The following is a 56,900-nucleotide window of genomic DNA, read 5'->3' on the forward strand; positions in this document are numbered from 1 at the left end:
CGGCGTCGATGGCCTGCGCGAGTGAGGGTGCAGCTTTGTCTTTGTCGGAGAGCTGGTACTCGAGCGGTGAACCGTCGCGAGCAAGGGTGGGCCAGTCGATCGCCAGATCGGTATCGAGCGGATTCATGTCGCGATCCAAAGCCGGGGTGTACTCGATCGAGCACAGGTACATCACCGTCGAACCGTCTTCGAGCGACAAGATCGCATGCCCGAGGCCTTCCGGGAGATACACCGCACGACGGTCGACGTCGTCGATCAGCACGCTGTCCCACGTCCCGAATGTCGGCGACCCGACCCGCAGATCGACGATCACATCCAGAAACGCACCCTTGGTGCAGGTGACGTACTTCGCCTGGCCGGGAGGGGTGTCGGTGAAGTGGATACCGCGCAGCACCCCGGCGGCCGAGACCGAGCAGTTCGCCTGCGCCAACTCCAACGGCCGCCCGACGGCCTGTTCGAAGTCCGAAGATTTGAACCATTCGAAGAACACGCCGCGATCGTCACCGAACTGGCGTGGGGTGAATTCGAAGGCACCGGGGATTTTCAATTCACGAAAGCTCATCTGCAGATCCTCTACTTGCCGCGATCGACGAGGTCGAGCAGGTATTGCCCGTACCCGGATTTGACGAGCTTGGTTGCCCGTTCCCGCAGCTGATCGTCGGTGATGAATCCGCGACGCCACGATACTTCTTCCGGTGAACCAATTTTCAGGCCCTGCCGTTGCTCGATGGTGCGCACATAATTGGAAGCATCGAGTAGCGAATCGAAGGTGCCGGTATCGAGCCATGCCGTCCCTCGGGGCAGGACTTCCACGGCGAGACGCCCGGCATCGAGGTAGTGCCGGTTGACGTCGGTGATCTCGTATTCCCCGCGCGCCGACGGCTGAAGATCGCGGGCGATGGCGAGCACGTCGTTGTCGTAGAAGTACAGGCCGGGGACGGAGAAGTTCGACTTCGGGACCTTCGGCTTCTCTTCCAACGAGATCGCTTTGCCTGCGGCGTCGAATTCGATGACGCCGTAGGCGCTGGGATCTTTCACCTCGTACGCGAAGACTGCTGCGCCGTCGATGTCACCGAATCGGCCGAGTTGCGATCCCAGTCCGGGGCCGTAGAAGATGTTGTCGCCGAGCACCAAAGCGGCACTGTCGGAGCCGATGTGCTCCGCTCCGAGGACGAACGCTTGAGCGAGCCCGTTCGGCTCGTGCTGGACCTTGTAGGTCAGGTTGATGCCGAACTGGGAGCCGTCGCCGAGCAGACGTTGGAACTGCTGCGAATCCTGTTCGGTGGTGATGATCAGAATGTCGCGGATATTGGCCAAGATCAGCGTCGAGAGCGGGTAGTAGATCATCGGCTTGTCGTACACCGGCACCAACTGCTTGCTGATGCCCATCGTGATCGGATGAAGACGCGACCCGGTACCGCCCGCCAGAACAATTCCACGCATATTCGGAAGTCTCGCAGATCAAGAAGGTAATCGCGCGTCCGCGGTCACTGCCATTCGATGCGAAACGGCTGTTCCTCGGTCTGTAGTGGCCAATTTCCCGGCCAATCGACGCGAGGGTCTGCGCGAAGCTCGCGCACCTCGGCGGGTATGGGTTTTGCGTCGAGTTCTATGCGGTCCCAGGTGGTGTCTTTCACTGAAACTCGTCGAGCGAACTCACGCAGCTCCGGTGACGCATGTGTCGATTCGGCGAGGCGCGCAAGGAACTTTGCCGTGACGGTGTGACGCGCGGTCGACGAGCCGATGGTGACACTGTCTGCGTGCCGACGTGCCGCATCGAGCCGACTCAGCGAGTCGAGTATGCGATCTCGAGCAGCACTCATGGCTGTATCTTCGGTCATGCGTCCTGCCAGGGTGCTGTGCCTTCTCCGACGGAGAACCGCTCGTCGGGAGTGAAGATCACTGGGGTGATGTCGGCGGTCTTTCCGGTGTCGACTGCGGTTTGTCCTTTGTCGAGGAAGTCGGTCAGAGGGGTCAGATGCTGTTCGATGCTCCGGCCGATCTGACCGGTGGGATCGGTGATCGCTGCCAGGAACCGCCCGAAGTCGTCGACCACTTCCTCGATCTTGCGGACGAAGGTCCATGGTCAGATCCATAGCTTGCCAGCATATTTCGATTATTCTTTCGATCTGCCAGGCAGTTCCGAAGATAGGGATCTTCTTGGCCATGACTTTGATCGCCCCTCGCCCTGAACCGACGTCTACTTCTGCTTCGAGTAGTTCGACGATCTTGGCGATCACTGTTCTGACGGCATCTCGTATCTTCTCGGCGATGGCCTCTGCAATAGCACTGACGGTGCGGCCACACGGACCCTCCCAGTGTATTGCAGCCACTTGACGCCCCGCGTAGTCCGAAAAAGACTGTGCTGCAAGCCCGTCCCAGTATTCGTCGACCCGCCGCACCCCCGCTTCCAGTGACGATGCCGCTGCCTCCATCGCGTTACCGGCTATCTCGAATGCCTGCCCGAGTCGACGGATTTCGTTCCAATTGCCGGTGACCGGAATGGTCGCGTCGTTCAGTGGACTCCAACCCGACAGTTCGAAGATGGTGCGGTCGATTTCACCGAGCCATCCGGCGGCTTCGTCGATCGTTTCGCGGATATCGTCGACGGCTGGGTTCGGAGCTGGATATTCAATCCCGTCAGGTGACCCGTATTCGGCTGCGGAAAGGTACTCTCCGACGTTGCCTACAGCCGGAGTCTCGGATGTACCCGGTTGTGTGAGTGGAAACGGAAGCAGATCGGTGTGCGCATTGAGTGCGTCGTAGTTCTTCTGATCTTGATCGTCGTACAGCCACGCTGCCTTCTGCAGTTCGTTGCCGATATAGCGGCAATTGGCAGCGAGGTGGACATGGCGGCCGCGCGTGTACTCCTGGTAGTTCGTGATGAACGGTGCCAAACGTTGCAAAATCTGTCCGGGGATGGTGCCGCTGAGGCCTGCATGTTCGCCGATATAGCGATGGCTCGCCAAGGTGCCGTGACCGATACGGTCTGCCAGCCTTCCGAGGCCGGCAATTTCGGACGGATAAGTTCTGAGTTTCTCATGTTCCATTGCCAACTCCGTCCTTCGAGTCGGTCCGACGAATTGTGGAAATAACCTGGTCGGCCACCGAATGGTCGAGCGCGCCCTCGACGTCTTGATGGAGTTCAATCATGAACACTGCGACTGGGGCCGTGGCGTATGCGGTCATTGCCACGACGTCGAAGATCGCTTCGGTAGGGTCGCAGAGTTGTCGCTGGTGAATTCCAGTGACCGAAACCGTGTATCTCACTGCACGTTGCCCTGCGACTTCGACCTCGGTGGGCTCCGCGAACGCGACAACTGGTGGGGGCGCGGTGGTGTCACCAAAAATTATCTCTGCGCCGCGCGCAGCGTCGAGTGCTGCGGCATAAACATCCATACCGTTGCGACCCGTCATTCCGGATTCGGCCAATGTCGATCCGTCTGTCTCCGGGCAGTATTTGTAGCCGAAGTCACCAATGGCCCCATAGGTCACAGACTCATCTCCAGTGGTCCAAGTCACATACCCACCCGAGAAATTTCGCCAGTCCGCAGGAATGTCGTAGGTCAATCCGAACTTGGTGTCGATGGGCTGAGGCTGCCCGTCGGGCACCACGATCTTCGGCGGCGGCCGTTCCATCGACGGAAAACCCGGTGGAAGGGGAGGCGCGGTGGTCTTCGCAGCTGTCCCCGGCGGAGGCGTCGCGGCCATAATGCCCTCGTATCGCTCCGGTACCTCCGGTGCGATTTTCGGCAGTCCCCACAGCAATGCGTTGAAGGCGACCAGGCTTACCGCCAGTCCTAGAAGTTTTTTGCGTAGCCCCATGGCACTCCCCCCGAAGTCGCCGAAACGCTAACACGACGCAACGACAAGGTCGGCTCGAAAGCGGTCGGGCCGGTATGGTTGCCCTCATGAAACTGCTCGTTACCGGTGGCGCCGGGTTCATCGGTGCCAACTTTGTGCATCAGACCGTGGCCGAGCGACCCGATGCGCAGGTGACGGTGCTCGATGCCCTCACCTATGCGGGTAACCGCTCGTCACTGGACTCGGTGGCAGACAAGATCGACTTCGTCGAGGGTGACGTCGCTGATGCAGAACTGGTGAACCGGCTTGTCGCGGATACCGATCTTGTAGTTCATTTCGCTGCGGAGTCGCACAACGACAACAGCTTGAGCAACCCGTGGCCGTTCGTCCACACCAACGTCATCGGTACGACGACGCTGCTGCAGGCCGTCCGTGAGCACGACGTCCGCTATCACCACATCTCCACCGACGAGGTCTACGGCGACCTCGAGCTCGACGACCCGGCGCGTTTCACCGAGTCGACTGCGTACAACCCGTCGAGTCCGTATTCCTCGACGAAGGCGTCGAGTGACCTTCTGGTGCGGGCGTGGGTGCGGTCGTTCGGGGTTCGCGCCACGATCTCGAACTGCTCCAACAATTACGGCCCGTACCAGCATGTCGAGAAGTTCATTCCCCGACAGATCACCAACATTCTGTCCGGTGCCAGGCCGAAGCTGTACGGCGCCGGTCACAACGTGCGGGACTGGATTCACGTCGACGATCACAACCACGCGGTGTGGACGATCATCGAGAAAGGCCGGATGGGCGAGACGTATCTGATCGGCGCCGACGGCGAGAAGAACAACCGTGAGGTCCTCGAGACGATCCTCGAGGAAACCGGGCAGGCCGCCGACGCATTCGATTTCGTCACCGATCGACCGGGCCACGATCTGCGCTACGCGATCGACTGGACCAAGCTTGAAACCGAATTGGGTTGGACACCTGAGTACGTGGACTTCCGCAGCGGCCTGAAGGCGACGGTCGACTGGTACCGCGAGAACGAGCAGTGGTGGCGTCCGCAGAAGGATGCTACCGAGAGCGTCTACGCCGCAAAGGAATCAGTACTTCCTTAGCTCTTCGACATGCGGTGGCGCAGGAGTAGATACACTGCGCGCCTCATGAACGATGTTGCCAGGGCTTTCGTATTCCCGAGGCGGACATCGTTCTTGGACAACAGGTCCGGCACATCGGAGCTCAACGATCGGTGGAAGTCCGCCGCCTGGCGTGCCTGCTGTGTTGCCAGCTCCACACTCCACTGACCAGAACTGATCCGGAACGATGCGAGGGGTTGCGCTATCGCGAAGATGTCGCCTTGTAACGCCACACTGATGAATGTGGCTTGGTCGATCAGATAAGGATGACTGTTGTCCCACAGTCCAATCTCCTGCAACGCATCCCGCTTCATCAGTACGCAGCCGGGTTCGCCGAAAATGTTGGCGCCTGCGCGTACAGCGGTGCGCGCGGCCTCCCTGCCCGACACCAGCCCGCTGAGCCCACCCAACCCCCTGGCTGCGATCACGGTCTTACCGTTCGCATCGATGAGTGTTCGCTGAGACGCGACGAGTACAGCTGAAGGGTTTGCGTCGAAAGCGGCAACTTGCGCGTCGAGCGACGTCGGAAAGATCGTGTCGTCTCCGCATACCAGTTTCACCAATTCACCGGTGGCTTCGGCAGTGACGCGGTCCCAGTTTCGTTTCGCACCGCCACCCGCTTCGGTGGTGAGCACTCTGATCCGGGGGTCGTCGTACTTCTCGATCATCGCCATCGTCTCGTCGCTGGACGAGTGATCGGCGATGACCAGTTCGAAATCGGTGAACGTCTGTCCAAGAATCGATTCGATCGTCTCACCGATGTACTCAGCGTTGTTGTATGCCGGGACTACGACGGATACGCGTGGGTTCATGAGGCTGTCTTTCTGCGAAACGAGAAGTCGCGGTAGCCGAAGAAACTGACGACTGCCATCACTGCTGTGACGACCAATTGTGAAGGGATGGGCGGAAAGTGGAAAAACGATACCGCTACGGTCATCAACGAGATATTTGCGAGAAACGCACCGAAGTTGACGACGAAAAATCGCCACAGATCTCGAAGGAAGTGCCCGCGCACTCGGAACACCAGGTAGCGGTACATCGCGAATGCACAGAGCACATTGCACAGGTACCCCAGGACGATGGCGGCATGGTAGCCGTACCGCTCACCGATGATGAGTTGCCACACGATGAACCAGCCGGTGCCGAGGGCAGTATTGACGCCACCCACCAGAAGAAATGCGAGCGCCTGGTTCTTCACAATGCGCATGAGCGGCCCAGGTGATCCGGTCATTCCTGCTGGGGGAGAAGGTGTTTCGGGTTCGGTCCTCTGCCAGCACCCAGTGCCTGGCGAGTCGCGTGGAGCGTAGATGCGATTCCTGCGGGCAACGTCCGGTGGGTTCGCCGGTCTATCTCCGGCCACACGGTCGAGCGCAGCCTGAGATCGCGTCCTTGGAACGCGGCCAGCGGCGACGCAGCGAGCACCACATTCGGTCGTCGGCGAAATACAGTGCGACAGGCACCGAGGATCGAACCGATTGTGACGGCTTGCCCGGAGGCAAATATTTTCGTCGTCGGCGGTGTGGTTCGTCGAGCCGAAAGGGTCAGTGTGTCGGCCACCATCTCCGCAGCGTCGGAAACGTAAAGGTAATCGCGGAGTGTGTCCATGGGAACGTAGATCGACACCGGTGACGCCATCAGGTATCCACGACACAGGTGCGAGATGAGTCCCTGTGGCTTGCTGAGGTTTTGGCCGGGCCCGTAGAGGTTGGCGAACCGCCCGATCACGACATTGATCCCGCTGCGTATGCCGAAGTTCATGGCGATACTTTCAGAATCGAGTTTCGCTCGGCCGTAGTCGCCCAGCGGAACGACCTGTGTTTCCTCGTTGTGCGGCGCGCCGACGGCTCCGGCGTAGACGCCGCCTGCGGAGGAGGCGAGAAAGAATGTACCGTCGGCGGATTGCTTGCCTGCAATCTGCTCGAGGACATCCGCGATAAGGGCGTTTTCTTCAGCGAATTCTGCTGCGCTAGTGCCGTTTACGCCTGCCCCTGCGGCCCAGACGATGTTCCAGGTGGCGTCGCTGAAGGATCCGAAGAACTTCGCGCAGTCCTGCATCAGAGTCGCTTTGGCTGATGCATGATCGGACCACGGCACATTGCTGGTGTAAACGATGTTCCCGCGGCGCCGAAGTTCGCGGTTGACCGAGGAACCCAGTAGCCCACCGCTGCCGACAATCCACGTATACGTCGGGCTCACGCCGACGAGGTGGGTCGAGGTGGGTCGACTGTCGGGGTGGTCCGACCGAGCGGACCGTCGGCGGGGTCGGCAACGATCAGGTACGGAGGTTTACCCATCGCGGTCTTCACGTTGACGCCGACGTACTCGGCGACCACGCCCAAAGAGAACAGTGTGGCGCCGAAGCCGAACAAGAGGATGACCATCGTCGAGGCCCAACCGCGTACCTCGGAACCGAGATCGAACAGTAGATAGGAGGCGAGGACATACAGAACGAGCGCGAGACCGAGCCCGGCGAAGGCAACCCCGATGAGGCTGACCAGTCGCAGACCCTTCGTGCCGCTGGAAAGGACCATGCGCCAGAAATGCGACAGAAGAGTTCGCAGTCGGTACCCGGAGCGACGGCCGTGCTCCTCCCGAAGTTCTACGGGGCTGGTGGTGACCTCTCCGGCGATCCAACCGAGCGCGACGTCGAGATAGGCCTCGGAACCCGCATATGCAGCCACCGAGCGGCCGACCTCACCGAGGACGAGGCGGTAGCTCTGGTAGCTCACAGTGTTGTCCGCGGCCATCGCCTTTGCGATAAGCCATTTGGATCCGCGTGAGGCAGCATTGCGCCAGAATCCGTGCGGTGCAGCGTTTGTCGGCTTGGCATAGACGACAGACGCTCGAAGATCGAGAGCCGTGTCGAGCAGGCCGCCGATGTCTGCCGGATCGTGCTGGCCGTCCTCGTCCATGGTGACGATCCACTCACCACCGCTCGACGCCATTCCTGCGAGGGTGGCGGGATGCTGCCCGAAATTGCGGCTGAGCCACACGCCGCGGACAAAGGTGTGTTCTTCGGTGAGCGCGCGGATCACATCGGCCGAGTTGTCGGGTCCGTGATCGAAGACCAGCAACACTTCCTCGACGATCAGCGGGCGACCACCCGGGGAGTAGGTCACCGACGTAAGCGGCAGTATTTCGCCGATGAGCGTGCGCAGCGTCTGCTCACCTTGATAGACCGGCACCACGATAGAGATGCGGTGCGGATCGGGGGCAGTGTCTGGCAGGGGCATCACGGGGTGTGAGCCTATCTGCTCTCTGCGGAACTGATGCGGTCCGACGCCTCGGGTTCGGTGATGTTCTCGACCGACAACCCGTCGCCGGCTCGTCTCGGACGGCGTCGACGCAGGTCGAAGACCACGAGTACCGCCAGTAGAAGAACTCCACCCGCGATCCCGACCAGGCCTAGTCTCTGACCGGGGGGCCGGAACGAGATCGCGAGGTCAGCGTTGTCGGTTCCGGCAGGTAGGTCGACGTAGAGGAAGATGTCACCTAGACCTTTGGTCTGCAGTGGCTCACCGTTCAACGTCGCGCTGTACCCGGGCCAGGCCAACCGTGCGAAGACGACACTGCCGCCTGTCGGCGAGCTCACGTTCACTCTTTCGGAGTTCGTGCTGGACGACTGGGGCACTGCCGTGGCGTCGACTGTGGCCACCACACGCCCGATGTCTTCGGGAATGAGACCGTCGATACGTTCGAGTACGTAGATCTGACGCTCGGCTTCAGCCGTCGGAGGGGTGACCCACTTCCATCCGGCAGGGGCAGGTTGCGAATTCGCGAGTGGATATTGGTTCTTCTGGAGGACGACGCGATCCAGACGCATCAGGTCTGCGTAGGTCTTACCTGTGTAGATCTCCACTTCAAAGAGTCGCCGGAACGCGTCAGAGCAGGTGGATCCCTCGTGCTGGAGGCAGAGCAGATTGGCGAAGTCGAGGTAGCCGACCGGGGTGTAAGCGTTGACGTAGTCGAGCCCGAGAACCTTGGCAGAGTTTCCGTACACCTGCGAGTGCCACGGTAGGCGAGGGTCGTCGGCGCTGTCGGCGCTGGTCTCTGTCAACGTACGGCTGCCGAGTTGCAGCGTCTCGCCCTCCCACTGCGGAAATCCGGACCTGGCTTCGGACTGGGTCGTCGGAAGCCACCATTTCGCGAAGGGCGGGTCGTACGAGGCAACCTGATACATCGCGACGGGCGCGATGGTGAGAAGCAGCAACGCTGCCGTTGCGCGGGTGGAAAACCGGTGGGCGAGGAACAGTGCCACGGCACCGACGGCGACGATCAGTAGACCGGACACGACGTGGCGACCGAAAAGTTCGGGTCCTGACGAACCGGCCCTGAGCACGAGGATCACGGTCAGCAGGGATGCGGCAAGTAGACGCGGGCGGAGTTTGTCCAAGGTTCCGTACCTGCTCACCAACGTCGCTACGAGGATCAACGCGACGAGAGCGACGAACGGAAGGACGCGCGCGGGCCAACGTATCGGCCCGATATCGCTCGGACCTGCGGTGAAGACGAGGGCGAACACAAGCAGAATCAAGGGGGCCGTGAGCTCGCGGAGAGCGGCGGGCACGCGCTTCCACGCTATGAACGCCAGCGCCGGGACGAGGAACCAGGCGATATACGTGGCAGGTGAGGCGGTCGTCTCGCCCGACCAGGATTCGATACTTGTCACCGAAGTCGGGATGCTCGCAGTCAGCGTCTCCGACCATGGAGCGGTCAAGAAGTTGTCATTGAAGGTGCCTTCTTCTCCGCTGCGCCACGTCACCGATGACGTCAGGACACCGGGCAGGAAGGTGATGGCCCCGCACGCTGCAGCAGCGATCCCGACCCCGGCCACTCTCAGAGCGGCCCTCCACTCACGCTGGAAGACCCATTCCCCGATTGCCACCGAGCCGACAACGACCCCGGCCATGACCGCGGCGTGTACGTATCCGACGCTGATGGCGAGATACAGGAATACGAACGGCATGATCGGGCCGGAACGCCCACGTGCGTAGGACACCGAGCTGGCCCACGCGTTCATGATCCACGCTGTTCCGATGAGCGCGGTGACCCACGAGGTGTTCTCGAAGAAGAGTGTGAATCCGACGAATGGCGCACTGGCACCTGCGACCGCGGCCCACGACGGTCGGGAACCGTAGGCGAGGGCGACGCGGTACACACCCCACGCCAGCACGACGGAGAACCCGAGTTTGACACCCGTCGCAAGCAACGCCAGGTTGTCAATCGAGGGAGAGAGGTAATTGATAGCCATCTGGACCGGGTTCCAGAGCCCGCCCTGACCCTCGACGGGATAGTTGCCCGACATCCATTGGTCCAACACAAGCGAAGGGAACTGGCCCTCGCGCATGATCCGTCCAAGTTGTAACCAATTGGGCACGGCGCCGGATTCGGTGTCGTCGATATAGAAGAACCGCGGATCGACGCTGAGAACGAGTAGATACCCGAGTGCGACGACCGCAGCGGCGGCGGCTGCCCACAGGAGACGCTCTTTACGGCTGCCGAGCGCAGCGCTGTGGACGTGCTCGGCTCGGTTGGGGATCACTGTTCACTCCGTGAATCTGGTTGACGACAACCGACTGTATCGCGCTGCATCCTCACAGTAGAAACGGTGCGTACCGTGCGTCGAACCGTTGACGGCCGGGGCTGTGCGACCATGGGCAGTGATTCTTCGACAAGATGGGGTTCTTCTAGGTATGGACGGCACTGCTCTCAATCGTCTCGATGCACCATCGAACGGCCTCGGCGCCGCGGACAATGCAGGCCCGTGCGGATTAACCGCGCAGCGCCTGCTCTTCGACGGACCGTCCCCACTGGTCAGCGCCGATATGTATGCGAACGTCGCGAAGGGAAATGCCGAGCGCTCGCGCTACGTCGCTGTACTCTCCAAGCGCACCACCGTCGACACCAATAGCTACTTCGGACGGTTTCCGGCCAGTTACTGGCAGCGTTGGACCGACGTCACCGAGGTCAGATTCGAAGCTGCGGTCACCGGGGCGGGGCGCATCGACATCGTCGCGACCGACTCGAAGGGCCGCAAACGGACGGTCTCGAGCACCACGATCGACACCGACGGGCAGTCGAGCCGTCTCAGCATGGCAGTGAAGGTTCAGCAGTTTCTCGACGGCGGCGCCTTGTTCGTCCGGTTCTCCACCAGCTCGGGTGAGCTGACCGTGGAAAGCGCGGAGTGGTCGGTCGATGCACCGGAGAAGCTGCGTCCCACCTCGGTTGTCATCTGCACCTTCAACCGCGCCGACGACTGCGCGAACACTTTGGCCGCGATGGCGGACGATCCGATCGCGCTGAACGGAGTCGACAACGTATATGTGGTCGATCAGGGCACGGATCAGGTGCAGACACGCGCGAAGTTCCAGCGAGTTTCGGCCGAGCTCGGCGACCAACTGGTCTACATCACCCAACCCAACCTCGGAGGCGCCGGCGGATTCACCCGCGGCCTGTACGAGGTGCAAGGTAAGGGTGGGGATCCCGCGAACGTCATCTTCATGGACGATGACGTGCTGTGTGAGCCCGAGGCGCTCGTCCGGATGAATGCATTCGCGAACAAGACCGTCGAGCCCGCGATCATCGGCGCGCAGATGCTCTATCTGCTGCATCCCGATCGCGTGCACGTAGGCGCCGAGGTTGCCAATCTGCAGAAGATCGAAGCCGGTCTTCACGTCAAGGACGCGATCTCGGACAAGAGCGCGCTGAAGAAAAAGCAGGACATTCGCGTCGACGCCGGTTACAACGGTTGGTGGTCGTGCCTGATCCCGTCGGAGATCGTCTCGCAGATCGGCTACCCGCTACCTTTGTTCTTCCAGTGGGACGACATCGAGTACGGCTACCGCGCTCGCGCGAACGGCTTTGCCACTGTCACCCTTCCCGGCGCTGCCGTGTGGCATGCGGACTTCGCGTGGAAAGACTGGGACGAGTGGCACAGGTACTTCAATCTCCGCAACGGCATGATCACCGCTGCATTGCACGGAGGCCTCGACGGTAGAAAGCTTGCGCGCCAACTGAGTACCGATCTGTTCCGCTACCTGGTTTCGATGCAGTACGGGATGGCGTTCACCTTGATCAAGGCCATCGAGGACTTCCTTGCCGGTCCGAGCAACCTGGTCGACGGCGGCATGGAGGCGGCCGGGGCGATTCGCCGTGAGCGGGCGGCGTATGGGGAGACCAAGCGGCACAACGCAAATGCGGTGCCCGACGTTCGTCCGGCAGACATGTTCATCACCCCGGCAGGTCCTACCCCGAACAAGAAGCTGGAATGGGCTGTGCTGGCCAAGCGGGTCCTCAATCAGTGGCGCGGGCGAGTACACCCCGGACCGGTTGCGATCTCGGCGGACGACGCACATTGGTGGCATGTGTCGCTGTTCGCGCACGCAGTCGTGACAGATCGTTCGCAGGAAGGTGTGCGAGTTCGCAAGCGCGACAAGGACGCTGCCAAGACGCTGTTCATACGCGGAGTGCAGGCACTGCGTCGTCTGCGGACCGAGACCGCGGACGTGTCCGACGCTTACCGAATCGCGATGCCCGAACTGACGAGTCGCGAGAATTGGGCACGGCTCTACAGCTGAACCTCGGGCGTAGGATTTCACCCATGAGCGGGGCCGACCTCGAAGAACTGCGTCATCTTCGTCGTGCCCGCGATCTGATGGATCGCGAGTACGCGAGTCCTCTCGACGTCCCGACGCTGGCCCGCGCGGCGTACATGTCGACGGCTCATTTCAGTCGCCGGTTCCGCGATGCCTACGGTGAGACGCCCTATGCCCATTTGATGACGCGGCGCATCGAGCGCGCCAAGGCGCTTCTGCGTCGCGGAGACATGAGCGTGACCGAGGCGTGCTTCGCCGTCGGCTGTACCAGTCTCGGTTCTTTCAGTGCTCGCTTCACCGAGATCGTGGGTGAGACACCGAGCGCGTATCGCTCACGCGATCATCACGACAGTCGGGTGGTGCCCAGTTGCTCTGCCATGGTGCTGGGACGGCCGCGTCGGAGTCCGGCACAAACGAGCAGGATCGAAGAAGCACCGGTCGTCGCGCAGCCCTAGATTTGCAGACATGACAGTCTCACTGAGCCACGTACATGTCCTCGTCGACGATCCCGACGCCGCATTGCTCTTCTACCGCGACACCCTCGGGCTGGAGGTGAAGAACGAAGTTGCCAACGACGGGTTCCGTTGGATCACGTTGACCCCCGCCGAGCAGCCCGAAATAGAGATCGTCCTGTCGCAGCCTCATGCCGGTCGATCGGCGGAACTCGGCGACGAGTTGGCCGCCCTACTGGCGAAGGGCGAGCTTCCCGGGGTGCTGTTCCGCGCCGACGACCTCGATGCGACGTTCGACAAGGTGCTGGCAGCGGGTAATGCCGAAATCCTGCAGGAACCCGCGAGTCAGCCGTGGGGTGTCCGTGACGCCGCCTTCCGTGACCCGGCAGGAAACCTCGTCCGGATTTCTCAGGCCTGACCTCGCCTACAGCGACGGCGCTCGCCGGATCCGCACGACCACCTGCTCGTTGTCCGCGGTGTAACCGAGGTAGTCGAATTCGGTACCCGTGCGCGCGACGAACTCGGTCCACGCGCGGTACTCGTGATTACGCCAGCCCGGGAAGTTGAAGTACTCGTCGAAGGCGATGACGGTCCCGACGACGAGTCGGTCGGCGACCAGGTCGAGCACCGTGATCGTCGACGAGTACAGGTCCGCGTCGAGGTGTAGGAACGCCAGGTTGTCATCGTGGTGCTTCAAGAACTCTGGCAGCGATTCCTCGAACAAACCGGGCACGATTTCAGCACCCGGGACCTGGGGCAGGTTCTCCTGCTCGAACAGGCCCTTGGGGAATCCGCTGCGCCAGGTTTCGGGTAACCCGGAGAAGACATCGAACCCGGCGACGATCGTCACGTCCTTGTTCGACGCGGACTCCTCGGCGATGATTTCCAGGGTGGTGCCGCTGGCTACCCCGAATTCGAGCGCCATGCCGGGGACGGACACTTCACCGAGCGCGAAGCGGAGCGTTGCGTGCGGACGGAGGAAGGTCGGCGCTTTGGGCATGACCTCCTCGGCGAACTCGGCGCTCTGCGCCGCTGCCTCGACGTCGGACGCGTACGGGATGTCGCGTCGCATACGCATTTCCAGGCCACGGATGAATGCGTGGAGGTCGTCGATCTCTCGGCGTTGACGGTCGAGGATCTCGAGAAGCTTGGCTTGCTGAGTGCCTGTCTGCTCGGCCAATTGGGCCGTCTGCTTGTCGAGAACTTCGCCGATTGTCCGCTGAATTTTCTCGCGTGCCGAATGCCGAATTCGATCCGTCAGCTTCCGAGGTTCCGTCATGCGCACACGGTAGCCGAGGATGGCCCAGTGTCACATGCCCAGGTCCACCGACTTACCGCCGGAAATGCTCCCGCCGGCCGAGGCGCCGAAGCCGCAACCACTCGGCGAGACCCTTCGGGTTGTGAGTCGTCACAAGGAAGTACCAGCCGAATCGAATCCATTCCTGCGGCAGCAGCTTTCGCATTCCGGGTTGCGACATCAGGTATCCGCGATTTCGGTACGTGAAGTACCGCTTCGTCGCATCGTCCGGATACTGCGTGTGCATACGTCCGCCGAGGATCGGCTTGAATTCTGCGGCACCGTTGGGGTGCACATACGCCGTCGTCAAGCAGGTGCCGAACTTCAAGCCCGAGCGCTGCAACCGTCGATGCACCTCGACCTCGTCGCCGCGGACGAACAGTCGCAGGTCCGGTACGCCCACCGCATCGATAGTCGACGCCTTGAACAGTGCGCCGTTGAACAGCGAAGCGATGCCTTCGAGGAGGTCGTCTTCGGGGTTCAGCGGGTCGATCAATTCCGAACGAAGGCGTCGCCACGAGGTTCCGCGGCGCAGCGGAAACGCGAGCCGATCAGGATCGTCGATATCGCAGACGACGGGGGAGACCTCGTCGAGGCCGTGCTTCTGTGCACAGGCGTAGAGCGTCGCAAGGACGTCGGGCCCTTCGGGCCTGCCGTCGTCGTCGGCGAGGAAGACCCAATCGGCCCCGAGGGACAGCGCGTAGAGAATGCCGAGTGCGAAGCCGCCGGCTCCACCGAGATTGTGATGTGACCCAAGATAGGTGGTCGGGATGTCCGCGGACTCGACGAGTGTGCGAACGGCATCTTCGTGCGCATTGTCGACGACGACGAGATGATCGAGCGGTCGGCTCTGATGTGACACGACGTCCAGCGAGAGAGCGAGCAACTCACGACGCTTGTGTGTGACGATCACCCCGACAATTTTCTCAGGCACTGTCGCGCTCGAGTTCCTTCAGAATCGTCGCGACGTGATCGCCTGCATCGTCGCCCTCGTAGGCCCGCACGACCTCCTCGATTCCGCCTTCCTGACGGATTTCCCCGTGGTCGATCCACATCGCGCGGTCGCAGAGCTGGGCCAGGAATTCGTTGGAGTGGCTGGCGAACACCAGAATCCCGGAGCGCTTGACCAGTTCTTGGAGGCGGAGACGAGCCTTCTTCATGAACTCTGCATCGACGGCACCGATACCCTCGTCGAGCAGCAGAATCTCCGGGTCGATGCTGGTGACGACGCCCATTGCGACGCGCACCCGCATACCCGTCGAGTAGGTCCGTAGCGGCATGTCGAGGTAATCACCGAGCTCGGTGAAATCAGCGATCTCGTCCATTTTCGCGAGCATCTGCTTGCGTGTCTGGCCGAGGAAGAGGCCGCGGATGATGATGTTCTCGTAGCCGGAGATCTCGGGGTCCATTCCGACGCCCAGATCGAACACCGGCGCGACGCGGCCACGGATCGAGGCGCTGCCCCGGGTGGGCTCGTAGATGCCCGACAGCAGCCGCAGAAGCGTCGACTTGCCTGCACCGTTGTGCCCGACGAGCCCGATGCGGTCGCCGTCTTTCAAGTTCATCGTGATGTTCTTGAGCGCTTCGACGACGACGACGTCGGAGGAGTTCCGATCGATGGCCCCGCCGGCTTTGCCGAGGAATGCCTTCTTCAACGAACGCGTCTTGGCGTCGAAGATCGGGAAGTCGACGCAAGCGTCGTGCGTGCTGATGCTGACAGACAAAGTTTCAGACCCCTAAACCCAGTAGGGCACGCGGGCCCGGTACTTCTTGAGCGCGAAGATGGCGAGCAGCCAGCCGACAATCGTGAACGCGATCACGATGTACCAGTGGTACAGCTCCTGAGTTTCGCCGAGCATGGGTGCCCGGATGATGTCGAGATAGTGAAAGAGCGGGTTGAGCTCGACCAATTTGGCCCGCTTGGCAGCGTCGCCGCCCATCGATTCCAGGCCTGCCGTGGTCCACACGATCGGAGTCATGAAGAACAACAGCGTGACCATGCTGCCAAGAATCGGCGCGATGTCGCGGTAGCGGGTGGAGACGATGCCGAACAATATCGCAACCCACAGCGCGTTCAGCGAGATCAAGGCGAGAGCCGGAATAGCCGCCAGATCGGACCAATGGAAACCGTTCGGCGGGAAGAACACGGCAATGATGATCACGTAGATCAGCAGGTTGTGGCCCAGCAGCAGAAGTTGACGCCACACCAGGCGATAGATGTGCACACTCAACGCGCTGGGCAGCTGTTTGATCAGCCCCTCGTTCGCGACGAACACATCGGCACCTTCGAGGATCGACGCACTGATCAGACCCCAGATGATGAGGCCGACAGTGACGTGCGGCAGGAAGGTCTTCAGGTCGACGTCGAGAAGTACCGAATACAACAAGCCCATCGCGACGGCTTGGACGCCGGTGGCGATCGTGATCCAGAAGGGGCCGATCACCGATCGGCGGTAGCGCTGCTTGATGTCCTGCCAACCGAGATGCAGCCACAGCTCTCGCTGGCTGAATCCCGTCGTCAGATCGCCGAAAGCGCGCTTGAACGTCTGTGAGTCCGAAACAGGAACGGGAACGGACACGCGCTCTCCTGCTTCGTTCTCGGAATTCTTCGGTGGGGCCGACACGACGGTCGACCCTACCCGTTTACAGGTACTGACCGGTACCGCCTCCGCCACCAGGGCCGCCCATGCCGGGGTTCAGCATTCCCCCGGCCGGTAGTGCGCCCTGACGCATCTGCTCGAGCTGGGCGCGTGCGGCCATCTGCTGAGCGAACAGTGCCGTCTGAATTCCATGGAAGAGACCTTCCAGCCATCCGACGAGCTGGGCCTGTGCGATCCGCAGTTCGGCGTCGGAGGGAATGGCGTCCTCCCCGAAGGGCAGCGCCAGGCGTTCGAGCTCGTCGCGGAGTTCGGGCGCCAAGCCCTGCTCGAGCTCGCGAATCGACGACTGGTGGATGTCTTTGAGTCGGGTTCGGCTGGCGTCGTCGAGGGGCGCGAGGCGCACTTCCTCGAGCAACTGTTTGATCATCGTGCCGATGCGCATGACCTTGGCGGGCTGCTCGACCATGTCCGACAGAGGTTGCTCGGCGTCGGTTGGATCGACGTTTCTCGGCCCGCTTCCTGCTGCTCGTGCGGCTGCAGCGGTTGCCTCCGCGCGGCTCAGTGCGAGAGGCTCTCCGTTGGGGCCGATCACGACGACATGGTCACCGGCTTCGGGATTCGAGTTCGAGTCCGATTGCGTCATAACGCTATCCTTGCGCGTTGCCAGGGATTGCGCGACGAGCGGGTCCAACTATCCTGTTTGTGGGGCGGGATCGGGGGAAACAACCGTGCGAGTCGACAGGGCGGCGGATGCGAATAAGGGATGTGGAAAACACGCTCACGAAATCGACGCTTAGAGTGTCCGGCATGGGGTACGACGTCGCACGTGTCAGAGGGTCGATTCCCTCACTGGGCGACGGATGGATTCACCTCGATCCACAGAACGGGATGCAGATCCCCGATCGTGTGTCGACCGCGGTGTCGACGGCGTTTCGCGGAAGTGCGCCGAATCACAACTCCGGACACATGTCCTCGCGTCGGAGCGCCGGGCTCCTCGAAGCAGCCAGGCAAGCGATTGCCGACCTCGTCGGCGGTGACCCGGCAGGGGTAGTGCTCGGGCCCGATCGCGGAACGATGCTGGCGTGGCTCGCGGAGTCGCTGTCGCCCCGTCTGGGCCTCGGGACCGGTCTGGTTCTCTCTCGGCTCGACGAGGAAGCGAACGTTGCGCCCTGGTTGCGCATCGCCAATCGATACGGCGCACGTGTGAGCTGGGCCGAGGTCGAGATCGACACCTGTGAGCTGCCCAGCTGGCAGTTCGAGGAGCTGATCACCGCCAGTACCCGTCTCGTGGCTGTCACCGCTGCGTCACCGATCGTCGGCTCGGCTCCCAACGTCCGAGTCGCGGCCGATCGTGTCCACGCCGTCGGCGGCCTCATCGTCGTCGATGCTGCAGGTGCGGCGCCGTACGCCCACGTCGACATCGAAGAACTCGGAGCCGACGTCCTTGCCATCAACGCGTCCGCGTGGGGTGGGCCTCAAGTCGGTGCGCTCGTGTTTCGTGATCCCAGCTTGATCGACCGCATACCGTCGATGTCGCTCGACCCTTTTGCGAAGGGCGCCGAGAGGTTGGAGGTCAGTGGGCATCAGTACGCATTGCTCGCCGGTGTCGTTTCCTCCATCGACTATCTCGCCAACCTCGACGAGGAGGCCACCGGAACACGACGCGAACGGCTTCAGCTGTCCATCGGTTCACTGCAGGACTACCACGACAAATTGTTCGACTATTTGATCCGACGACTGGCAACGCTCGATCATGTGATGGTTCTCGGCGACTCTCCCAGCCGCATTCCCACACTCAGCTTCACAGTCTCGGGGACTTCTGCCGAAAAGGTTGCCGAGCACCTCGCTCAGGCGCGGATCGGAACGGTCAGCGGTATCCACAGCGGAAGCCGATTGCTCGACGCGTTGGGTGTCAACGACGAGGGTGGCGCCGTCACCATCGGGCTCGCTCCGTATACGACGCGATACGAGATCGATCAGCTCGTCGAAGCGTTGTCCAAGCTGGCGTAGACGCCTGACGGCACGAGGTAGGTGCCGCCGGGCTCTACTGCACGGTTACTGTACTCGCAGGATCACCTTGCCGATGGTGTCTTCGGCGTCGAGCATTCGATGTCCCTGTGCCGCATCGATAATTGGAATTTCGGCGTGGATGATGGGACTGATCTGTCCTTCGCTGATCATCGGCCACAGGCGAGCGGTCATGTCCGAGACGATGTTTGCTTTACTCGAAGGTCCGGTTTCGGGTCTGCCGCGTAACCCGGCGGCGTGGATGGTTCCGCGTTTGCCGAGCAGTGCGCCGAAGTTCAACTCACCCTTGACGCCGCCCTGCATGCCGATCGTGATGAGGGTGCCATCCATTGCGAGCGCATTCACGTTGGGCTGCAAGTACTTTGCGCCCATGTTGTCTAGTATCAGATCGGCGCCGTGGCCGTCGGTTTCGGACCGCAGCACCTCGACGAAATCCTGGTTCTTGTAGTCGATGGTGATGTCGGCACCGAGCGTCCTACAGAAGTCGAGTTTGTATGTCGAGCCGGCTGTGACTGCGACGGTGACACCGAATGCCTTTGCCACCTGAATGGCGTGCGTGCCGATGCCGCTGCCGCCGCCGTGGATCAACAGGACCTGTCCGGATCGCATGCCGCCGTACATGACCAGATTCGACCAGACGGTCGATGCCACCTCCGGAAGTGCCGCTGCCGCATGCAGGTCGAGTTCACCGGGAATGGGGAACAACTGGGTCGACGGCACGAGAACCTGCTCGGCGTAACCGCCTCCCGCGAGTAGTGCGCACACTCGGTCGCCGACGTTCCAGTCGTGTACGCCCTCGCCGAGCTCGGAAATCACGCCCGAGCATTCGAGCCCCATAATTTCGCTCGCACCGGGAGGCGGAGGGTAGTGGCCTTGCCGCTGCATGAGATCGGCGCGGTTGATCGCGGTGGCAGCGACGTCGACGACGAGCTGGCCACGGCCCGGGCGCGGATCGGGGACCTCGGTCCACGCCATGACGTCGGGGGACCCGAACTCGGTCAGAGTGATTGCGTGCATGGCTTCCAGCGTAGGCGCGGCGTTGTAGTCCCATTCAACGTCCCAGCGGAGTGCAAATCCCGGCAAGTTTTCGGCAAGTATTGTCGGGACAAATCGGACATCAGTGGCAGGGATCTACTAACCGGTAGCAGTCCTTGCCTAATATGGTCGGGTGACGGCCGAAAGATCCTTTGGTCCAGGGGGGGACCCGCAGTGGCTCGATGCTGCGGAAATGAGAGCGTGGCGCGCCTATGTAGACGGCGGCCAACGATTGATGGGGGTACTCAACAAGGATTTACAGGACGCACATGGACTGACGATGGCGGAGTACCGGATATTGGTGATGCTGTCCGAATCACCGGACGGATCGGTACGTATGAGCGATCTCGCCGACGGCGTCCTGTCCTCGCGTAGCCGGCTGACCCACCAGATTCGCCGCATGGAAGGCGACGGGATGGTCTTGCGCAACACCTGCGCCGACGACGGCAGAGGTGTGCTCGCCGTCATCACCGAAGAAGGCGCCCGAAGGCTCGCCGAAGCGGCTCCGACGCATGTGTCGAGCGTCCGGAAGCATTTGGTCGATCTGCTGACAAGGCGGCAGCTGACGGTGCTCGGCGACATCTTCGAGGAGGTAGACGCAGCGATGGGGGAGTCGGAGGTCCAGGCGCGCTGACCGACCGCGATTCGCCCCGCGGCGCACGGGGCGTTTAGTATCTTCTACGGAAGCGTGGCAGAGCGGCCCAATGCACTCGCCTTGAAAGCGAGAGACGTGTAAAAGCGTCCGGGGGTTCAAATCCCTCCGCTTCCGCCACCAAGGCCCTGAACTCACCAGTCGGTGTAGGTCAGGGCCTTTTCGGTTTCCGTGCGAGAACGACCAGTACCGTCACTGTTTCATCCGCGACGGATGATGTGGCGGGCGGCGGTCAGCGGGATGCTCGTCTTCATGAAACGCACCGCGGCGATGAAGCGCACTGTGGCCATGTCTGCACTCTGTGGACTCGTATTGTTCGCGGCGGCGTGCAGCGACAACGACACCGAGAATGCGAACTCCACCGACGCATCGGCGAGTAGCACTCGCGAGATTGCGTCCAGTGTCGCGAGCGAGGTGCAGGGTAGTGCCTCGGCCGCGGCCAGCAGTGTCAAGGCCACCGCGTCGGCTGCGGTGGGGAACGTCCAGGACACTGCGTACCTTCAGGCGCTCGAGAGTCAAGACATCAGCTTCGGGAGCACCGAAGATCAGGTCGCGGCCGCTCGCACGGCCTGCGACGAGCTGTCCGGCGACACCAGCCTCGACGCCACCAGAGTCAAGATTGCGGAGACGACCGGACTCGACGACGCCCAGTCCCGCACGTTGATCAACATCGCCGTGCCGATCTACTGCACGACGAACGTGGGAAAGCTGACCGTCAACTGAGGTCGTCTCCAGTGAAAGATCGTTCGCTCGCGTGGAATCACATCTAAGATCCACGTCGAACTGGATATCCGAGCGAAGAACGAAACAGGAGCATGGGCCATGCGGAAGTTCACCGATGCCGTCGAGTCCGGCGATCACAGCGCAGTGGAGACGCTCCTGGCCGAAAATGTGCGATTCACTAGCCCGGTTGCGTTCGAACCCTATGACGGCAAGGCGATTACGTCGGCCATCCTGCGCGGCGTCCTCCGTGTCTTCGCGAATTTTCACTACACGAAGACGATCGAGAGCGTCGACGGACGCGACCATGCGCTCGTTTTCGAAGCGACGGTCGACGGCAAGAAGGTCAACGGATGCGATTTCCTCCACCTCGACGAGAACGGCTTGATCGACGACTTCGTGGTGATGGTTCGCCCGCTGTCCGCGGCGATGGCCTTGTCCGAGGCGATGGGTGCTCAGTTTCCGCAGATCACTGCGGAGGCTGCGCAGTATCGAGCGGTGTAGGGAAAAGTTTCCGATAGACGCGCACAACGTTGTCGAAACCGGACCGGCCGCTCCGTCCCAGGGTTGGATGCAGCGGTAGGGCTGCACGGAACGCAAGGAGACCCTGATGGCGAAGTATCTGTTTCTCAAGCACTACCGCGGCGCTCCCGAGGCCGTCAACGACGTTCCCATGGATCAGTGGACCCCGCAGGAGGTCGACGACCATATGCAGTACATGAACGATTTCGCGGCCAAGCTCGAGGGTGCGGGAGAGTTCGTGACCAGCCAGGCGCTTCGGCCCGAGGGCTCGTGGGTGCGGTACGACGGCGAGCGCAAGCCGCCCGTCACCGACGGGCCGTTCGCCGAGACCAAGGATCTGATCGCCGGTTTCATGATCATCGACGTCGACACGTACGAGCGTGCGCTGGAGCTGGCAGGCGAGTTGTCGGCGGCGCCGGGGGCGGGTGGCAAGCCGATCCACGAGTGGCTCGAGGTGCGACCACTGATGGGAACGCCCACGACCATCAGCGATTGACATGAACGAGGCTGTGCTGCGAGAACTGACTCCCGCAGTGATCGGCGTCCTCGTCCATCGCGGAGTCGACTTCGCGACGGCCGAGGATGCCGTGCAGGAAGCATTGATTCGAGCAGCGTCGACGTGGCCGGACCGTCCACCCGACGACCCGAAGGGATGGCTGGTCAAGGTCGCCTGGCGCAAGTTTCTCGACGCGCACCGATCGGAGACAGCACGACGGGACAGAGAACTGCGCGTCGATGCCCAGCCGATGCCAGGACCGGTCGAAAGCGTCGACGATCGGGGAGGCCGACGGCGCGGCAGCCGGCCTCGCGGCTCTGGCGGCCGTCGACTCGACAATGCCGCGGTACGCGGCCGCGTCGGCGTACCTGCACGAAAAAGCGGGTGATCTACCTATCGCGGCGGATCCCTACGCCGAAGCTGCCCGAACCGCTCCCACTCTCGCCGAGCGACACCACCTCACACTGCAGGCGGCGCGGTTGCGGAAACTCCAACCGAACCAACCGTTTATTTACCGGTCAGCGAACTTTCGTGCTTCGTGAGCGAGGTCGTCTGAAGTGGCGTCCATGCGGGCGATCTCGCGGTCGCGAACTGTCATGATGGCGACGATCGGCACTGCCAGCGTGAGAAGCCCGAGGACGAAGACTGGAAAGATGAACGGGAACAACGCGAGTCCGACGGGTGCGGGTGCGGACGTGTCGCGGACAATTTCCACCGCGGCCATTCCGGTGTAATGCATACCGACTATGGCGATCCCCAGGATCGGACCGGCGATGAGTCGCAGCGTGGTGGACCCCATCGCCATCATGAACCATAATGCGGCTGTGGCGCCAACGACAGCGATCACGAGTGAGAGTGCGACGAAGAGCGTGTTGTAGTTGATCTGGCCCTGAAACTGCACGGCCTGCATGCCCGTGTAATGCATGACGGTGATCCCCATGCCGACGAGGGAGCCGGAGGCTATGAGCCGCGACCAACTGAACTCGGTTCCGAGCATGTACAACGCGGCGAAGACCGCGATTACGGCAATCAGAGCCGAGATGATCGTCCACGTCAGACTGTAGCGAAGGGGACTGCCGGGTAACGCAAACCCGAGCATCGCGACGAAGTGCATCAACCAGATACCGACACCACCGATGGACAATGCGCCCATGAAAAACCAGCGCATTCGCGCCGCGGGGTGCCTTGCCGCCATGCCGTGTCGGGCACACGCCAAACCGATGACCGATCCCGAGACTCCAATCGCGAACGCCAACCCGAGCAGCCAGAGCCCCATGGAGAAATGGTTCATTTCGTCCGACATGCCAGTCCTTAGGTTTGTTTTTGTCCGGGTGTCAGCAGGGCGCTGTCGCCGCGATACGTTCGAGCGCGTACTCGGTGATCGTGATCAAGGCCTGCTTCGACGATTCTCGGTTACGCGCGTCGACGTCGATCATCGGTACGTGGTCGGACAACGCGAGAGCTTGACGAAGGTCATGTGTTGCATGTACGGGAGCATCGTCGAAACGGTTGACTGCCACGATGAACGGCAAACCACGGGCTTCGAAGAAGTCGACAGCGGCAAAGCTGTCTTCGAGACGGCGCGTGTCGACAAGGATGACCGCGCCGATCGCGCCCGTGATGAGGTCGTCCCACATGAACCAGAATCGCCGCTGACCGGGTGTGCCGAACAGGTAGAGAACCAGGTCGTCGGCGAGCGAGATGCGGCCGAAATCCATTGCGACTGTTGTCGTCTCTTTGTTCGGTGTCGAGCTGAGGTGATCGATGCCGTCACTGGCGTCGGTCACCATCGCTTCGGTGCGCAAGGGGACGATCTCGGAGACCGTCCCGACAAGGGTGGTCTTTCCGACGCCGAATCCTCCGGCGATCACGATCTTTGTCGACGTGACGCGAGAAGGCGCGTCAGAGTTGCCGAAGTCCACGGAGGGTCCTTTCGATCAATTCGCGGCGCTCGACCGCAGTCGCGTCGCTTCGCAGAGTGGCTTGCACTTTCAATGCCCCGCTGACAACGAGATCCGCCACCAGAACCCGAGCCACCCCGATCGGTACACCGAGGTATGCGCCGATTTCCGCGATCGAGATGCGCTGCCCGCAGAGCGCGACAATCGACGCGCGAATGTCTTCGGGCGCCAGGCCGCTTGCGATGACATCCTCTACCGTTGCGACGATCGCTTCGAGCGGAAGGTCGATGGACGGCTTCGTCCTACCTTCGGTGATGGCGTACGAGCGAACGAGACTCGGTTCGGGATCAGCGTGCTCGGAGTAGTTTTGGGGCATCGACGTCAGGTATCCCGACCTGATCTAGGAGCGATGTCCATGGTCGTTCCGACTCGATCGACCAGAGTGACCATTTCGAAACCGATCTGACCGATGTCGCATCCCGCTACGGCTAGCGCAGCAAGATAGGCACCAGTGCCGACGCCCATGAGGAGTAGGTAGCCGTTTTCCATCTCGACCACCGATTGCAGAACTGCGCCGCCGTCGAACAGCCGAGACGCGCCGGCAGAGAGACTGGCGAGTCCGGATGTGACGGCGGCCAACTGGTCCGCACGATCCAGAGGAAGGTGTGAGCTCGCCGCGCTCAACAATCCATCGGCAGAGACGATGATGGCGTGGCTTACTCCCGGAACGTCGCGTGCAAAACCCGACACCAACCAGTCGAGTGCGCGAGGAGTTTCTGGGGCTCCGACAGAATTCACTGTTCTCCTTCGTCTTTCTGCACATGTGTTATCGAGTGCAACGCTGTGTTGTTCTCGCTGTTGACGTGTCGGCGGCCCCGGCTGAGGCCGGATTGGTAGTCACTCCACCCGCGTCTGATCGTTTCCGGGTCGACGCGTTGACGGTGGGATCCGGAACGGGCAGAGCTATTGGTGGGCCTGACAGTTCCGGGAACCAACCGCGCACCGCGGTCCCGGATCGGGAGTCCCGAATCGGCCATCTTGCTGGAGGGCATGTCCGTCGACGCGTGAGCGGCAACCCATCCCTCGTCAGCCTCGGTTGTCCAGATGCTGCCGTTTGTGGCACCGGACTCGTCGTCCGTGGGGTCGATAAGCCACTCGGACACCATTCCGGCAAAGATCGGCGATGCAACCGGTGGAACGTCAGAGCCGGCCTCGGGAGCGTTCGCGCTGAAGACGCCCACGGACGGTGGGGTCGGGTCTCGGGGTGGAGTCCAGTCGCGAGGTGGTGTGGTTTCGCGCGGTGGGGTCGGGTCTCGGGGTGGAGTCCAGTCGCGAGGTGGTGTGGTTTCGCGCGGTGGGGTCGGGTCTCGGGGTGGAGTCCAGTCGCGAGGTGGTGTGGTTTCGCGCGGTGGAGTCGGGATGCGACGTGGTGTCGAGTCGCGCGGCCGGGACGAGAAGAACGCCGCTGTGACGTTCGGGTTCGGAGCGCCGAACGGGGCTCTGGGCACAGGTCCAGCGGCGGGGAACTCGCCTGTATCCGGTTGGTCGACAACCATTTCCGCCTTGGGCGGCGGTGGAGCTATCGGTTGGGTCGTGAAGGCATTGGCGGTACCGGGTACCCCACTGCTCCCTGGGGTGCGGCGTGGAAGTCCGCTCGCCATGGGAAGGGCGCTGGAGTTGGTCTGCGAAGCAAATGCAGAGGACGTACCTGAAACAGCCGGCGGCACAGTGGAAGCAACAGGGTGTGAAGATTGACGATTGGGTAGCCAGTTCCCTGATGCCACCGAAACATCGGGATTGTGGGCGCCTGCTACCGGGAATGAGACGGCGCCTTGACTCGATGTAGGGGTACCCGCCGCGACGGAGTGAACCGACAATGTTGCGCGAGCCTGAGAGGCAAGTGCAGCCGTCGACGTTCTGATCGCCGTGTCGCGTGACGCCTCGAGAAGTGCGATCGGCAGATGAACCATCGCAGTGATGCCACTGCGATCGGATGTGCCTGCGGACGGGCGTAGACGTACTGAAATACCGTAGCGAAGGCTGATACGGCTGACCACGAACAGTCCCATGTGGCGCGCGGTATCGGGGCTCATCTCGCCTCCGGAAGAGAGGCGTTTGTTGGCGTCGAGTAAGTCGTCCGGTGACATTCCGATACCCAGATCGGAGATTTCTACGAGCACGGAACCGTCGTTGGTGCGTGCGGCGTCGATCGTCACTGTAGTTTCGGGCGGTGAGTAGCGCAGGGCGTTGTCCAGTAGTTCGGTGACGAGGTGCACTACGTCTGCACTGGCCTTGCCACTGACGACAGCAGACAGAATTTGTCCGAGTTCGACACGCAGATAGTCCTCGACACCGGAAGCTGAGGCGCGTAGAGCGTCGGCAAGTGCGATCGGTGCGGTTCGTGCGCGCCGTCCTTCGTTGCCGGAGAGGATGAGGAGATTATCGCTGTTGCGTCGCATTCGGGCGGCGATGTGATCGAGGCGGAAGAGATTCTCGAGGCGATTCGGGTCGTCTTCGTCTTTTTCGAGTTGCTCGATGAGCACGAGCTGTTGTTCGACGAGGGACTTGTTTCGACGGGAAAGCGTTTCGAACATGTCGTTGACCTGGCGGCGGAGAGTAGCTTGCTCGCCGGCCAATGTGATTGCCTGCCCGTGCATGTCGTCGACTGCGCGTGCGAGTTGCCCGATCTCCTCGTGTGTCTCTACAGGTACGCGAGGTATCTCGAGGTCGACTATTCGCTCGCCGGCGCGGATTCTTTCGATCGCCTCGGGAAGTCCATGACGTGCTGCTGTGAGCGCGGCAAAACGCAGGCGCTGGATAGGTTCGACCAGCGAGCGACTGATGACGAGCGCGAGGGCGAGGGCTGCGAGGACGGTGCCGACGACCAGCGCGGCGTCTCGAAGCGCTGCGGATTGGGCGGCGCCGGTTTCGGAGTTCGCGGTGGGGACGAACCGCGCGATTGCGGCATCGGCGATGGCGTCGTACTGATCGCTACTGGCTTGGAGTCCGAGGCCGATCTCCCTGCTCAAAGGGGATCCTGGGGGTGTTGCCGCGATTGCGCCCAGGCGACTCTGAGTGGATGCGCGTAGAGAGTTCAGCGCGGCCAAGGGGTCCTGCGAGGGGTCCGCCTCGACTGGCGGAAGTACTCCACCGGGCGTAGCCAGTGGCATGAGACCACCGAGACTGCCAAGTTCTGCACCAGCAGTGGAAATAAGGATGATGCGCGATTGTGGATCGACGTCGCCGTTGCCGAACAGAATGTGCTGATTGGCCAATGTTCGACGGGCGCCCCACAAAGGCGCCAACTCGGCACCACGCTCACGCAGAAGGGGTAGCTCGGATTTGGACAAAAGATCTGAGAACGGGATCCAGAGCTCGGTCGACACCTGACTGTAGCGAGCGACCAGCTGGATGGGCCGTTCAGAGCTGGTCGGAACCTCGTCGATGAGTGCCCGGCTGTTCTGCAGAGACTTGTCGACCAGGTCACTGAGCTTTGGGTCGGTCCGGAACACGTTCGCGGCAACATTGAAATCCTGCAGCGCGATTGTCGCTTGTGCGGTCGCTGTGGCGGTGTCGGCTCCGGAAGCAGCCGCAACTGTCACTGCCTTGAGAGCTTGCTCCAGCCGAAGTGCCGCAGGAACGGCGAATGCACGTTCGGCGGACGTATTGAGGTCCGCGGCATCGGTCAGTTCGCTCTGGATCCGGAGGCCACCGAAAAGAACGGCGACGAGCATCGGAACCGCGAAAACTGCGATAACCTTCCAGCCGAGGCGCCATTCGCCGATCGACCACCACGAGGTTGTCTGTGCATCGTCTTTCATGCGGTCCAATGCCTCTTCGTGTCTGCCATTGAAATCTGTGATCCCCCGTTGGGCATTGATCGACTCGACCCGACTAAGTGCAGTCGAACGAAATCGATTTGAACCGTAACAGAATGATGTCGATTTATCAGGTTTACAGTCTCTAATGTCCGGGTTTAAGCAACTCCGGCCCTGTTTACCTAGCATTTTCGGTGTCGAATGCTGGAGACTTGGCCGTTTCGACGAGCCGAATCCGGCCGCATGTAGCACTGCGCCGACGAGCAGGTATCGAATGGTGACTAGCGGGTACTACCTGCGGATGAGCGAAGAAGCGCGACGTAACGACGGTGACAACGACGGTCCGCTCGAAGAGGAACTCGAGGAGAGTTTCGATGCCGTCGTCTCCGAAGGCGGTGAGCGTCTGCATCGAACCGTGCGCACGGTGCTGATCACAGGATTCTTCGGCGGTCTCGAAGTTGCTCTGGGTGTCATGGCCTATCTGGCGGTGCTGTACGAGACCGATAACCATCTACTGGCGGGGCTTGCGTTCGGAATCGGCCTGGTGGCGATCTTCCTGGCCCACGGCGAATTGTTCACCGAGGACTTCCTCATGCCGATCGCGGCGTTGGTCTCCCGCAACGGCACTCCCGCGCAGTTGGCGAAGCTGTGGATCGGGACGTTGCTGGCGAACCTGGCAGGCGGGTGGTGTGTGATGTGGCTGGTCGCGCACGCCTTCCCGCAATGGCAGGCAGTACTGTCGGAATCCGCGCACCACTTCGTCGACTCCCCCCTGAACCTGCAGTCGATCTGCCTGGCGATCCTGGGCGGCAGCACGATGACCCTGCTGACCCGCATGCAGCAGGGAACCAATTCCGACGTCGCGAAGATCATTGCGGCGATGTCGGCTGCATTCCTGCTGGCCGGATTGCAGCTCTTCCACTCGATCCTGGACTCCCTGCTGATCTTCGGGGCCATTCACGCGGGTGCGGACATCGGTTACCGAGCGTGGATCGACTGGTTCGGGTACACGGTGGGTTTCAACATGATCGGTGGCGTCGTACTTGTCACCACCCTCCGCTTGGTACGAACCAAGGAATTGGTGAAGTCCGAGCGCGAGCGTCATCCCGATTAGCGGTCCAGCCGATCGATGAGCGGCACCGGTCGTATTTGCTCGCGCAAGCACGACCGGTGCCGTGGACGGACTTCTACTCGCAGCCGATGCCGTCGTTGTCGCGGTCCAGATGGGGGCCGTATCCATATTCGTCGCGATAGACGGGGGCCGCACCGGCGTCACGTGCCTCGGTGCAGTTCTTGTACTGGAACGTGCTGGGAGCTTGTGCAGGCGGTGCACTCTGGGGAGCCGGCGCTGGTGGAGGTGGTGGTGGGAGGAATGGTGCAAGCGGTGGCGGGCAGAACTGTGCCGAGCCGGTGCCGCACAAGAAGTCGGTGATCGGATCTGCTGCGGCAACGGCCGGTGTCGTCATCATTGCTGCGGCGAGTACGACGCCACCGAATCCAATTCGGGCGAAGAGGGTCTTGCTTGTCATTCATAGCTCCTGAAAGAGGGGGTTGGAAAAGTCGATCTTTTAGCTACGGAGTTTGAACAGTCAACGAAGTCATTCGATCGAATGACGCCCTCGAGAACCCGTCTACCTGCGCGCGCCGAGGTTCCGATCGAAGGTATCGGTGTGTGCGATCTCTCGCTCCGCCCGCTGAGACCCTGCTCATGCGGCTTGCTTGGATATGTCCCAAAGAATCGACAGAACTTTTGTACGACCTCTAACAGGGCTACTCTGGGCGGAACCGCGGGCCGCAGTAGGCGTACCTACTGGTGGGTTGCGTTGAATCAGAAGTTGTTCGTGTTGCGCCCGAAAGGGTGTGGCGGGGGAGGATGGGTCAGTCGAATGCACCGTCGTGTTCTGGCAGCGCTGGGAACCAGCATTGCGCTGTCGATACTGGGGACCGGTGTGGTGTCTGCTCAACCGCTCCCCGGGACCGGAAGCTCCGATGCTGCCGTGACGCCGTTCGGTGAGTCCGGACCGTCGCTCTCGGCTCGGATCGACCATATCGACATGATCACGCCCCGTCGTGCTGCCGTGTTCGTGCAGTCGCCTTCGATGAACAAGATCGTTCAGGTTCAGGTGTTGTTACCTGCAAGGGGCGGCCCGCGCCCCACTCTGTACATGCTCGACGGCGTCAGTGCCGGCAAAGAGTCCGACTACGCCGAGAGCACGTGGACGCAGAAGACCGACATCGTGGACTTCTTCGCCGACAAAGACGTCAACGTCGTGCTTCCCGTAGGTGGTTCTAGTAGCTACTACACCAACTGGAATGCGCCGGACCCAATCCTCGGTGTCAATATGTGGGAGACGTTCCTGACGTCGGAACTTCCCCCGCTGATCGATGCTCAGTTCGCCGGCAACGGCACCAATGCGATCGCGGGCGTCTCCATGGGCGCGCAGGGCGCGATGGATCTCATTACCCGTCACCCCGATCTCTATACGGGTGTGGCAGGCCTGAGCGGCTGCTACGACAACTCGCAGCCGAACCTGAAGGATGCCGTTCGCGCCACTGTCGCAACCAATGGTGGTAATGCGAGCAATATGTGGGGTGAGAACGCCGACCCGAAGTGGGCCGAGCATGACCCGTCTCGAAATGCAGAAGCCCTGCGCGGCAAGGACATCTATATTTCCGTCGGTACCGGTTTGCCCGGCCCGTACGAACTCGGACCGGGCGGCACCGGCATCGAGTCGGCCGCCATGGGTGGGCCGCTCGAAGCTGCCGCGCTCTACTGCACAACGTTGTTCGACACCAAACTTCGATCTATTCGCATCCCAGCCAAGTTCGTCTACCGGCCGTACGGAATCCACCAGTGGCCGTACTGGCAGGACGATCTGCGCGAGTCCTGGCCGACGCTCCGCGACGCGCTGAACATCTAGGACTCGCGCACCGGGGTCAGATCGCCGAGAAGTGCGCGAGCACGTGCTCGGCAACGGCTGCGGGTTGCTCGAGCGATACCGAGTGGCCCGAAGCTTCGACACTCCGGTAGCTGCCACCGGATGCCTCGGCAATGTTGACGTCCGAGATGGGCGGCGGGTACGCATGATCTTCCGTGCCGGAGATCGCGAGTACCGGCACCGTGCAGCCGTTCAATTCGTCGACGATTCGCGACCGGTGAATCACCTGGTAGGCAGAGTCGCCGATGCTGGGCTTCAGCTCCGCGATCCGGCCGCGCCACTCCTCGACGGCGGGTGTGCCTGCGGACAAGCTGGTGTCTCCGAACATGATGTACAAAACGATGTCGATATTCTCGCTTCCCCCAATGTCGGCCAGTCGCTCGACAAGGGGAGCAAACGCCTCCAGTTGATGCTCCTCCTCCGCCGAAGAGCCCATTGCGACGGCGGACAGCAGCAACTCGGGTCGCCTCGCCGCCAATCGAAGCGCGACGAATCCGCCGAGTGAGTTTCCCAGGAAATGCACGCGACCCAGTTGCAGTTCTTCGATGAACGCAGCAGCGTCTTCGGTCAGGATGTCCACGGTCACGTCGGCGCGCGAATGCGTCGAACTCTCGCCGTGATTGCGGTGGTCGTACGCGAAGACGCGGTGCCCTGCGGAGGCCAGTAGTTCGGCCAACGCGTCGAACATTCGATGATCGAAGAACAGTGAATGACTGAGGACGACGGGGGTGCCGTCCTGCGGTCCTGATACCTCGTAGGACAGCGTCGCGCCGTTGACGTGGATCGTGTTCATTCCGGACTCCTGACAGGTTCTTGCCGCCGTTGTGACCCCTCCGCTGTGATGGAGGACACGTGTACTCTCTGCACGGTAGGGCGCATGTATGCGACGGGTCTGCCGGTGACGCGCACGGAATCGACGGCCGGACGCACGGATTCAGGCGCGAAAGGTAGAAACTTATGACTGCCACAGCGGACTACGTCGTGTCGACGATCGACACCACACTGTTGCCTGCCACGGATCGGCCGGGGTTCTGGCGTGAGCACGTTCGCTTCAACCATGGTGGTCTCGATTTCGCATTCGACGAAACGATGGGTTTCAGTGGCAAGACCGTCGTGCAGCGGTCCGAAGAATTTCAACTGGTGGAGTTCAGTTCCGATGCCATCGTCTACTCGAGAAGCGCCGTAGCTGCTCGCTCCGACGACGATCGGAGCCTGCGCGTCGTGGTCCCTCGGGCGGGCACGTTTCGATGTGCGTACGGTGACGATCGCGCGATCGTGGGCCGGGGCGCCGCGGTCGCGATGTCGATGGCAGCTCCCTTCTCCATCGAGCACGGCCCGGGCGCGCGAGCATGGGTGGTGAGCGTCCCGGAATCGGCCTGGCCCCGTTCGGTCGTTCCCGTGAAGCCGCGGGTTCTCGACCTTGCCACCGGTATGGGCGCGGTAGCAGCTGCAATGACCGAGCAGCTATCCGCGCAGCGAGATGCCCTCTCGGTAAGCAGCTTTCGTGAGGTTTCCGATGCGCTCACCCGGATGCTGGTCGGGGTCGCATCCGATGAGTCGCGGTGGCCGGATGTCGCGCAGTCCGCATCCGCGCTCGTGAAAACTCAGTCCGACGACCCGACTCTTACCCCGAAAACCCTTGCTCGACGCCTCGGCTGGTCGCTGCGGCATGTGCAGGCCGTGACGCAGTCGGTGGGCACCAACCCGTCGGAAATGATTCGGACCAGCCGGCTCGTTCGTGCTCGTGCCCGGCTCGACGATCCAGCTCAGCGTCACCGAACGGTCGCCGAGATCGCCCATCAGTCGGGCTTCGGCTCGGTCAGTACATTCAACGCGGTGTTTCGTGAGGAGTTCGGGATGAGCCCTCGGCAGGCACGGACGCTCAGTGAGCGGCGTTAGCTGCGTATTTCAGGTAGGCGTCGTTCTCGTGTGGGTCGCCGATTGTGATGCGAACCCCGTCGTTTCCGTAGGCCCGCAACAGTATTCCAGCTTCTGCTGCGGCTTCGGTGTAGGGACCGGAGAGGGCCCCGAGTGGTAGGAACACGAAGTTCGCCTCCGAAGGCGCGACGACGTAGCCCAGCTCGATCAGTGCAGTGCGAACCCGTTTGCGTTCTGCGACAAGGAGATCGGTACGGGCGAGGAGCTCGTCTTTTGCATCGAGCGATGCCAGTGCTGCCTGCTGCGCGACGGAGCTCACCGCGAATGCGATGCGAACTTTGCTCATCGCGGTGATCACCGCCGGATCGCCGACGGCATATCCCACGCGTAGTCCGGCCAGCCCGTACGCCTTGGAGAAGGTGCGGAGTACCAGAACGTTGCGACGGTCGCGGGCCAATTCGACACCGTCGGTGTACTCACCCTCCGGGTTTTCGCGGGCGTACTCGAAGTAGGCCTCGTCCAGCACCACGAGGACATGCGCGGGCACCGCGTCGAGGAATCGTTCGAGTGCAGATCTGGCCACGACGGTGCCGGAAGGATTGTTCGGGTTGCAGATGAATATCACGCGGGTGCGCTCGGTGATCGCGGCGAGCATGGCGTCGAGATCGTGCACGTGCGCCGCATTCAGCGGTACCTCTACCGGCGTCGCACCGGCGACGCGCGCGATGATCGGATACGCCTCGAAGGATCGCCACGCGTACATCACCTCGTCACCGGGGCCGCACATGATCTGGACGACTTCCTGGCACAGTGCCACCGATCCGTTGCCGACTGCGACATTGGCCGGGTCGACCTTCACGTGCGCGGCGACGGCGTCCACGAGGGCAGTGGCGCGGATGTCGGGGTAGCGGTTGACGGTGACGACCGACTCGGCGATCTTCTCGCGGACGCCCGGGAGCGGACCCTGTGTCGTCTCGTTGCTGGCCAGCTTGATCGCGCCCGGGAAGTTGCGTCCGGGTACGTAGGCGGGGATTGCGTCGAGGTCGGTGCGGATGCGGGCGGTCACGGCTCACATTATGCGCCAGGTGGGGCAGATCATTTCCTGTGCGTCCGCCGGTAATCCAGCGGAGCGTGGCCTGTCGCACTATTTTGGTGTCATGTCGGGAATCTTCACGGATGTGGCAGTGCTCCGAATCGACGCGGACGACGATGAGCAACCGCCTGGGGAGCACAAGGTGCCGCTGACGGCCATCTCCCCGGAAGGGCACGTCCGAGGCGGGATCGTAGTGCTGCACGAATCCCGCGAGCTACCGGAATCGCTACTGGACTTGCTGCGCGCGCTCGCACTCGACGGATGGCTGGCCGTCGCCCCGGACCTGTTCCACCGAGGAACGGAGGGCGAAGAGGTCTTCGGCGAAAATCTGTTCTCCGACTTCGACGCGACCTTCGACTGGCTCACCTCCCGGGGTGTCTATCCGGACTGCGTCGGAGTCATCGGGTTCGACGACGCCGGAACTGCGGCGCTGATCGTCGCAACGAACCGACCGATCGGTGCAGCCGTCAGCGTCGCGGCGGCGGGCATCGTCGAACCATTGAACGCCGACGCTGTCGCATTGATCGACGCCGCGCCTGCGCTCCAGGCGCCCTGGTTGGGTCTGTACGGCGAGAACGACCCCAGGACCCCACCGGAGCACATCGAGGGCCTCCGTGACGCAGCCACACGGTCATCCGTAGCCACCAACGTCGTCAGCTACAGCGGACTCCGCCACCGCGCCGACGAACCGCAGCCTTCGCTCGGTAGCGCCGAAGATGAAGACCCGGCAACTGCCGCGCTGATCGAAGCTCAGGCCAGAATTTTCGATTGGTTCGACTCGTTCCTTCGCTGATCGGGATATGACCAGGCGTTTTGCGTTCTCCTCTCAACCGTGTGTAATCTCGTTCCTCGGCGGTCCGAGAGGGCCGGCAGCCTAGGAGGCGTGCCAGAGCGGCCGAATGGGAGTCACTGCTAATGACTTGACCCTTCACCGGGTCCGGAGGTTCAAATCCTCTCGCCTCCGCCAAGCTGATCCGCAAGGACCAGCCAGTTTGACGCAGGACCGTTGATTCGTAAGGATCAACACAATTGAACATGCGCCCGTAGCTCAACGGATAGAGCACCTGACTACGGATCAGGAGGTTAGGGGTTCGAATCCCTTCGGGCGCACAAGAAATAGCCTCGTACTTGCGGAAACGCACAGTGCGAGGCTATTTTTCTGTCTTTGATTCCGAGGACCCAGGGTGTCCGTTTCGATGGGCTCCGACCGAGCGGACGTAAGCGTCTGTCATGATCGGGGGATGCTTGGACTCATTGGATTGTTGCTCGTCGTGTGGCTGGTGTTCGTCATCCTCGGGTTCGTTGTCAAAGGCTTGCTCTGGTTGGCAATCATCGGGATCGTGTTGTTCGCAGCGACCGCTGCGTGGGGTTGGGTGAAGCGAAACACTCGCACCTGACGCTGGGCTGATTCGCTCATCGAGAATGCGGACGAGCTCAGATTGCGCCCTCGGAGTGGCGAGGTGTCGATGTTGCGAGGGCAGCAACGACTTGAAGAAGATTCGAGGCACTGAAGCTTTCGGGCCTACGTACGACGTCTATCGCCGCTCCCTGGATGAGCGCGACGAGTGTGGACCGGAACGCGTCGGGATCGAGATCGTGTTCCCGGGCGAATCGGTCGGTGACGGGGTGAATCGCGTCGGTATACAAACGGAGACCCGTGTCGATCTGGTCACGAAAATCGATGCTTCTTCGGAAGAAATAGAACTGGAAAAGTAGGTCGACTTCATCACGCTGAGTGTGGAGGCCTTCCAGTTCTGTGGTGATCATCTCGTGGAGGGCGACGTCTGCGGGAAGGTCCTCGCCGAACCCGTCTTCCGGCCCGTCCAAGGTTGTTTCGAGTAGTCGAGCAAGCAGAGCGTGAAGCAATCCGTTCTTGGTTTGGTAGTAGAAGTAGACGAGGCCGCTGGAGAGATCAGCTTCTGCAGCGACAGTCCGGGCCGTGACTGTTTCCAGTCCGCCATCGAGCGCCACCAATTTTGCGGCGGCGAGGATGTCACTGCGCCGCTCGGGTTCTGACTTCTTTGCTCCGACCACTCTCGAGAGCCTAGACCTGCGCAGGTGTATGGCCAGCAGGTATGAGGTTGCCCAGAGTCACATTGCGCTCATTGACCGGTTGGTCAATACTGGAGGTATTGGTGTTGCTCCATCGCCGTCTACCGCTAGGAGAAGAATTGTGTCCCATTCCCTGAGGAACCAAACCGTCTTGGTCACCGGCGGCGGCAGTGGTATCGGCCGACTTCTCGCCTTGGGCGCTGCTGAGCGTGGGGCCCGGGTCATCGTGTGGGATCTGTCCGAAGAGGCCGGCAGGAATGTCAGCCAGGAGATCGTTGCCGCGGGTCACTCTGCCGCGGCCTACACCGTTGATGTGTCCGATCGCGATTCCGTCCAGGCCGCCGCGAAGGAAACGGGGCCTATCGACGTCCTGATCAACAACGCGGGGATCGTCACCGGCAAGAACCTCCTCGACGCCTCCGACGACGCCATCGAGCGAACGATCCGCGTGAACACGCTTTCCCTCTTCTGGGTCACCCGGGCCTTCCTCGGCAACATGATCGAGAACCGTCGCGGTACCGTCGTCACCGTTTCCAGCGCCGCTGGGCTTGTGGGGGTCGCCAAGCAAACCGACTACTCCGCGAGCAAGTTCGCCGCCTTCGGTTTCGCTGAATCACTGCGTGTGGAGCTCTCGAAAGCCAACGCAGGCGTCAACTCGTTGGTTGTGTGTCCGTACTTCGTCAGCACCGGCATGTTCAAGGGCGTGCAGACGAAATACCCACTCCTCCTACCGATCCTCACCCCCGAGTTCGTGGCGGAGAAGACCCTGACAGCGATCGAGAAGGGCCGACACGAGTTGATCATGCCCCGATTCGTGAACCTGTTGTCGCCTGCCCGGGTGCTCCCGGTTCGCTGGTTCGACAAAGTAATGAATCAGCTCGGCGTCAACAACACCATGGATCATTTCGTCGGCCGCGTCGAGGCGAAGAGTAAGAGCTGACGATCCCGCAAGGGACGAACCAGAGCTTCCGTAGGAGTGATAGGTCCCAGCTGTCCGGTCTGCTCGGCTATATGGTGATCCTTCGCCCGATCTGAGGAGCAACTGATGTCTCACGTCATCGTCAAGGCATCGACAGTGATCACAGTCGACGCCGAGCGTCCGCGCGCGGAAGCCGTTGCGGTGGATACCGAGACCGGTGTGATTCTTGCGGTAGGCACCTTGGCTGACTGCCAAGGTGCCGCTCCCGATGCGACGGTGACCGACCTGGGGCCCAGTGTTCTGATGCCTGGTTTCATCGACTCGCACAATCACCCTGGACTCTCCGGTCTCGTCACACAGGCACCGGCCTATTGGATTGCTCCCTACGTCGGCTACCCGTCGTTTGCCGACGTCGATGCGCTCTTCCGCAAGGCCAACGCAGAGGAGCCTGCCGGTCAGCCACTGTTGTTCAACGGCCTCGATCGAATGCTTCAAGGAGCGCCGGAGCTCGACCGGGTGCAGCTCGACGCCTACTTTCCTGATCGAGCAGCGATCGTCTTCGACAACTCGGGCCACGAGGTGTACTTCAACTCGGGCGTGATCGCCGCGCTGGGCTGGCCGAACGGCACACCGCCGGCCGATCCCGCCGGCGCGTCGTTCGGGCGCAACGAGGACGGCTCCTCGAACGGACTGGCTTACGAAAGTTCGGCAATCGCTCAGGTGCTGACGCCGATGCTGCCGAAGATCGTCAGTCATCCGCTGCACTCGTGCGCGCAGTGGTATGCGCTCATGGCTCGCCACGGAGTGACCGCGACGTCGGATCACTCGTACTCCGATGACAGCAAGCCGATCTTCGAGGCGTTGGCCTCGACGTCGGATTGCCCGATTCGGGTCTCGCTCTATCACGTGTCGACCGAGTCGACCTGTGGCGAGCCGTTCAGCTCGCCGATCCCAGACAACATGCTGCGCAAACAAGGCATCAAGCTGTGGGCAGACGGTGCCCCGTGGGTCGGAACGATTGCGATTTCCTTCCCCTACCTGGATACCCCGACCACTCGTAATGCGCAGATTGCTCCCGGCGCGACCTACGAGACGAAGATGAACTACTCGCGAGCCGAACTGGACGCGACTCTTTCTTCCTACGCCGACAAAGGATTTCAGTTCGCGTTCCATGTCAACGGCGACGTCGGACTCGATATCGTTCTCGATGCCTACGAGCGCGCGCTGGCGCTCAACAATCTGACTGCAACAGATCACCGGTGGCGGGTGGAACACCTCGGTGCCTGCAGGGGAGATCAGTTCGAGCGCGCTGCGAATCTTGGCGTCGTGTTGTCGATGGGGCCTTACCAGCTGATCTACTGGGGAGACTTGCTGGACGGCGAGATCTTCGACAGCTCGATCGGGGCGCAGTGGCAGCGGATCGGAGACGCGTTCCGTGCAGGTGCCGTCGTGGCATTCCACAATGACGGCATGGTGAGTCCGCCCGATGTGCTGCTGAACATTCAGACCGTGATCACGCGGAGAACTCCGTCCGGACAGCTACATGGCCCGGAGCAGATCATCAGTCTGGATGACGCCATCAAAGCCCAGACGATCAATGCGGCGCACGTCTTGCATCGAGATCACGAGATCGGTTCGATCGAGGTCGGAAAGCTCGCGGACTTCACCGTACTTTCGCGCGACCCCTATGAAGTTGAAGCCTCCCGGCTGACTGCCGATGTCTCGGTCGAGGGGACTTGGGTGGGTGGCAAGCCGATCGACCTCGACGCCTTTCTCGAACAGGTTCGAGCAACTGACCCGTCCGAGCACCACTCGGCAATCGCCGACGTCGGTGAACGCATTCACCGCTGCTGAAAGCTGGGGCACCGGTTACAACCGCAACACCAGTTCGATGACCTCGTCGGTGCACTTTATCGATGGTGACGTCTTAGAAGAGCCTGCCGATCACCTCGGCGATGCTCCGACGAGCGGTGCGAGCTGCGATGCGATCGGGTTGAGGTTGAGCTTGTCCGGATCCACCTTGGGCTTGCCGTCCCATGGTTGCGGTGTTTCAGGATCGGCGAAGACTATCCGGGCATGGACCCGGTACTGCCCGAATCCGAGGAGGTTATCGATCCGAACGTACTTTCCACCGACGAAGACGATGCCGGCGACGGTAACGACCACCAGTGCGATGAGCTGAATCCTGACCAGCCGAGATCTCACAGCCCACCTCCGAATCTCCTGACTACTGACGACTTCCACCGTTTGGTGGCTCGTATCGGGCAGCAGCTATCCCGGGGATTGCGCCTGTTCCACTTCGCGCAGCAGAGCAGTGAGTTTCCGGTCGCGTGCGAGCTTCCACTCGAGCACGGGATTCAGGATCCCGCGGAGCCAGAAGTACGGCAGCCACACCGCAGGGGCGACTATCCGAGCACGACGAGTTCGGGCCGCGTCGACCAACAGATCTGCAGCACGTTCAGCAGACAATCTTCGGTTCAGTGGCCAGGGGAGAAGCTGACCGATTCGCTTGCCCATCGGGTCGTTGTCGAGTGTGTCGCGAGCCAGGCCGGTGTCCACCACGCCGAAGTACGCGAGCCCGGCGGAGGCTCCGAACGCAGCCAGTTCGATGCGCAATCCGCGTCCGAGCTGTTCGACGGCCGCCTTGCTCACCATGTACGGAACCCCACCCATGCCAGGTGTGAACGCGGCGCACGAGGACACCAACAGCATGTGCCCACCGCTGGCGACGATCTCATCTGCTGCCGCTCGCACGATGTTCAGCACGCCGCCGAAATTGACGGCCATCACCGAGTCGAAGACATTGCGTTCGACTGTCCGAATTGTTGCCGGCGGCGGAGTGATGCCCGCATTGGCCACCACGATGTCGAGTGCGCCGAAGGCCGTCACCGTTCGACGGACGCACTCCACCATCGCCTCGGAGTCGGTCACGTCGGCCGAGAGGAAGAGAACTCGTTCGGATGAACGCGCCTGTGAAGGTATGTCTCGATCGACAACTGCGACACACGCACCCGCTGCCAGCAATTTCTCGACTGTTGCAGCGCCGATGCCCCGCGCCCCGCCGGTCACCAGCGCAACTTTGCCGGGAAGAGAGATGTGGCGACTCATGAGCGGTCCTTGGCCAGTGCCGGGTCGTCGCCAGTCTTCGGTTCTTTCGGATCGGAAGCGCTGCCGACGCGGTACTCGTAGTGGCAGAGGTCGATCGTGGACATGCGGCGGGTGAAGTTACGCACCGAGCCCGGCCAGTAGGTGACATTGCGCCCGGATGGGCTCAGGTAGTAGCTACTGCATCCGCCCGAGTTCCATACCGAACCCTCGAGCGTGGCATCGGTGTAGTCGGCGAACTCGGTCTGAGCCTTCCGACTGACCTCCAGCGCCGCAATGGTTTTGACGTCCATGACCCGCAGTGCCTCCAGGATGTAGTTCACCTGCGCTTCGATCGTGACTACCTGTGAGGTGTAGACGACCGAGTTGGGGCCGAGGAGCATGAAGAAGTTCGGGAACCCGTGCACGGTCGTACCTCGGTACGAAGACATCTCTCCCGACGGCCACGCATCTGCCAACGACTGTCCCTCGCGGCCGCGGATGCGACGGAACCCCGAATGACCGGCGACGGTGAAACCAGTTCCCAGGACGATGGTGTCCACCTCGTGAGTTCGCCCGTCGGTGGTCACGATGCCCGCCGACACAACTTCTGCGATGCCGGTTGTTTCGACGGTGACGTTGTCCCGGGACAGTGCGGGATAGAACTTGTTCGAGAACGTCGGTCGCTTGCAGCCGAACGCATAATCGGGAGTGAGCTTCGTGCGCAATACCGGATCCTTCACCTGGCGACGCAAATGTGCTCGTCCGAGCACGGTCAGGGGTGCGAGCAGCGATCGGTGGTGAATGAGGCCGGGCACCAACGCTTCCTGGAACAAGTCGAACGTGCGTCGCATCATGCGTTGCAGCGGGGGGAACTTTCGGAGCATCGATCGTCCGGATTCGGAGATCGACCGGTCGGGGTGTGGCAGTATCCACGTCGGAGTCCGCTGGAACACGGTCAGATGAGCGGCCTCGGGTGCGATCCGCGGGACGAACTGCACCGCGGACGCCCCGGTACCGATCACCGCAATTCGCCGACCGCGAGCGCAGTGTTCGTGATCCCATTCCGCGGAATGGAAGACCGAGCCCGAAAAATACTCCAGGCCGGCAATATTCGGCTTGGCGGGTTCGCTGAAGGGTCCGAGTGCGCCGACGAGTATGCGTGCCGACCAGGTTCCCGCCGATGTCGTCACCAGCCATCTGGCCTCGTCGTCGTTCCACGTTGCATCCAGCACCTCGTGGCCGAAGCGGATACGGTTTCGGATGCCGAACCGGTCGGTGCAGTCGTTCAGGTAGGCCTCGATCTCGGGCTGAAGAGGGTAGAGGCGGGTCCAGTCCGGGTTGGGCGCAAAAGAGAAGGAGTACAGCGCCGAGGGGATATCGCACTGGGCGCCGGGATAAGTATTGACGTGCCACGTTCCGCCGACCGCATCGTCGCGCTCGAAGATCAGAAAGTCACCACGACCTTCCTGCTGAAGGCGGATTGCTGCACCGAGGCCGCCGAATCCGGCCCCGATGATCGCGACGTCGACGACGGAGACTGCCAGGTTGTCGGAGGCGTCGTGCTCATTGGCAGATGTGTCCGAAACAGTTGTGGTCATGAGGGTTTCGACTCCTTCTTACAGATCGAGGACGACGACTTCGTTGTCGACGGCAGCTCGAGATACACACGGGGTGAGCGTGGTCTGCCGCTCGGTGGCGTCGAGTACACGGTCGCGATGATCTACGCGGCCCTCGACGAGGCCGACGACGCAGACCCCGCAGAACCCCTGACGACACGAGTACGGTTGATCGGGCCTCGTCCGGCGTAGCGCATCGAGTGCAGTCTCCTGTGCGCCAACGGCAATCGTTTCACCCGAACGGTTCAAATGGAGCGTGAAGGGCTTACCGTCGACTACTGCCGGCGGAGCGAAAAGTTCGGCATGAAACTCCTGAATTCTGTGGTTTCGTATCGACTCGTCGCGAAGCCTCCTCGAGAGCGCCGCCGGTCCGCACACGTACATCGCGGAGTCGGCTTCTGCGAGGTCCACGATCATGGCAGGGTTCGGCATACCGTCCACATCGTCGGCCGCGAGAATCAGACGCCCACCCGAAGCAAGAGCCAACCGACCGAGGTCCGCGACGAAAGGCAGGCTTGCGCGTGATCGACCGTGGTAATAGAGCGTCCAACGAGCGTTGTCCTCTACGGCCCGCTCGATCATCGAGCGAATAGGGGTGATGCCGATTCCCGCTGCGACGAAGAGATAGTTGTCCGCTCGCGCCATCGGAAAGGCATTGCGCGGCCCCCTGACTCGAATGATGTCGCCGCGCTCGAGGCCGTGGATCTCGTTGGACACTCGGCCGCCGGGGACCTTCCGAACGCTGATCCGGTAGTGCTCGCCCTCGGAGGGTTGGCCGGCGAGTGAGTACTGACGCAGTTCCCCGGACGGTGTGATGATGTCGATGTGCGCGCCTGGTAGCCACGAAGGAAGCGGAACGCCGTCGTTGCGCCGCAGTAAGAGCGAGCGGACGTCCTCTGTTTCGACGACGATATCGTCGATGGTTGTTGCGAACTCGTATCCGGTGCCTCTTCGAGGTCGCGCGGGAGAAAGAGCCGTGATGATCGATGAGTCCGTTACCAGCTTGGCGTAGATCCGGGACGCGGCTCCGATAGCCCGCAACCCGAGACCTGGATCGACAACGGTGATGTCGCCAAGGTGACCGCGGGTTTCGACAGATGTCGGTTCTGGATTCATGCTCTCGGTCCTCACGGTTGCGTCGCCAATGCCGCGGGTGACTTCGCCAAGTACTGCACAGCTTTGTCGATATCGCCCATGTTCGAGGGGTGGAATCCGGGTCGGATGTAGAGGGCGAGCTGCACGAAAAGAAATGACAGGCCTGGAATCAGTTGTTTGCGTGAGGCTCTCGCGAAGGCTAGTGGCCACGGCAGTTGAATTCGACGGCGGAGGCGCCCCTTGCTCGCGCGCGGCGTGGCGACCGAGTTCTGGTACAGGTATGCCGCTGTGCTGAACCACAACAGAGCCAACCCAGCGCTGGCCGCGACAGCAGTCCGGGCGCGTCGAAACCCGCCGCCGTCTACATACTGGAATGCGTCGAATGCCACGTTGCGGTGCTCGAGTTCTTCCGCACCGTGCCAGCGCAGCAGATCGAGCATAGTCGGGTCGACTCCGAGTCGGTCGAATTCGGTGTTGCCGAGCAACCACTCACCGACGACGGCGGTGAAATGCTCTGCAGCCGCGTAGATTCCCAGGCGTTCGTTCAGCCATGCCTTGCCAGCTCGGCCCGTCAGGCCGTGGTCTCCGAAGACCACTCCTACTGCGAATCGGATGCGTCGCAAGATGGGTTCGATGTCCACTCCGTGAGTGACGAGGTAGTCGCGGAAGCTTTCGTGCGAAGACGCGTGAGTGGCTTCCTGTCCGACGAAACCGACTACTTCCTCGTGCAGTCGAGGGTCGTCGATGAAGGGTAGGGCGCGTGCGAACACGTCGGCCATCGCGCGCTCGCCCTCGGGGAGCACCAGGTGCATCACGTTCCAGAAGTGCGTGGCGTACCACTCCCCGGGGATGTATTGGAGCGGGACGTTCGACCAATCGAATTTCACTGCGCGCGCGACGATCGCGTAGGACTCGTCGGTATGTGCCTTGGTTGTGGTGTCGACCGCGTTGTTTCGAGACATCCGAACTCCATTTCTGCGGGTGATGTTGTCTCCGATGTTACATTGCAACAGTAAGTGTTGCAATGGTGCACGAAATGGATGGCCGACAACCGGGTGGCCGCTAGGATCGAGCAATGCATCCCGACGGAGACGATGGGCCCATCCTCGATGCCGCATTCGAGCTGTTCGGGCAGGTAGGCATCGCTCGGACGACGATCGGAGACGTCGCCAAGCGCGCCCGGATCAATCGGGTGACCGTCTACCGCCGGATCGGGTCCAAGGACGAGTTGGTGCAAGCGGTCATGGCACGCGAATCGTCACGACTTTTTGCGTCGCTGGCGAAGTCGGCTGCAGAGCAATCCTCGCGAGCCGACCGCGTCGCACATGGTTTCGCGACGACGATCGACTCGGTCCGTACCAATCCTGTATTGCTGAAAATGTTCGATTCCGAGAGCCCAGTGGTGTTGGAACAGCTGACGATCAATGCGTCGGCCCTGCTCGAGCCCGCGATCAGGGCAGCAACGCACATCGCGCGAGACGAATCCAGCACGGACGCGTTCGCAGTGCCCGATGCACCGGAAATTGTTGCACGCGTGGTTCATTCGATCTTGTTGACGCCTTCGGCAGGCGCTCCGCTCGAGACGTACGAGGACCTGCTCACCTTTGCCCACCGCAACATAGTCCCGCTACTGGTGGCTGGGCGAACCGAATCGGAGTCATAGGAACCGCGGCAGATCACGCGCGGTGCCGTAGCCAGAGCAGGCGATCGATCGACTGCGCCACCCAGCGTTTGCGATGGAGGGTGACCAGCTCGAAACCAGGAATGTCGAACATCTTGCTCACGCGGCTGCGGGTTCGGCAGAATTCTGCGAATCCTTCGTCGCCGTGTACCCGGCCGAATCCGCTGGCACCGACGCCGCCCATCGTGACTGAGCCCATTCCGGCGAACGCGATCACCGAGTTCACGGTCACCTGACCGCACACCAACCGGGCCGCCGTCTCGTTCCCGCGGCGGCGCGAGAAGACCGACGCACCGAGCGCGTATCGATGGTCGTTGGCGCGGGCTATCGCTTCGTCGAGACCGTCGACTTCGCAGATTGTGACGGTGGGACCGAATGTCTCCTCACGGACGGCCGAGCAGTCCTCGGGGGTGTCGACCAGTACGGTCGGCCCGATGAACCGCGGACCGATCGAATCGAGCCCGCCGATCAACGCTCTGCCTCCAGCTGCAGCGGCATCCTCGAGATGTCCTCTTACGAAGTCGATTTGAGCGGGCATCGTCATCGGCCCGTAGGTAGCCGACGCGTCACCACCCGGTCGAATTCGGCGCGCATGCTCGACGAGTGCGGCGGTGAACTCAGCGGAGACGCTGCGCTCGACGTACACGCGCTCGACCCCGATACATGTCTGGCCACCGTTGGTGAATGCGCCCCAGGCGACCGCCTCAGCGGCCGACGCGATGTCGGCGTCCGCGGCGACGATCACGGGATCCTTACCGCCACATTCCATGACGAGCGGCGTGAGCGTCTCGGCGCACGTCATCATGATCTTCGAACCGGTGCTGGTCGAACCGGTGAACGCGATTTTGTCGACTCCGCCTCGGCACAGCGCGGCACCGGTGTCTCCGAACCCTGTGACCAGCGAGAGCACCCCGGTGGGCAACGTCGGATTTGCGTCGTTGAAGGCCTGAACATATCTCGCACCGACAGCCGGGGTGTATTCGCTCGGTTTGAACACGACACAGTTGCCTGCTGCCAGGGCTGAGGAGATGGCACTGTTCGGTGCATACAGCGGGTAATTCCATGGCCCGATGACGCCGACGACTCCGAGCGCCACCTTGTCGACCCGGGCAGAGTAGTTGGCCAACAGCAGGCCGGGATTGACCCGGCGGGTGCGCAGCAGCCGCGGTGCATGACCCTCGGCCCACGCGATGTGCTCGAGAGTGAGCACTATCTCGAGCAAAGCGTCTTCGGCGGGCTTCCCGTTTTCCCGATGGATCAGATCCACGAATTCGTTTCTTCGGCTCCATATTTCGTGACGCCAGGCCTTCAGGTGCCGAACCCGTGACTTCGGAGGGAGCGAAGACCATTCATGCTCGACGCGGCGTGCCTCTGCTACTGCTGCAGCTACGGCCTCGGCGGAGGCCACATCGAAGGTGCCGATGTAGCGGTCATCGATTGGCGAGATCGAATCGAAACTCGTCGACTCCGATGCCCGGACACTGGATCCCTGGACAGTCGAAGTCACCGGGAGACCTCTAGCCCGATCTTCGATTCGTGTGCAGTTCGGAGTTCACGCTTCATGATCTTGCCTGCGCCGCTCATCGGTAGCGCGGTGACGAACTCGATGGTGCGCGGTGTCTTGTAACCTGCGACGTAGGTTCGGGTGTGCTCGCGGAGCTCCTCCAGGGACGGTGAAACGCCTTCTGCAAGAACCACACACGCATGGACTCGTTCACCCCACTCCGGGTCCGGTACGCCGATCACCGCGCAAGCCAATACTGCGGGGTGCAGGCTGAGCGCACTTTCTACTTCGGCGCTGTAGACGTTCTCGCCGCCCGTGATGATCATGTCCTTGAGTCGATCCACTACGAACAGGAAACCTTCGTCGTCGAGGTATCCGACGTCGCCGGTGTGCATCCACCCGTCGCGAATGGCGGCCGCCGTCTCCGCAGGCTTGTTCCAATAGCCCAACATGACATGTCCACCACGGACGCAGATTTCGCCGACTGCCCCGGCGGAAACAGGGCGATCGTCGGGATCGAGAATTTGAATTTCGGAGTGTGGTGCTGCCCGGCCCGCCGAGCCGATACGTTCTCCCACATGATGTTCGGGCCACAGAAGAGATGCAACCGGGGCGAGCTCGGTCATGCCGTATGCCTGGGTGAGCCGGGCGGCAGGAAGCCGCGTCTGGGTGCGCTCCAACACGCCGGCCGAAATGGGAGAGCCGCCGTAGAGAACCCGGCTGAGCGAGGAGGTGTCGAACGTGCTGAGTGAAGGGTGGTCCACGAGTAGCTGGATCATCGTCGGCACCAACAAAACGTCTGTGATGGAATGCTTTTGGATAGCCTCGAGCACCGCGGTGGGTTCGAAGAACGGAACCATCACGTGAGTTCCGCCGAGCATGACCTGACCGACCCACGCCGCGAGATCGGCGAGGTGGAACATCGGTGCAGCGTGCAGCAGGATCGACGCATCGTCGAGCAATTGCCCGGTGGCGACAGTTCCGAGTCCCGAGGTGACGAGGTTGGCGTGCGAGAGCATGACGCCCTTGGGGAAGCCGGTGGTGCCGCCGGTGTAGAACAATCCGGCGAGTTCGTCTCCGCTGCGTCGTGCATCGGAAACGGGGTCGTTGGACTCGACGAGCTTCTCGTACGAGACCATGCCTTCGGGGGTGGGGCCGTCGCCGCAATGGACGATGGTCTCTAGGTTCACGCACGCTGCGCGCAGGGCAGGTGCCATGGCTGCGAAGGTGTCATCTACCAGGAGGACTTTGGTGTCCGAATCGTTGAGCGCGTAAGCGACCTCCACCGGGGACCATCGGATGTTGACCGGATTGAGCACGGCGTCGGCCCACGGCACCGCCAGCAGGTACTCGGAGTAGCGGTCGCTGTTGAACGCCAACATGGCCACCCGATCCCCGCTCTCGACGCCGATCGAGTGCAGACCTGCGGCGAATCGAGCTACGCGGTCGATCTGCTCGGCAAAGGTGCGTACTCGGTCGCCGACGACGGTGGCCGCTCGCTGCGGGGTCGTTGCTGCGGATCGGTGGAGGCCTTGAGTGAGATACATGGCGGAGTCCCTTGTGGCGAGAGGGGGCAAGTGCCCGGAGTGAATACGGTCACATTCCCACCTTATTGGCACGGTGTCAATAGAGAGGGTGTGGGGATGTCACGCGGTTACCTGGATCAACCGAAAAGAACTGTGCTGCTACTGCTCTCGATTGTCTTCGCCGGCGAGGGACTGCGCCGTGGCGAGAACGGTGACGAGGACGTCCGTCAACAATCTCTCGACCTGATCCCTGGTCAAAGTCCCGCGGACCAGCCATTCACGCCCGGCGGCCTTGACCATTCCACCGAACGCACGCACCGCCGACGTGGTGAGAATGCGATCACCGTGCCCGCCCTCGAAGGCTGTTGCGTCGAGCACGCGTTCGGCGGCGAGATCGTCCGCCTCGTCGAGGATCTGGGCGACCTGCTCGTCGACGCCCGAACCGCTCGCCATGGACACCCATGCCGTGCCGTGGGTCTCGATGACCTTCACCAGCCAGTGCACGCTGCCCCTGGCACGTTCCTCGAGCGATCCGGCCGGCAGGTTCACTGCCTCGATCGGCGGGACCGTGACGAGGAATCGCACGCTCTCCAGGTACAGATCGCGCTTGCCACCGATGTAGTGGTGGATGAGTCCGCGGGCAACCCCCGCGGACTCGGCGACGTCGGCCATCGACACTTCGGCATACGGCTTGTCACCGAACAAACGAACCGCGCTGGCCAGTATTTGTGTCCGTCTTTCGTCGGGTTCCAGTCGACTCCATTTGGGTGTGTTCACAGCCGCCATGGCTCTCATGATCGCATCGCACCGAGGGGGCGAGACGTCAGAGGTACCGCTCGGTGCGCGAGCGCAGTGAGGACGGCACGATGAAGCGATCACCGTAGCGTGCCCGAAGTTCTTCGGCCCGGTCGACGAATCCGGACAGGCCGCCGTCGAACTGGTTGACGAACTGGAGCACACCCCCGGTCCAAGCTGGGTAGCCGATTCCCATGATGGAGCCGATGTTGGCGTCCGCAACCGTACGCAGCACACCCTCGTCGAGGCACGCGATCGAGTCCAGCGATTGTGCGATCAGCATTCGATCCATCATGTCCTCGAACGGAATTCCATGATCGGCGCGGAGGTAGTGCTCGACGAGACCGGGCCACAACCCTGCCTTGGAACCGTCCTCTGCATAGTCGTAGAAACCGCGTCCCGACTTGCGTCCGGGGCGCTCGAACTCGTCGACCATACGGTCGACCAACGCATAGGACTTCGAGTCGATCCACTCACGGCCGTCGGCGCGGGCAGCCTCGGCCATCCCCTCGCGGATATGGCGTGAGAGCGTCAATGAGATCTCGTCCATCAGGGCCAGCGCTCCGGATGGGTAGCCGGCGTGGAGGGCGGCCTGCTCGACGGTCGACGGGTGCACGCCTTCGGCAACCATGGAGATCGCCTCGTCCATGAAGCGGCCGATCACCCGCGTCGTGAAGAACCCGTGACTGTCTCCGACGACTATGGGGGTTTTACCGATCAATCGGACGAAGTCGAATGCACGCGCCAACGCCGAGTCGCTGGTGTGCTCTCCCACCACGATCTCCACCAGTGGCATCTTGTCCACCGGTGAGAAGAAGTGCGTCCCGACGAAGTCACTTCGACGGGAGACTCCCTGGGCCAGTGCAGTAATGGGAAGCGTCGAAGTATTCGAGCACAGAAGGGCGTCGGCGGTGAGGTACTTGTCCACTGCTTCGAACGCACTTTGCTTGACGGCTGGATCCTCGAACACCGCTTCCACGACCAGGTCGCAGCCCTCGGTGTCTGCTGCGTCGGCACTCGCCGTGATGAGCGAGAGGACAGCGTCTGCGGCCTCCTGCGTAGTTCGGCCTTTGGCAACAGACTTACCGAGAATCGAACGGGCGTAATCTTTTCCGCGTTCTGCTGATTCGATCGACACATCGCGCAGCACGACGGGCACCTTGGCCGAGGCGACGACGTAGGCGATGGCGGCACCCATCATGCCGGCGCCGATCACCAGGACTTTCTCCGGAACCCGTTGTGGCTCGGCAGGGGGACGCGAGACACCCTTGTTGATCGAACCGAGATCGAAGAACATCGACTGGATCAAATTCCCTGACACCGGTCCGCATGCGAGGGACGTGCAGTGCCCGGTCTCGACGAGTGAGGCAGAGTCGAAGTCCAGGACCGATCCCTCTACCGCGGCGGCGATTACCGCAAGGGGCGCAGGCATCGGTGCGCCTTTGACCGGCGTGCGAACGCTGGCGGCTGCGGTGAGAGCGGGCAATCGATCCGCCAAACCGGGCGACGCAGCGGTACCGCCTGGGATCTCGAACCCATCCCTGTCCCAGGGCTGCGCAGCATCGGGATGAGCGGCGATCCAGGCACGGGCCGCTGCCATCATCGCCTCCTCGGTGTCGACTACCTCGTCGACCAGTCCGAACTCGAGGGCCTGCGCCGGCCGATACCGCTGGCCTTGCCCGACCACCCGGGTCAAAGCTTCGACGACGCCGAACATTCGGACTGTCCTGGTGACTCCACCGGCGCCGGGCAGGAGCCCGAGGGTTACTTCGGGAAGTCCGAAGCGAGAGCTCTTCTTGTCCAGAGCGATTCGATAATGGCATGCCAGCGCGATTTCGTAGCCGCCACCGAGCGCAGTGCCGCCGAGTGCAGCCACAACCGGCTTGCCGAGCCGCTCGAGACGCCGGAACTTGTCCTTGGTGAAATCGAGAGCGCCCGAGATCGTTGCATGATCATTCGGGCCGGCGTCGCGCAGCAACTCGAGATCGCCACCGGAGAAGAACGAGTCCTTTCCCGAGGTCACGATGACGCCGTCGAAATCGTCGCGGTGTGCTTCGAGCCAGTCGATCGTCGACGCGAGCGACTGACCGAATGCGTCGTTCATGGTGTTGGTGGCCTGCGTCGGATCGTCGATCGTCAGTACGAGCACTCGGTCGTCACCGACCTCGCCGGTGATCGTGGATGTTTGCACAGCAGTCGATGTGCTCATGGGCGTCCTTCGGGCATCGTGATGGTGGTTGTAGGCGACCAAGGGGACTCCGTCGCACAGGTCGAACTAGAGCGAACGGGAAATGAGGTCTTTCATAACTTCGTTGGCACCGGCGTAGATGCGGGCTATGCGGCCGTCGACGAACATTCGGGCGATGGGGTATTCCTCCATGTAGCCGTATCCTCCGAAGAGCTGCAGGCACCTGTCGACCACCTCGAACTGCCGGTCCGTGGTCCAGTACTTGACCATCGCGGCAGTGGTGACGTCGAGCTCGGAGACGAGGTGCTTGGCGACGGCGTCGTCGACGAACGTACGCACCACTCGTCCGATAGTGGCGCATTCCGCGAGTTCGAACTTCGTGTTCTGCAGATCGAACAAAGTTTTGCCGAAAGCGTTGCGAGACTTGGTATATTCGACCGTCTGCTGCACGGCGGTCTCGATCATCGCGGCTGCAGCTATCCCACAGATCAGACGCTCCTGGGGGAGCTGCTGCATCAACTGAGCGAAGCCGCGGCCCTCCGATTCACCCAGTATGTTCGCGGCCGGAACGCGCATGCCGTCGAACGACAGCTCGGCGGTATCCTGCCCCTTCTGGCCGATCTTGTGCAGTACTCGTCCACGAAAGAATCCCGGGGTGGCATCGGATACTTCGGCGACGAGCAGTGACAATCCGCGCGCGCCGGCGGACGGATCGGTCTTCACCGCCAAGATGAGCAGATCGCAGTGGGCTCCGTTGGAAATGAAGGTCTTTGCACCGGTCACCACGTAGTCGTCGCCGTCGCGAACTGCTCGGGTGGCGATTCCTTGGAGATCGGAGCCGGTTCCAGGTTCGGTCATCGCGATCGCGCCGATCCAGTCACCGGAGCACAGCTTCGGCAACCACCGTTGTCGGTTCTCCTCGGATGCGTACGCAAGGATGTAGTGCGGGACGATGCCGCTGTGCACGCCCAACTGCATGGCCGAGTCGCCGGCGCGAACCTGTTCCTCGAACAGCACCGCCTCGTGACGGAAATCGCCACCGCCACCGCCGTATATCTCCGGGATCGACATGCCGAGCAAGCCGAGTTGTCCGGCAGCGCTGTATACCTCGCGGCTAGGGCGGCCTGCGGCCGCAAATTCTTCTCGGCGCGGTACGACCTCTTTCTCGAAGAATCCTCGAGCAAGCTGTCGCACGTCAGCGAGTTCGCTGCTGGTGCGGTCGGCGAGTGCAGTCATGGGCATTCCTTGGTCGGCAAACAAGCTTGTTGGCACTACGCCAATTACATTGCTCGTGTTGCCGAGTGATGTCAAGGTGGTGCAGTCGCCGACCGATGCGTTCCTTCTGTGGGGACCCGCTCGAGCTAGCGGTTTGCGCGGCCGAACAGGCTGTCGTCCATTCGAGCGTCGACGGCGATGATCTTCAGATCGAGATCGCACTCGTATGTAGGGGTTTCCGGCACCGGGCCGACGTAGACGCAGATGCCGGTTTGGGCGTCGAGGCGCACGGTCACCGGAGGCCCAGGAATCCAACGATCGGTCTCGTAGTCGAAGTGCCCGTTCAGTAGGGGGCAGCATTCGCATCGGGCGTCGTACTCGTCCGTGGTGCGGGCGATCACCTGCCAAGCCGGTCGGCCGTGGTGGTCCACGATCTGCGCGTCGGACAGTTCCGTGACCGTCGTCGTGGACTCATGGTCGTGGGCCGATCGGGTGAGCTCGATCGGGTTGAGCATCGCGATCCACCGATAGTTCTGGTAGAACGGGTCATCCCAGTCCACCAGCCACGAATCTGTCACGGATGGCAGCGCCGATACCAGTCCGTCGACGTCGAACACCGGAGTCACGTCCGAGGCCCACTTCGTCTCGGTCTGCCGCGATATTCCGTCCGAGTACACTGTCGTCGTTCCCGTGAAAGGATCTGCTGCACAGTAGAGTTCGTCGATCGCGCCGTCGGCGGTCTCCACCCGCAGAGATCCGGGGCGTCGAATCCAGGCGTGCACGGCGGAAGTTTCACGGGGAGGGACGAACTCGAACTCGACTGTCGTCCAGCGCCACGGCGACGACTGAGCCAACCGGCGGAATTGCTCGACGGACGGGGATTCGATCATGTAGCCGATCATGTCAGGCCGCGTTTCTCCGGATCAGGAGTGCAGTCGTCGAGCCAAGTAAGGGCCCGTGATGCTGTCCGTAGACGCGGCCACCTCGGTCGGTGTCCCCGTTGCGACAACGGTGCCGCCCTTGTCCCCACCGCCGGGTCCGAGGTCGATGACCCAGTCGGCGGAGGCGATGGCGTCCAGGTCGTGTTCCACCATCACGACGGTATTGCCTGCGTCGACCAGGCGGTGGAGCTGGCGCATGAGTAGTGCGACGTCAGCTGGATGCAGCCCGGCGGTGGGTTCGTCCAGTAGGTACAGGGCGTTGCCGCGTCGGGTGCGCTGCAGTTCGTTGGCGATCTTGATTCGTTGTGCTTCGCCGCCGCTGAGCTCGGTGGCAGGCTGGCCGAGCCGCAGGTAACCGAGCCCGATATCGAGCAGCGTCTCGAGGCTGCGGGATGCGCCGGTGATGTCGGCGAAGAACCCAGCGGCTTCGTTCACCGACATTGCCAGCACGTCGGCGATGGTTTTCTCGCGCCAGGTGACTTCGAGAGTTTCGGGGGTGTAGCGGGCGCCGTGGCAGGTGGGGCAGGGGCCGTAGGTGCCGGGAAGGAAGAGGAGCTCCACTTCGACGAAACCGTCGCCCTGGCAGGTCGGGCAGCGTCCTTCGGGGACGTTGAAGGAGAACCGGCCGGGCGCCCAGCCGCGGGCCTTTGCCTCGTCGGTGTCGGCGAACAGTTTGCGGACGATGTCGAACATTCCGACGTAGGTGGCCAGTGTCGAGCGGGGTGTGCGGCCGATGGGGCGCTGATCCACCCGGACCAGCCGGTTGAACTCCTCGAACCCGTCGACGTCGGCCACGTCGATCTCGATCTGCGCGTTGTCGTCCTCATCTGCAGCGGTGTCGAGTCGATGACGCGCCACCTCGAACAAGACCTGGGTGACGAGCGTCGACTTCCCTGAGCCCGACACACCGGTCACCGCGGTCAGCACCGCGAGCGGGAACGCCGCGGATAGCTGGCGCAGGTTGTGGCGGGTGACGCCGGTCAGCGTGAGCCAGCCGCGGGTCGGTCGCGCCACACGATGCAGGGACTCCGCGCGTCCGAACAGGTGGCGCCCGGTAACCGACTCCTCGATCTGCTCGAGCCCGGCCACCGGGCCGCTGTACAACACCCGGCCACCGCCTTCGCCTGCAGCGGGTCCGATATCGACCACCCAGTCGGCCCGTCGAACCACGTCCATATCGTGCTCGACGACGAACAGTGAGTTTCCGGATTCCTTCAGCTGGTCCAAGACGTCGAGCAGCGGTTCGGCATCGGCCGGATGCAGGCCGGCGGACGGTTCGTCCAGGACGTACACCACACCGAAGAGGCCGGAGCGAAGCTGTGTGGCGATCCGCAGACGCTGTGCCTCACCGGGCGACAGCGTCGTCGAGCTACGTCCCAGCGACAGATATCCCAAACCCAATCCGAGCAGCACCTCGATCCTGGCGAGCAGGTCGGCGGTGATGCGTACCGCCACCTCGGTTGTTTCCCCGGACGATGCCGACGGCGTCGCCGCGACCATCTCGGACTGTTCGGCGATGGGCCGCAACACTGCGGCGACCTCGGTCAACGAGAGAGTGTTGAGCTCGGCAATGGAGTATCCGGCGACGGTCACAGCCAGCGCGTCGACGCGGAGTCCGCTGCCGTCGCATAGTGGGCATCGGACACTCTCGGTGAATTGCAGGGCACGGTCGCGCATCCGCTGGCTGGTGGAGTCCGACAGGACATGCATGACGTGACGTCGAGCGCTCCAGAACTTGCCTTCGTAACTGTGGTCGACGCGGTCGGCCTGAGGTTCGATGAACACTTTCGGCTGCTCGTCGGTGTAGAGGAGCCACTTGCGGTCCTTCGCGCGGAGCGTTCGCCACGGCGCATCGATGTCGATCCCCAGGCCGCTGACGATGCTTCGTAAGTTCGCACCCTGCCAGGCACCGGGCCAGGCCGCGATCGCTCCCTCACGGATGCTCAGCGACGGGTCGGGAACCAGTAACTCCGTTGTCACGTCGTGGAATACGCCGAGCCCGCCGCAACGAGGGCATGCTCCGGCGACGGTGTTGGGGGAGAACGATTCCGCCTCGAGGCGTAACGCCCCATCCGGGTAGGTACCGGCGCGGGAGTAGAGCATCCGCAGGAGGTTCGACAAGGTGGTGATGGTGCCGACACTGGAGCGTGAGCTGGGCGCTCCTCGGCGTTGCTGCAATGCCACGGCCGGGGGCAGTCCGGTGATGGAGGCGACATGCGGTGCGCCGACCTGCTGGAGGAGCCGACGAGCGTAGGGGGCCACCGACTCGAAGTAGCGTCGTTGAGCTTCGGCATACAAGGTGCTGAACGCCAACGAGGACTTGCCTGACCCCGACACGCCAGTGAACGCGACAAACGCGTTGCGGGGGATATCGACATCTACTGCTGCCAGGTTGTGCTCGGTGGCGCCGCGAACGCGCACGTACCCGTCCCACGATGCGTCCGTCATCGTCCCGACACTAGCGCGGGTGGCTGTATTCGTTCTTTATGCGGTCAACTTGCTCGACGAGGTTTCGCGTGGACGCTGTCCATCGGGTGGTCCGGCGGAGGAGGGCGAGTGTCGTCGATGGTCGGGTCCGGCGGGTAGCTGCGGGTGGGGGCGTGCCCGACGCCTTCGTGGGCCATTACGCCCTTCCACCAGTTGTCCATCGAATCTGTTCTCGGCCACACGATCGGTTCCATCAACGACCCTCCGCTGCATCAGTTAATCGAGAAGTGCCGCAGCGAATTCGAGTTACTGATTGACTGCGGTATCTGCACGGTCAATACGCCTGACGGCTTAAGCGATCTGTATCCAACGTACGCCCTTGGCGCGTAGTACACCACCGCATCAGGTCCTTCACGCTGCTACAGATTCGATCGCGCGGATTCGAGGAAGGCATTCGAGGTAAGCGACCCTCCTGCATTGTTTGCGCACGTCATCGCATGGGTAGAGAGTGACGATGACGTGCAGTGGTACCCCACGGCCCCTGCCCGAGCAGAAGTCGGCCACGCAGGCCTTCGGCCTCGCGGAATTGGCCGAGTGGCTCGAAGCTCCGGTTCCCGCCGGTGCGGCTGTCACCGTTACCGGCGTCTGCGCCGATTCACGTGCCGTGGAACCGGGAGATCTGTACTTCGCGCTACCGGGGGCCCGTGCGCACGGGCTCGATTTCGAAGCCCAAGCATGTGCCCGGGGTGCCGTAGCGGCGGTCTCCGATCGTGCCGGAGCGATCTTGCCTACGGTCGTCGTCGATGATCCTCGACGATGCGCCGGACCGGTCAGCTCACATATCCATTCGTATCCGTCGTGGGCAATGGACGTTTACGGAGTCACGGGCACCAACGGCAAAACGAGCACGACCTACCTACTTGGTGCTGCCCTGACCGCTGCAGGCGAGAGGGTGGGGACTCTCACCGGTATCTCGATCTCCGGTCCCGGTGGCGTTTTCCCGGCGACCCGGACCACCCCGGAGGCCGCTCCTCTGCAGAAAGCGCTGGCACGTTTTCGTGACGAAGGCGCAACTACCGCAGTGATGGAAGTGTCCTCGCACGCTGTTGCGCATCGGCGGATCGACGGCACCCGATTCGCTGCTGTGGGCTTTACCAATCTGTCTTCCGACCACCTCGATTTCCACGGCTCCATGGAGAAGTACTTTGCGGTGAAATCGGAACTGTTCACACCGCAGCGAGCGGCGGCGGCGGCGATCGGGATCGATGACGACTACGGCCGTCGACTCGCAGCCACCATCGAAATACCCTGCTGGACTTGGTCCGCCACCGATGCTCGAGCCGAGATCTTCGGCGACGCCATCGAGTGCACGGTATCGGGGACTTCCTTCACCGCACGAACGCCTTACGGTAGCTTCGAGATTCGTCTTCCCCTGCTCGGTCCGCATCAGGTTCACAACGCGCTGGCAGCCATGTCGTTGCTCGCGGCGAACGGTAAAGATCTCGGGTCGGCAGTCCTCGGTTTCGAACGGGTGTCGTCGGTGCCGGGCCGGCTCGAACGCATCGATGCCGGGCAACCGTTCCTCGCTCTGGTCGACTACATGCACAACACAGCAGGTCAACGCCAGCTACTACCGTATTTGCGAACCCTGACCACCGGACGCGTGATCGTGGTCGTCGGCGCCACCGGTGACCGAGACCCAAGCAAACGGTTCCCACTCGGCGCAACTGCCGCTGAGCTGGCCGACCTGGTAATCGTCAGTGACGAAAGCCCCTACTCCGAAGACGCAGCAGGCATTCGTAACGAGGTCGCCGCCGGCGCCGTCGCAGCGCAGTCCGCCATGGTTGTCGTCGAACCCGACCGTCGACGCGCTTTCGATCTGGCCGTGGCCAAC

54 protein-coding genes, 3 tRNA genes and 2 pseudogenes (1 of these 59 running past the window's edge) are annotated in these 56,900 nt (G+C 62.2%); 22 read left to right on the forward strand and 37 right to left on the reverse strand.

Annotated features, from left to right (window positions below):
* The 4 genes from BJD99_RS16845 to BJD99_RS16865 all read right to left on the reverse strand — a co-directional run.
* Window positions 1-562 (reverse strand): dTDP-4-dehydrorhamnose 3,5-epimerase family protein (locus tag BJD99_RS16845; RefSeq protein WP_084345249.1); only part of this gene is annotated, 562 nt, incomplete at its 3' end.
* 11 nt (window positions 563-573) lie between these two features.
* Complete coding sequence (gene rfbA / locus BJD99_RS16850) at window positions 574-1,443, reverse strand: glucose-1-phosphate thymidylyltransferase RfbA (protein WP_084345248.1); 870 nt, start codon at window positions 1,441-1,443, stop codon at window positions 574-576.
* A 44-nt stretch (window positions 1,444-1,487) separates the two neighbouring features.
* On the reverse strand, window positions 1,488-3,050 hold the full coding sequence (locus tag BJD99_RS16860) for a hypothetical protein (RefSeq protein WP_256895887.1): 1,563 nt from the start codon (window positions 3,048-3,050) through the stop codon (window positions 1,488-1,490).
* Window positions 3,040-3,825 carry a hypothetical protein gene (locus BJD99_RS16865; protein WP_143542211.1) on the reverse strand — a complete coding sequence of 262 codons (786 nt, stop codon included), beginning with the start codon at window positions 3,823-3,825 and terminating at the stop codon, window positions 3,040-3,042. Before BJD99_RS16865 ends, BJD99_RS16860 begins: the two co-directional genes overlap by 11 nt.
* An 86-nt stretch (window positions 3,826-3,911) precedes the next feature.
* Here BJD99_RS16865 and rfbB point away from each other — a divergent pair, with 86 nt between their 5' ends.
* Window positions 3,912-4,916 carry a dTDP-glucose 4,6-dehydratase gene (rfbB, locus tag BJD99_RS16875; protein ID WP_084348409.1) on the forward strand — a complete coding sequence of 335 codons (1,005 nt, stop codon included), beginning with the start codon at window positions 3,912-3,914 and terminating at the stop codon, window positions 4,914-4,916.
* Here the strand turns inward: rfbB and BJD99_RS16880 are convergent.
* The 5 genes from BJD99_RS16880 to BJD99_RS16900 are packed head-to-tail and all read right to left on the reverse strand — an operon-like array spanning window position 4,913 to window position 10,476.
* A complete protein-coding gene (locus BJD99_RS16880; RefSeq protein WP_084348362.1) occupies window positions 4,913-5,746 on the reverse strand; it encodes a glycosyltransferase family A protein in 834 nt (277 codons plus the stop codon). The genes rfbB and BJD99_RS16880 overlap by 4 nt on opposite strands.
* Window positions 5,743-6,165: a GtrA family protein gene (locus BJD99_RS16885; protein ID WP_084348363.1), complete on the reverse strand. Its 423-nt coding sequence runs from the start codon at window positions 6,163-6,165 to the stop codon at window positions 5,743-5,745. Before BJD99_RS16885 ends, BJD99_RS16880 begins: the two co-directional genes overlap by 4 nt.
* Entirely contained in the window at window positions 6,162-7,130 is a 969-nt protein-coding gene (locus BJD99_RS16890; protein WP_084348364.1) for an NAD(P)-dependent oxidoreductase, read from the reverse strand. The genes BJD99_RS16885 and BJD99_RS16890 overlap by 4 nt, the downstream gene beginning before the upstream one ends.
* Window positions 7,127-8,167, reverse strand: a complete 1,041-nt coding sequence (locus BJD99_RS16895; RefSeq protein ID WP_179142389.1) for a glycosyltransferase — start codon at window positions 8,165-8,167, stop codon at window positions 7,127-7,129. Before BJD99_RS16895 ends, BJD99_RS16890 begins: the two co-directional genes overlap by 4 nt.
* 14 nt (window positions 8,168-8,181) lie before the next feature.
* A complete protein-coding gene (locus BJD99_RS16900; protein WP_084348365.1) occupies window positions 8,182-10,476 on the reverse strand; it encodes a hypothetical protein in 2,295 nt (764 codons plus the stop codon).
* Between the two features lie 151 nt (window positions 10,477-10,627).
* On the opposite strand from BJD99_RS16900, the gene BJD99_RS16905 reads away from it, so the two are divergent.
* Genes BJD99_RS16905 through BJD99_RS16915 form a run of 3 tightly spaced genes read left to right on the forward strand, consistent with a single transcriptional unit; the run spans window position 10,628 to window position 13,399 of the window.
* Entirely contained in the window at window positions 10,628-12,511 is a 1,884-nt protein-coding gene (locus tag BJD99_RS16905) for a glycosyltransferase (protein ID WP_084348366.1), read from the forward strand.
* A gap of 23 nt (window positions 12,512-12,534) precedes the next feature.
* Window positions 12,535-12,984, forward strand: a complete 450-nt coding sequence (locus tag BJD99_RS16910) for a helix-turn-helix transcriptional regulator (protein ID WP_084348367.1) — start codon at window positions 12,535-12,537, stop codon at window positions 12,982-12,984.
* Between the two features lie 10 nt (window positions 12,985-12,994).
* Complete coding sequence (locus tag BJD99_RS16915; RefSeq protein ID WP_084348368.1) at window positions 12,995-13,399, forward strand: VOC family protein; 405 nt, start codon at window positions 12,995-12,997, stop codon at window positions 13,397-13,399.
* A gap of 6 nt (window positions 13,400-13,405) precedes the next feature.
* Here BJD99_RS16915 and BJD99_RS16920 read toward each other — a convergent pair whose 3' ends face one another.
* From BJD99_RS16920 to BJD99_RS16940, 5 genes are all read right to left on the reverse strand, one after another.
* The gene (locus BJD99_RS16920; RefSeq protein WP_084348369.1) at window positions 13,406-14,260 is read right to left on the reverse strand and encodes a TylF/MycF/NovP-related O-methyltransferase; all 855 of its coding nucleotides are present in this window, start codon (window positions 14,258-14,260) and stop codon (window positions 13,406-13,408) included.
* Between the two features lie 52 nt (window positions 14,261-14,312).
* Window positions 14,313-15,212, reverse strand: a complete 900-nt coding sequence (locus tag BJD99_RS16925) for a glycosyltransferase (protein ID WP_084348370.1) — start codon at window positions 15,210-15,212, stop codon at window positions 14,313-14,315.
* Window positions 15,205-16,002, reverse strand: a complete 798-nt coding sequence (locus BJD99_RS16930; RefSeq protein WP_084348371.1) for an ABC transporter ATP-binding protein — start codon at window positions 16,000-16,002, stop codon at window positions 15,205-15,207. Before BJD99_RS16930 ends, BJD99_RS16925 begins: the two co-directional genes overlap by 8 nt.
* A gap of 12 nt (window positions 16,003-16,014) precedes the next feature.
* Window positions 16,015-16,857, reverse strand: a complete 843-nt coding sequence (locus BJD99_RS16935; protein ID WP_256895888.1) for an ABC transporter permease — start codon at window positions 16,855-16,857, stop codon at window positions 16,015-16,017.
* A gap of 64 nt (window positions 16,858-16,921) precedes the next feature.
* Window positions 16,922-17,521: a bacterial proteasome activator family protein gene (locus BJD99_RS16940; protein ID WP_084348373.1), complete on the reverse strand. Its 600-nt coding sequence runs from the start codon at window positions 17,519-17,521 to the stop codon at window positions 16,922-16,924.
* 164 nt (window positions 17,522-17,685) lie between these two features.
* On the opposite strand from BJD99_RS16940, the gene BJD99_RS16945 reads away from it, so the two are divergent.
* Entirely contained in the window at window positions 17,686-18,888 is a 1,203-nt protein-coding gene (locus BJD99_RS16945; RefSeq protein ID WP_084348374.1) for a cysteine desulfurase-like protein, read from the forward strand.
* A gap of 45 nt (window positions 18,889-18,933) precedes the next feature.
* Here BJD99_RS16945 and BJD99_RS16950 read toward each other — a convergent pair whose 3' ends face one another.
* Window positions 18,934-19,923: an NAD(P)H-quinone oxidoreductase gene (locus tag BJD99_RS16950; protein ID WP_084348411.1), complete on the reverse strand. Its 990-nt coding sequence runs from the start codon at window positions 19,921-19,923 to the stop codon at window positions 18,934-18,936.
* Between the two features lie 151 nt (window positions 19,924-20,074).
* Between BJD99_RS16950 and BJD99_RS16955 the strand changes: the two genes are divergently transcribed.
* The 6 genes and pseudogenes from BJD99_RS16955 to BJD99_RS21540 all read left to right on the forward strand — a co-directional run.
* The gene (locus BJD99_RS16955) at window positions 20,075-20,575 is read left to right on the forward strand and encodes a MarR family winged helix-turn-helix transcriptional regulator (RefSeq protein WP_373270556.1); all 501 of its coding nucleotides are present in this window, start codon (window positions 20,075-20,077) and stop codon (window positions 20,573-20,575) included.
* A 48-nt stretch (window positions 20,576-20,623) separates the two neighbouring features.
* A tRNA-Ser gene (locus BJD99_RS16960) sits at window positions 20,624-20,713 on the forward strand.
* Between the two features lie 168 nt (window positions 20,714-20,881).
* A complete protein-coding gene (locus BJD99_RS16965; protein WP_256895889.1) occupies window positions 20,882-21,316 on the forward strand; it encodes a DUF732 domain-containing protein in 435 nt (144 codons plus the stop codon).
* A 99-nt stretch (window positions 21,317-21,415) separates the two neighbouring features.
* Entirely contained in the window at window positions 21,416-21,817 is a 402-nt protein-coding gene (locus tag BJD99_RS16970) for a nuclear transport factor 2 family protein (RefSeq protein WP_084348375.1), read from the forward strand.
* Between the two features lie 106 nt (window positions 21,818-21,923).
* Window positions 21,924-22,331 (forward strand): YciI family protein, encoded by a 408-nt coding sequence (locus BJD99_RS16975; protein WP_084348376.1) that lies wholly within the window; start codon window positions 21,924-21,926, stop codon window positions 22,329-22,331.
* 1 nt (window position 22,332) lies between these two features.
* A pseudogene (locus tag BJD99_RS21540) lies at window positions 22,333-22,611 on the forward strand (sigma factor); the annotation flags it as partial.
* Between the two features lie 231 nt (window positions 22,612-22,842).
* On the opposite strand, the gene BJD99_RS16985 reads toward BJD99_RS21540, so the two are convergent.
* Genes BJD99_RS16985 through BJD99_RS17005 form a run of 5 tightly spaced genes read right to left on the reverse strand, consistent with a single transcriptional unit; the run spans window position 22,843 to window position 28,053 of the window.
* Complete coding sequence (locus tag BJD99_RS16985) at window positions 22,843-23,634, reverse strand: MHYT domain-containing protein (protein WP_084348377.1); 792 nt, start codon at window positions 23,632-23,634, stop codon at window positions 22,843-22,845.
* Between the two features lie 31 nt (window positions 23,635-23,665).
* Window positions 23,666-24,253: an ATP/GTP-binding protein gene (locus tag BJD99_RS16990; RefSeq protein ID WP_084348378.1), complete on the reverse strand. Its 588-nt coding sequence runs from the start codon at window positions 24,251-24,253 to the stop codon at window positions 23,666-23,668.
* A complete protein-coding gene (locus BJD99_RS16995) occupies window positions 24,234-24,608 on the reverse strand; it encodes a DUF742 domain-containing protein (protein ID WP_084348379.1) in 375 nt (124 codons plus the stop codon). The genes BJD99_RS16990 and BJD99_RS16995 overlap by 20 nt, the downstream gene beginning before the upstream one ends.
* Before the next feature lie 5 nt (window positions 24,609-24,613).
* Window positions 24,614-25,030: a roadblock/LC7 domain-containing protein gene (locus BJD99_RS17000; RefSeq protein ID WP_084348380.1), complete on the reverse strand. Its 417-nt coding sequence runs from the start codon at window positions 25,028-25,030 to the stop codon at window positions 24,614-24,616.
* Window positions 25,027-28,053, reverse strand: coding sequence for an ATP-binding protein (locus tag BJD99_RS17005; RefSeq protein ID WP_179142385.1), 3,027 nt, complete (start codon window positions 28,051-28,053; stop codon window positions 25,027-25,029). The genes BJD99_RS17000 and BJD99_RS17005 overlap by 4 nt, the downstream gene beginning before the upstream one ends.
* 298 nt (window positions 28,054-28,351) lie before the next feature.
* Between BJD99_RS17005 and BJD99_RS17010 the strand changes: the two genes are divergently transcribed.
* The gene (locus BJD99_RS17010) at window positions 28,352-29,164 is read left to right on the forward strand and encodes a formate/nitrite transporter family protein (protein ID WP_084348382.1); all 813 of its coding nucleotides are present in this window, start codon (window positions 28,352-28,354) and stop codon (window positions 29,162-29,164) included.
* Between the two features lie 73 nt (window positions 29,165-29,237).
* On the opposite strand, the gene BJD99_RS17015 is transcribed toward BJD99_RS17010, so the two are convergent.
* Window positions 29,238-29,579: an excalibur calcium-binding domain-containing protein gene (locus BJD99_RS17015; protein WP_084348383.1), complete on the reverse strand. Its 342-nt coding sequence runs from the start codon at window positions 29,577-29,579 to the stop codon at window positions 29,238-29,240.
* Between the two features lie 357 nt (window positions 29,580-29,936).
* Here BJD99_RS17015 and BJD99_RS17020 point away from each other — a divergent pair, with 357 nt between their 5' ends.
* Window positions 29,937-30,971: an alpha/beta hydrolase family protein gene (locus BJD99_RS17020; RefSeq protein WP_084348384.1), complete on the forward strand. Its 1,035-nt coding sequence runs from the start codon at window positions 29,937-29,939 to the stop codon at window positions 30,969-30,971.
* Between the two features lie 16 nt (window positions 30,972-30,987).
* Here BJD99_RS17020 and BJD99_RS17025 read toward each other — a convergent pair whose 3' ends face one another.
* On the reverse strand, window positions 30,988-31,782 hold the full coding sequence (locus tag BJD99_RS17025) for an alpha/beta fold hydrolase (RefSeq protein WP_084348385.1): 795 nt from the start codon (window positions 31,780-31,782) through the stop codon (window positions 30,988-30,990).
* A gap of 164 nt (window positions 31,783-31,946) precedes the next feature.
* Here BJD99_RS17025 and BJD99_RS17030 point away from each other — a divergent pair, with 164 nt between their 5' ends.
* A complete protein-coding gene (locus tag BJD99_RS17030) occupies window positions 31,947-32,888 on the forward strand; it encodes an AraC family transcriptional regulator (protein WP_084348386.1) in 942 nt (313 codons plus the stop codon).
* On the opposite strand, the gene hisC is transcribed toward BJD99_RS17030, so the two are convergent.
* Window positions 32,872-33,933, reverse strand: a complete 1,062-nt coding sequence (gene hisC, locus BJD99_RS17035) for a histidinol-phosphate transaminase (protein ID WP_084348387.1) — start codon at window positions 33,931-33,933, stop codon at window positions 32,872-32,874. The two genes, BJD99_RS17030 and hisC, sit on opposite strands and share 17 nt — an antisense overlap.
* Before the next feature lie 91 nt (window positions 33,934-34,024).
* Here hisC and BJD99_RS17040 point away from each other — a divergent pair, with 91 nt between their 5' ends.
* The 4 genes from BJD99_RS17040 (at window position 34,025) to BJD99_RS21035 (ending at window position 35,357) form a co-directional block, all read left to right on the forward strand.
* Window positions 34,025-34,753 (forward strand): dienelactone hydrolase family protein, encoded by a 729-nt coding sequence (locus BJD99_RS17040; protein WP_084348414.1) that lies wholly within the window; start codon window positions 34,025-34,027, stop codon window positions 34,751-34,753.
* Between the two features lie 84 nt (window positions 34,754-34,837).
* Window positions 34,838-34,927 (forward strand) — tRNA-Ser (locus tag BJD99_RS17045).
* A gap of 70 nt (window positions 34,928-34,997) precedes the next feature.
* Window positions 34,998-35,070: transfer RNA gene (locus BJD99_RS17050), tRNA-Arg, on the forward strand.
* Window positions 35,071-35,201: 131 nt separating this feature from the next.
* Window positions 35,202-35,357 carry a hypothetical protein gene (locus BJD99_RS21035; protein WP_176224618.1) on the forward strand — a complete coding sequence of 52 codons (156 nt, stop codon included), beginning with the start codon at window positions 35,202-35,204 and terminating at the stop codon, window positions 35,355-35,357.
* 37 nt (window positions 35,358-35,394) lie between these two features.
* Here the strand turns inward: BJD99_RS21035 and BJD99_RS17055 are convergent, their stop codons facing one another.
* Entirely contained in the window at window positions 35,395-35,994 is a 600-nt protein-coding gene (locus BJD99_RS17055; RefSeq protein ID WP_179142386.1) for a TetR/AcrR family transcriptional regulator, read from the reverse strand.
* A gap of 139 nt (window positions 35,995-36,133) precedes the next feature.
* Here BJD99_RS17055 and BJD99_RS17060 point away from each other — a divergent pair, with 139 nt between their 5' ends.
* On the forward strand, window positions 36,134-36,952 hold the full coding sequence (locus tag BJD99_RS17060) for an SDR family oxidoreductase (protein WP_084348389.1): 819 nt from the start codon (window positions 36,134-36,136) through the stop codon (window positions 36,950-36,952).
* Window positions 36,953-37,057: 105 nt separating this feature from the next.
* The gene (locus BJD99_RS17065; RefSeq protein WP_084348390.1) at window positions 37,058-38,785 is read left to right on the forward strand and encodes an amidohydrolase; all 1,728 of its coding nucleotides are present in this window, start codon (window positions 37,058-37,060) and stop codon (window positions 38,783-38,785) included.
* A 90-nt stretch (window positions 38,786-38,875) separates the two neighbouring features.
* Here the strand turns inward: BJD99_RS17065 and BJD99_RS21040 are convergent.
* The 5 genes and pseudogenes from BJD99_RS21040 to BJD99_RS17090 form a co-directional block, all read right to left on the reverse strand.
* A pseudogene (locus tag BJD99_RS21040) lies at window positions 38,876-39,004 on the reverse strand (mammalian cell entry protein); the annotation flags it as partial.
* 198 nt (window positions 39,005-39,202) lie between these two features.
* Window positions 39,203-40,039, reverse strand: a complete 837-nt coding sequence (locus BJD99_RS17075; RefSeq protein ID WP_084348391.1) for an SDR family NAD(P)-dependent oxidoreductase — start codon at window positions 40,037-40,039, stop codon at window positions 39,203-39,205.
* The gene (locus tag BJD99_RS17080; protein ID WP_084348392.1) at window positions 40,036-41,616 is read right to left on the reverse strand and encodes an NAD(P)/FAD-dependent oxidoreductase; all 1,581 of its coding nucleotides are present in this window, start codon (window positions 41,614-41,616) and stop codon (window positions 40,036-40,038) included. Before BJD99_RS17080 ends, BJD99_RS17075 begins: the two co-directional genes overlap by 4 nt.
* Window positions 41,617-41,634: 18 nt before the next feature.
* Window positions 41,635-42,750, reverse strand: a complete 1,116-nt coding sequence (locus BJD99_RS17085; RefSeq protein ID WP_084348393.1) for a PDR/VanB family oxidoreductase — start codon at window positions 42,748-42,750, stop codon at window positions 41,635-41,637.
* Window positions 42,751-42,761: 11 nt separating this feature from the next.
* Entirely contained in the window at window positions 42,762-43,691 is a 930-nt protein-coding gene (locus tag BJD99_RS17090; protein WP_084348394.1) for a metal-dependent hydrolase, read from the reverse strand.
* A 113-nt stretch (window positions 43,692-43,804) separates the two neighbouring features.
* Between BJD99_RS17090 and BJD99_RS17095 the strand changes: the two genes are divergently transcribed.
* The gene (locus tag BJD99_RS17095; RefSeq protein WP_084348395.1) at window positions 43,805-44,392 is read left to right on the forward strand and encodes a TetR/AcrR family transcriptional regulator; all 588 of its coding nucleotides are present in this window, start codon (window positions 43,805-43,807) and stop codon (window positions 44,390-44,392) included.
* Window positions 44,393-44,405: 13 nt separating this feature from the next.
* Here BJD99_RS17095 and BJD99_RS17100 read toward each other — a convergent pair whose 3' ends face one another.
* The 8 genes from BJD99_RS17100 to BJD99_RS20820 form a co-directional block, all read right to left on the reverse strand.
* Window positions 44,406-45,917: an aldehyde dehydrogenase family protein gene (locus BJD99_RS17100; protein WP_084348396.1), complete on the reverse strand. Its 1,512-nt coding sequence runs from the start codon at window positions 45,915-45,917 to the stop codon at window positions 44,406-44,408.
* Window positions 45,914-47,461, reverse strand: a complete 1,548-nt coding sequence (locus BJD99_RS17105; protein WP_084348397.1) for a long-chain fatty acid--CoA ligase — start codon at window positions 47,459-47,461, stop codon at window positions 45,914-45,916. Before BJD99_RS17105 ends, BJD99_RS17100 begins: the two co-directional genes overlap by 4 nt.
* Before the next feature lie 138 nt (window positions 47,462-47,599).
* Entirely contained in the window at window positions 47,600-48,226 is a 627-nt protein-coding gene (locus BJD99_RS17110) for a TetR/AcrR family transcriptional regulator (RefSeq protein ID WP_084348398.1), read from the reverse strand.
* A 37-nt stretch (window positions 48,227-48,263) separates the two neighbouring features.
* On the reverse strand, window positions 48,264-50,444 hold the full coding sequence (locus BJD99_RS17115) for a 3-hydroxyacyl-CoA dehydrogenase NAD-binding domain-containing protein (RefSeq protein WP_084348399.1): 2,181 nt from the start codon (window positions 50,442-50,444) through the stop codon (window positions 48,264-48,266).
* A 66-nt stretch (window positions 50,445-50,510) separates the two neighbouring features.
* A complete protein-coding gene (locus BJD99_RS17120; protein ID WP_084348400.1) occupies window positions 50,511-51,659 on the reverse strand; it encodes an acyl-CoA dehydrogenase family protein in 1,149 nt (382 codons plus the stop codon).
* Between the two features lie 125 nt (window positions 51,660-51,784).
* Window positions 51,785-52,528, reverse strand: a complete 744-nt coding sequence (locus BJD99_RS17125) for a hypothetical protein (RefSeq protein WP_084348416.1) — start codon at window positions 52,526-52,528, stop codon at window positions 51,785-51,787.
* A 33-nt stretch (window positions 52,529-52,561) separates the two neighbouring features.
* The gene (gene uvrA / locus BJD99_RS17130) at window positions 52,562-55,027 is read right to left on the reverse strand and encodes an excinuclease ABC subunit UvrA (RefSeq protein ID WP_084348401.1); all 2,466 of its coding nucleotides are present in this window, start codon (window positions 55,025-55,027) and stop codon (window positions 52,562-52,564) included.
* Between the two features lie 44 nt (window positions 55,028-55,071).
* Window positions 55,072-55,260 (reverse strand): hypothetical protein, encoded by a 189-nt coding sequence (locus tag BJD99_RS20820; RefSeq protein WP_143542212.1) that lies wholly within the window; start codon window positions 55,258-55,260, stop codon window positions 55,072-55,074.
* A gap of 260 nt (window positions 55,261-55,520) precedes the next feature.
* Here BJD99_RS20820 and BJD99_RS17140 point away from each other — a divergent pair, with 260 nt between their 5' ends.
* Window positions 55,521-56,900, forward strand: partial view of a UDP-N-acetylmuramoyl-L-alanyl-D-glutamate--2,6-diaminopimelate ligase gene (locus tag BJD99_RS17140; RefSeq protein ID WP_084348403.1) — the 5' portion only. Its footprint extends 144 nt past the window's final position; 1,380 of the gene's 1,524 nt are visible here — the first part of the coding sequence; it begins with the start codon at window positions 55,521-55,523; its stop codon lies off the right edge, out of view.

Source organism: Rhodococcus sp. 1163 (assembly GCF_002091985.1).
Taxonomy (GTDB): domain Bacteria; phylum Actinomycetota; class Actinomycetes; order Mycobacteriales; family Mycobacteriaceae; genus Rhodococcoides.

Bases quoted from the DNA above. Each gene is read 5' to 3' on its own strand.
- rfbA (WP_084345248.1), bottom strand. From the start codon at position 1,443: ATGCGTGGAATTGTTCTGGCGGGCGGTACCGGGTCGCGTCTTCATCCG.
- BJD99_RS16860 (WP_256895887.1), bottom strand. From the start codon at position 3,050: ATGGAACATGAGAAACTCAGAACTTATCCGTCCGAAATTGCCGGCCTC.
- BJD99_RS16865 (WP_143542211.1), bottom strand. From the start codon at position 3,825: ATGGGGCTACGCAAAAAACTTCTAGGACTGGCGGTAAGCCTGGTCGCC.
- rfbB (WP_084348409.1), top strand. From the start codon at position 3,912: ATGAAACTGCTCGTTACCGGTGGCGCCGGGTTCATCGGTGCCAACTTT.
- BJD99_RS16880 (WP_084348362.1), bottom strand. From the start codon at position 5,746: ATGAACCCACGCGTATCCGTCGTAGTCCCGGCATACAACAACGCTGAG.
- BJD99_RS16885 (WP_084348363.1), bottom strand. From the start codon at position 6,165: ATGACCGGATCACCTGGGCCGCTCATGCGCATTGTGAAGAACCAGGCG.
- BJD99_RS16895 (WP_179142389.1), bottom strand. From the start codon at position 8,167: ATGCCCCTGCCAGACACTGCCCCCGATCCGCACCGCATCTCTATCGTG.
- BJD99_RS16905 (WP_084348366.1), top strand. From the start codon at position 10,628: ATGGACGGCACTGCTCTCAATCGTCTCGATGCACCATCGAACGGCCTC.
- BJD99_RS16910 (WP_084348367.1), top strand. From the start codon at position 12,535: ATGAGCGGGGCCGACCTCGAAGAACTGCGTCATCTTCGTCGTGCCCGC.
- BJD99_RS16915 (WP_084348368.1), top strand. From the start codon at position 12,995: ATGACAGTCTCACTGAGCCACGTACATGTCCTCGTCGACGATCCCGAC.
- BJD99_RS16920 (WP_084348369.1), bottom strand. From the start codon at position 14,260: ATGACGGAACCTCGGAAGCTGACGGATCGAATTCGGCATTCGGCACGC.
- BJD99_RS16940 (WP_084348373.1), bottom strand. From the start codon at position 17,521: ATGACGCAATCGGACTCGAACTCGAATCCCGAAGCCGGTGACCATGTC.
- BJD99_RS16945 (WP_084348374.1), top strand. From the start codon at position 17,686: ATGGGGTACGACGTCGCACGTGTCAGAGGGTCGATTCCCTCACTGGGC.
- BJD99_RS16950 (WP_084348411.1), bottom strand. From the start codon at position 19,923: ATGCACGCAATCACTCTGACCGAGTTCGGGTCCCCCGACGTCATGGCG.
- BJD99_RS16965 (WP_256895889.1), top strand. From the start codon at position 20,882: ATGTCTGCACTCTGTGGACTCGTATTGTTCGCGGCGGCGTGCAGCGAC.
- BJD99_RS16970 (WP_084348375.1), top strand. From the start codon at position 21,416: ATGCGGAAGTTCACCGATGCCGTCGAGTCCGGCGATCACAGCGCAGTG.
- BJD99_RS16975 (WP_084348376.1), top strand. From the start codon at position 21,924: ATGGCGAAGTATCTGTTTCTCAAGCACTACCGCGGCGCTCCCGAGGCC.
- BJD99_RS16985 (WP_084348377.1), bottom strand. From the start codon at position 23,634: ATGTCGGACGAAATGAACCATTTCTCCATGGGGCTCTGGCTGCTCGGG.
- BJD99_RS16995 (WP_084348379.1), bottom strand. From the start codon at position 24,608: ATGCCCCAAAACTACTCCGAGCACGCTGATCCCGAACCGAGTCTCGTT.
- BJD99_RS17005 (WP_179142385.1), bottom strand. From the start codon at position 28,053: ATGAAAGACGATGCACAGACAACCTCGTGGTGGTCGATCGGCGAATGG.
- BJD99_RS17010 (WP_084348382.1), top strand. From the start codon at position 28,352: ATGAGCGAAGAAGCGCGACGTAACGACGGTGACAACGACGGTCCGCTC.
- BJD99_RS17015 (WP_084348383.1), bottom strand. From the start codon at position 29,579: ATGACAAGCAAGACCCTCTTCGCCCGAATTGGATTCGGTGGCGTCGTA.
- BJD99_RS17020 (WP_084348384.1), top strand. From the start codon at position 29,937: ATGCACCGTCGTGTTCTGGCAGCGCTGGGAACCAGCATTGCGCTGTCG.
- BJD99_RS17025 (WP_084348385.1), bottom strand. From the start codon at position 31,782: ATGAACACGATCCACGTCAACGGCGCGACGCTGTCCTACGAGGTATCA.
- BJD99_RS17030 (WP_084348386.1), top strand. From the start codon at position 31,947: ATGACTGCCACAGCGGACTACGTCGTGTCGACGATCGACACCACACTG.
- BJD99_RS17040 (WP_084348414.1), top strand. From the start codon at position 34,025: ATGTCGGGAATCTTCACGGATGTGGCAGTGCTCCGAATCGACGCGGAC.
- BJD99_RS21035 (WP_176224618.1), top strand. From the start codon at position 35,202: ATGCTTGGACTCATTGGATTGTTGCTCGTCGTGTGGCTGGTGTTCGTC.
- BJD99_RS17065 (WP_084348390.1), top strand. From the start codon at position 37,058: ATGTCTCACGTCATCGTCAAGGCATCGACAGTGATCACAGTCGACGCC.
- BJD99_RS17075 (WP_084348391.1), bottom strand. From the start codon at position 40,039: ATGAGTCGCCACATCTCTCTTCCCGGCAAAGTTGCGCTGGTGACCGGC.
- BJD99_RS17080 (WP_084348392.1), bottom strand. From the start codon at position 41,616: ATGACCACAACTGTTTCGGACACATCTGCCAATGAGCACGACGCCTCC.
- BJD99_RS17085 (WP_084348393.1), bottom strand. From the start codon at position 42,750: ATGAATCCAGAACCGACATCTGTCGAAACCCGCGGTCACCTTGGCGAC.
- BJD99_RS17090 (WP_084348394.1), bottom strand. From the start codon at position 43,691: ATGTCTCGAAACAACGCGGTCGACACCACAACCAAGGCACATACCGAC.
- BJD99_RS17095 (WP_084348395.1), top strand. From the start codon at position 43,805: ATGCATCCCGACGGAGACGATGGGCCCATCCTCGATGCCGCATTCGAG.
- BJD99_RS17105 (WP_084348397.1), bottom strand. From the start codon at position 47,461: ATGTATCTCACTCAAGGCCTCCACCGATCCGCAGCAACGACCCCGCAG.
- BJD99_RS17110 (WP_084348398.1), bottom strand. From the start codon at position 48,226: ATGGCGGCTGTGAACACACCCAAATGGAGTCGACTGGAACCCGACGAA.
- BJD99_RS17115 (WP_084348399.1), bottom strand. From the start codon at position 50,444: ATGAGCACATCGACTGCTGTGCAAACATCCACGATCACCGGCGAGGTC.
- BJD99_RS17120 (WP_084348400.1), bottom strand. From the start codon at position 51,659: ATGACTGCACTCGCCGACCGCACCAGCAGCGAACTCGCTGACGTGCGA.
- BJD99_RS17125 (WP_084348416.1), bottom strand. From the start codon at position 52,528: ATGATCGAATCCCCGTCCGTCGAGCAATTCCGCCGGTTGGCTCAGTCG.
- uvrA (WP_084348401.1), bottom strand. From the start codon at position 55,027: ATGACGGACGCATCGTGGGACGGGTACGTGCGCGTTCGCGGCGCCACC.
- BJD99_RS20820 (WP_143542212.1), bottom strand. From the start codon at position 55,260: ATGGAACCGATCGTGTGGCCGAGAACAGATTCGATGGACAACTGGTGG.